The sequence below is a fragment of the Bartonella grahamii ATCC 700132 genome (genome assembly GCF_000518085.1).
GTDB lineage: Bacteria > Pseudomonadota > Alphaproteobacteria > Rhizobiales > Rhizobiaceae > Bartonella > Bartonella grahamii.
The window spans coordinates 24070-81740 of the sequence record NZ_JACX01000005.1; the positions used below are offsets into that span (position 1 = coordinate 24070).

Here is a 57671-nt window from a genome sequence, read left to right on the forward strand (position 1 = left end):
CGCTGAAACAACCGATGCCCCCTATGAGGTCGCTGAAACCATTCTAAGTCATACGGTCGGCGGTAAAGTAGAGCGTGCCTATCGTCGCACTGATTATCTAGAACAGCGCCGTGTCTATATGGATAAATGGGCGGCTTATGTCACTGGTCAATCTTAAGATATGGGGTGAATAACCCCATTATCTGTGGATAATTTTAGCTCTCTTTTCTCTCATTCTTTCTCAATAAGAGTCATAAATTATCACATCAGAAATTATATGATAAAATATTGTTTTCTATAAATAAAATACCTTCAAAAATGAACAAAAATGTGGTTAATAAATAGTTATGATTTGTTTTCATTTTTTTACTTTTGAAAGGAAATTATTATGACAGAAAATGATATTCTTTTGACAGACCGTGAAAGTGCAAAACTGCTTCATATGAGTGTTTCAACATTCCGCCGTCATGTAACTAATGGCTCTCTCCCAAAACCTTTAAAATTTGGTTTTTTATCGCGTTGGTTACAATCAGATCTTATCAATGTAATCGAGCAAGCGAAACAGCAACGTCAAAGCGACGCGGCATAAAAAGAAAACCTTGTCACGTAAGGACGGACAAGGCTTTCTCAAGCTCATCACCCTAGAGAGTGCACAATCCGTCCTATGAGGCAACGTTATAGGATTTAAAATGATGTGTTCTTTTAAGAATGCGCAGGGCATTACACGTGCTGTGCGAGGGTTTGGCGTGGGCGTTATGGACCCGTTGCCCTGCTCATGATGATAGGCTACCTAGCTTATCCCTTGCCAATGGACATGATGGGCGTCTCTTACTCTACTATTATGCCGGTTGTTCTTTTAGAGAGATCATACAAACGCTCATTAGAATTGGCTTGCTTGGAAAACAAGCCTTTTTTGATAAAGCTTATGACCAGACGCTCTCTTTCTCAAAACAGTTTTGTGCTGATCTCAAACGAGCAAAACAGAAAGCAGAGAGAGCAAAAGCAATTTGGCAACAAAGCAAACCAATCGAAAATACTTTAGCAGAAACCTATTTACGTATGCGGGGTATTACATGTGATTTGCCTGCTGATTTACGCTTTTATGACAAATGTTCGCACCCCTCTGGGGTTACACTGCCCGCGTTGGTTGCTCTTGTTCAGGGGGCTTGGCTCCTTTGCTATTTATAGAACCTTTTTACAAGCCAATGGCTGTACAACAGATCAAAGATCAGCAAAAGCCATGTTGGGATCTGTAACGGGTGGTGGGGTGCATTTAAGTCAAGCCAATCCAAAACATCTGGTCATTTGTGAAGGCATTGAAACGGGTCTGGCTCTGCTGTCTGGGTTGTTATCAGAGCCCGTTAATTTATGGGCGTCCCTTTCAACCCATGGAATGATGCGTGTGAATTTACCCCCTTATAAAAGGGCGTCTCACCATTGCAATGGACGGCGATGATGCGGGTCGTAAAGCAGGTTTTAACCTCGCTGCGCGTACCTATAGCCAAGGCTTTGAGGTTTTTATCATGCAAGCTCCAAAAGGAACCGATTTTAATAACGTATTACTTTCTCAAAAGAAGGAACTATGAAAGAGAGTCATTTACAAAACAACAATGAAAATACTCCCGTCAATGATAACGATAATGCTTGTTTACGGTTGGAAAAGATTTATTGTTGTTAGAAGGGAACGATCCGCTGGGACGCAGTTTGCAGGATTCTGGCCTGCTGCACACGAAACGCTGCGTGCCCAAGAGAGATTAATGCAAGCGTCAAAACAAAAAGCGATAGAAATCTGGGCGCATTAGGCTGGCATGGAAGTCCCATGTCGCATGGGGCAGCTTTATGCTGCATCTGGCAGAGGCAAAGAGACTTTTTCTTTTAGTTATGACCAAACTTGGTTGAAGAGCGGGCATAGCCAGCTGTTTGATCCAGATTTGCAGCTTTATTCGGGGCTGCAATATACTCGGGAGGATCATGACAATTTTGGCCTTTAGGTACTGGTAATTTTTTAATTAAAAGCAGTTGCTTTTAATTAATTTAGGTGGTACTGCGAAAGTAAGCAGATATCCTCGTCTATATAGTTTCATTGGGATTATGTTTTATCAAGGGTAATTCTGTGCTGGAAAATTTATAGCATGTTTAAATATAAGGGGGAGGCATGAGTCATAGTTTTGTCGATATCGTAAATAATCCTGCATATAATGAAAAATCGTTGGCGCTGGTAGTCGCAGGGACTGCTGAGATAGCGCGGAATGTCATAGATTCACTAATTAATGGTGGTTATTTCGTAGTTTTTACATGGTTCAGTAATGAAACCGCCGTTAGTGATATGAAGCATCGGTACCAAAGTGCTGTCTTGCCAGTTCGCTTGGATTTGACATCTGAGCAAGACGTCGTGCAGTTTTGTGCTGCCTTAGAAAATGTTAGAATTGAGATAGCTATCTACTGTGCTGGTTATAACCCAGCATGTTTGTGCGATGAGCTGGAACCCGAAAATATTAACGCCATCACTCGTCTTAACTATCTGTCAGCCGTGCTGATTTTCAATATGGTAGTCAAAACGATGAAGCAGTATAAAGAAAATGAGACCAAGCTGGTGTTTATCAGTTCGGTGGCCGCAAAAAAAATCAGAGTGGGTAACTCTTTATATGGCTCGACGAAGGCAGCCATGGAAAGATATCTCTCCGGCATTGCACTGGAAATGGGCCGATTCAATATCAGAACGCTGTGCGTAAGCCCTGGTTATATCAAGACAAAGATGCTTCAGGACTATTGTGCGAAAGAAGGAAGAAGTATTGCTAGCATAGAAAAAACCATCCCAATGAGGAAAATGTTGGCTGCCGAAGATGTTGCGAATGCTGTCAATGCGTTTATTAACGGTAAAATTATTACTACAGGCGTTTCATTAACGATAGGGAATGGTGAGGGGATTATCTAATGTATATTACAACAATTAGCCAGATTTTTAAAGATGTCATGTATCTTGATGAGTCAGAAGAGCTTGATCCACACAAGTCGCTATTCTCTGATTACGGAATGACTTCGATTGATTATATTGATTTTGCCTTCGAGTTAAAAAAGCACTTCAAGGTTGATGTTAGTCCTGAAAGCCTTTGGCCGGTAAATAAATGGGCCACTACAGAAGCATTTTACTCATTTGACACCAAAGAGTGGACTAGCGAAGGTGTTGCTAAAATCAATGACCTGCTGGGGTTAAAAGAATATGAATCGATTGATAAGAAAATCCAGTTTAAAGAACTCTACTCCTATTTCACGCTGAACTATATCAACCAGCGTATATCAGTTTTAAAGCGCAACTAGCATGACGGAAAGGGTCTATATAAAAAACTATGGTGTGTATCAGCAATTCGCGCCTAATAGTGCAGCGCTGAGCCAGCTGCTCAGCGCTGGGGGTGAGATTAATCCTTGTGATATGGACTATTACCATGTTTTGACACCGTCTATGATAGACAAGAAGCTGATCAGCAGAGAAGACCGCTCAGTGCTGAATGATATGTCAAAAATGGTAATCAATGCGCTGATAGATTTTCAAAGTAAAGATTGCCTGGCGGAGCATGCAAAAGCTTTTCTATATACTGCATGCGATAGCGAAGACCGCAGCTTTGATTTGCTTTTTGAAATTTGCCGTAAATATAAAGACGATGGTTCAGTCTGGAAGCATATCCAGCAGTATAAGGAGATAAATAATCCTCTGAATACGTTGCGATTGTTGCCAACAAATGTGTTGTATCACATCTCAAAATTGTTACTTGATCATGAGGAAGGGACGCCGTTACGTGCCGCATCATTAAGTGGCCTAGTTGCATTGAAATTGGCTTATGCTGACATCGCTAATATAATTGCAAAAGAGCGAGCGATGGTTGTTAGTGCAGCAAATATGCTGAGCTTCGATAGTCTGACTGTCTTTAAAAAATTCGGTGAAATTCGACAAAGTGATAAAGATATTTCTGGTATTATCCCCAGTTGGGGGGCGGCAGTGATGTCTTTAGACAATAACAGCTGCGATGCGCTAGCTGAATTAATCTCTGTAACTATTCATTATTGCCCTAAAGTCAGTTTTGAAGAACGGGACTGGGAAAGCCTGTTGAGTAAACAACGAACACAACAGGGGGAACCTGATGTTATTGTTAGTTATAACAACGGTATTCGTATGCAACAAATAGCTGAATATTCAGCGCTAGAGAAATTTTTTCCAGAGATACCGGTTGTTAACTATAAATCTAAAACTGGGTACACTGGAAAACTCAATAACATACTGGATATTTTATGCTGTCTTAATGATCCTACGATTCCATCGGGGGCCCGGGTTATGCTGACTGGTGCGGCTATCAATTATGGTATCGGAAATATTTGGATAATTAAACACTAAGGGGAGCTTTACAATGAATACCCATTTTGATGCAGATACATTATGTATTAGTGCATATGGGGCCGTTACGCCATTAGGCAGCCACTTGGATGAAATTCACGCCTGCTTTATGCGTGAGAAAAGTGGTATACGGAAGATTGAAAAATTTGATCACCAGTATTTTCAAACTCATGAAGCTGGGATTCCTATAGAAGGTAATGAGTTGCTACGCTGGCCTAAAAAAAAATCCTTCAGAAACGGCGAGCTTTTTTATGCGGGCTTAGCAGCAAAGAGACTGCATGAACGACTGAATTTGCAGGAATATTATCCAGCAGAAGATATTGGCTGTATTGTAGGGATTGATGAATCGGCAATCGATATTGAAAAGTCTATCGGTTTTGCGGATAAGGTTCCCGTCGACGCGGATAAGCAATGCTTGGTCGATGTCGCGCTAGAACATTTTAAAATTGATGAGTTTTTTGATCTCGATACAACCGCGGTTCTAAAAACGATACATGAAATTATCCCGTTTGCGGGCCTCAGCTTTGCCCTTCTAGGCCTTTGTTCTGCATCAACGCAAAGTATCGGCCTCGCGATGCGAGCCATCCGCAATGGTGAAGTTAAAGCGGCGATTTGCGGCGGTGTTTCTGCGAAAGTCACCCCGCTGAATCTTGCGCGATTAGAAGAAATGGGAGTGATATCGACTGATCAAAACTACTGTGGACCACGGCGTTCGCGGCCTTTTGACCGGCATCGCAGCGGATTTGTTTTAGCGGAGGGCGCAGGTCTGTTCGTTATTGAAAAATTATCTAACGTACTGGCGCGGCAGCGTGAGCCGTTGGCCTATTTATTGGGTTACGGCGGTGCACTTTGCGCACAGCATATTGTAGCGCCGCATAAAGATGATCTCGAAATGCAACTGTCGATGGAACGAGCCATCGAACATGCGGGTATTGACCGTACCGCTATTGATTTTGTGAATACACATGGGACATCGACACTACAAAATGATCAGCACGAAGCCAGTGCAATCAGAACGGTTTTTGGCGCGCACAACCCGGCGATTGTGGCGACAAAATCTTGGCACGGGCATCTGATTGCTGCTGCCGGTGCGATGGAAATTTTGTGTGTACTGGTTTCTTTTCGGAACAATGTTTTGCCTAAAATTTTGAATTGTGATGAAATCGATCCTCAATTGCCTGCTGGCATTGCGCTTGTGAGGGAGCACCAGTACCGACCGCTTAAATACGCATTGAAAAACTCATTTGGTATGGGTGGTGGCGCAAGCAGCTTGGTTTTAGGGAATCCACAATATCTGTAAGGGACACCACATGCTAACAATATATTCCTTATTAGAAAGAAACTGGCAAGTGATTTATCATCACAGTCATTATTCGGCAGAGGATGTCAGCATGATGACAAAAGGGTGTGCAGATACCGTAGTTAGATATTGTCGTGATCGCCCGCAAGAGGAGCAAAATAAGCTGTTTGTTTTTGTGATTAGAAATAATTTCGAAGGTCTGATCAGCTATTTTGTTGCGTCTATGCTAAAATTGAAAGCTTGGATCGTCAGTATTCATGATTTAGACATTGTTGATATGCTAGTTGATGCCGATTGCATTGCCGCTGTTGTAATGAGCCATGAAGTCAGGGATATTAGTATCATCAGTCACCGGATTAATATCGCGTTTGATCACTGTCTTTCAACTGTGAACGAAAATCTGGCTGATTTTACAGCATATCCGTGCGCGCATTTCTATTTTTGTACCTCCGGAACAACCAGTAAACCCAAGTTGATTCAATATCATGAAAATATTCTGATTGAGAATGCCCTCGCGGTGAGCCAATCTCTTGGACTAAGTAATGAAGATTGCTCATTGTGTTATTTCCCGGTGCAGTATATGTATGGTCTCTCTACTATGCTATGTGCCTTCTTATCGGATAGCAAACTGGTATTTGAAAAATTTCAAATAAGTAATATTGGTGAACTCGTTTCGCACTATAGCATTACCAACTTGCCTTTAATCGGTGACTGGATGCTGGCAGTAAGCGACATTTTTACCAAAAGCCGAATCCATGTGCAAAATATCTTGAATGCATCCGACCGTTTGCTCACCGTACAAGCATCGGGTATCCTCTCATCATGTACGACGTTATGGAATAACTTCGGTCAGACCGAATCCGGACCACGCTTGTTTCATAATAAGATCTGCTCGCTACGCGATATTGAAAGAACCAGTAAATATGGCGTTGTAGCGCCGGGTAAGGCTTTGGTGAGTGATATAAAAATTGATTTGCGCCCCATTGATCGGGCGGATACTTCTGATTCAGTGCGCCGTATGTTTTATAAAACGCCTTTCGCGTGTGATGGTTATGTTGATAGTTCCTTGCAATTAAAGCCGCGTGATGAATGGTTTGATTCCGGCGACCTGTTTGTTAAAGATGAATCCGAATGCTATTACTGGATAGCCAGAGCCGTTAATGAATTTAAACACAATGGTAAGTTTATCCCAGTTCAACTGATTTCAAATGACATTATTAAGTATGCCGGATGTTTAAGGCATTACTTTTCAAAAGCACAGAACGGCGATCTTTATCTCAACCTTGATATGTCGGCAAATAGTGAGCAGGTTAAAGTCGTTACTAAACTATTGACTGATAAATGGTATCAGTATGCATTTAAAGTAAATATCAGAAAAATTGCCACGACAAATACAGGGAAAATAAAATGTACCGTGTAGATAAAGCTCATGGTATGAGCAGAGTGTATGTTAATCGCCGTGCAAACAATTATCTGTGCATTGTGAGCCATTCTTTTTATACCTATTTTTTAGCTATTGATAGGCTTCATCGTTATTTGCCTGTATCGACGAGACGTACATCGAGAATGATATTGCAACGTGAAATGGCGAAGGTACTTTTTATCGATATATTTAAACGGATTTTGCCAGATGTAAAGATGTCACACAGTTCTGTGAGCCATGGACGGAGTAAAAGTATTATGTTGGTTAATAACGATCCGCGGATTCGGTCTGTCGGGGTTGATATCGAATTTATTCAGAAAAAAAAACTACCGAGACCATTTATGCTAGATTACTGTGAAAAATGCGCGGACTTTCCAGCAGGGCAGGTGCTGGATAATTGGCTATGCACCACAATATTTAGCTGCATGGAGAGCTTGTATAAGGCATTATGCGCCATCTCGGCGTGCACTTTTGATATAAATGATTATTTTTTAGTTGAACATGACAGGACGCGATGTGTTTTTCGGTACGTTGGGAATATATTTGCGTTTAAAGGGATGACGTTTATTTGTAACTGCTATTATCTTTGTCAATCTGTGATAACCGTTGTTTTGCTGGATGCATGTTTGCAATCAATTATTTTAGATGACCTCTTATATGAGGACGTAACCGTTTCTATACCCAGTTAGTTTTTAACGAGTTTATGGCAATGCCATAACTAGCTTCATTTAGAGGAATATGTGATGAATGATTTACTGGTAAATATCACCCCTGAGCACTATAAAAAGTATGCTACTGAAAGTACATCATCGTGGAATGCGTATTTGATGGAAAGAATTCTGGAAGAAGCATCTGGTGTTATTTCTGCGAAGAAAAAAATTCTCGATATTGGCATGGGAACTGGCCACATGCTTTTCAAGCTTTACCGCTCCCAAAAACTCACAGACTATTCCTTTTACGGGGTTGATATTGATCCCCGTATGGTTCAGTTTTGTGTTAAAAAATGTACCGAATTAAAATACCAGCATGCATTCAACATTATTGAAGCCAGTGTCAGCAATTTACCGTTTCCCGATAACTCCTTTTCAATGATTTATGCCCGTTCCGTAATTCATCACTGGACTGAACCTAAAAAAGGATTACAGGAGTTGTGCCGTGTTTTAGATCGCGGCGGTCGTATTATCATCCACGAACCCCTAGCTGATTCAGAAGAAATAGCACTGGGTGTTTTTAACCAATCACGTCGTGAATGCGGTGTGGCAGCTATGTCCACAGAAGAAAAATTTACATTAGCCGGTATCACTGATCTTTTATATGGCTGCGATCTTAGTGAGATGAGCTGGACAGTGGCATGTGGAGAAGGTCTAGCAGCTCTGGGTTGTGCAATTTTCATTAAAAAGGTCTGAGTTATCATGGATTATTTCTGTGCTGAAATGTATGCAAAAATGCAACCACGTATAACGGCAATAACTGGCTGCCATGCACTCGATTACATTGCTTTCCGCGATTCGGTTAGGATAAGTACACGCGTTTATTCGACCACTGGTGATAGTGGTTCTTTGACTCAAGTGGTCTCTGCGGGTGAACACTTACCGATGCTGATTAGTGCTACAAGCGGCATCACCGGGGCGATGAAAATGGCCAACGTTCGTTTAAAATTCTGTAAGGAAGGGATCAGCTCATCAGAGCGCAATTTAATTCGTAACCTGCGCGCGCGGCAGGTTTTTTCCCCAGGGGATGTTGTTGGCAACCTGTTTACGATTAATCTGTTTTCATCTTTACACTACTTGGCGTGTGAAATTTTAAAAAATTGCCGTGCACATGTTGTGCCGGTTGGCGATATTGCTCTGCTGCTGAAGAGTCATTTCGAGTTTCTGGCTGAAATACGGCTTTCGGTACTGTTTGGTGTGCCCAGCACCATCGTTCAGTTCGTTGAAGCTATGATCAGCCTTGGGGTTCCACTGGCAATTAAAAAAGTGGTCTTTACCGGTGAATCGATGCTGAGCGTGCATGAAAACTATCTGCGCGAGATGCTGGGCGCCGATCTGCGGATAATTGGTTTATATGGTTTGTCGGAGTGCGGTTTCATTGGTATGTCCGCCGAAGGGCGGCTTAATCGGTACCTGCTCTTCAGCGATGATTTCTTCTTTGAATATGAAGATAAGAGAGGGCTGCTAGTGACATCACTGGATCCCGATGCCTCGCGCAAGCTTATCAGATATTCCGTGGGCGATATGGGCACATTATCCGTTGAAAATGGTGACCTCTATTTTGAAGGTATTAAACGCAATGCTATTGATTTTAATTTCATGGGAAATTTGATTAGCCATGAAAAAATATTCAAAATTATTAATCGACGGTTGCCCGATGTAATTGTTCAAATTGTATTGTCCTTATCCGCGGATAGACAAGAGATTATGGATATTAAAATCTGCTGCGAAGTATTTCACGACCTTGATTTGTCCGAACTAACTGAGGAAATCTATCATTTGCCGGATATTTATGAAGCCTATATGAAAAAGCGCGGACGTATTAATGTCACCATCGTCGAATATAGCGATTTGCTTTTCTCATCCAGAGGGAAATACCTGCTAGTTTATGACGCAAGGGAGTCCTGTAATGCAACTTGATAATTTGTGTAATGAAATTGTATCAGGGAATTCGCATACGATAAATGACAACATCAGGTTTTATAGCGTGTCACCGGAGCAGCAGGAGTAAATCATGTCAGATGATGTTATTGATAATTATGATTTAGATAATAACGCATTGTTTATTCGTGGATGTAATTTGATTGATATTGCCGATGAAAACCGTTATTTGCAGAACGCATGGTTTGCACTGATTGGCAACCTTCTTAATGAAGAACAGATGGATCTGCTGATTCAGAATACTAACGCCGAACTGCAAAAGACGGATCCTACAGCCAAACTGCAGGCGATGCATCAACTGATCAATGTATTGCCATCTTTGGGTTTAAAGCAGCGATTTATGATGTTATTATCGCAAGTTGAGGTTTCGGCGGCTCAGGGTAAGGTCATGGCTCCCGTAAGCGACGGTGATTGTCTTAAAATTATCTTGCTGATGCCGTGGATTATTGCATTGGCGTGCTCTTCCCAACAGTTTTCCGATTTGCCGGAGATCGGAAATTGCAATACCTTTGAGCGTGCTTTTTGGTTAGCATTAACTAGCAAGGAAGCTTCTTCCGACTGGGATATTGATGTGCTTTGCCGGTGCATGTCTCTACTGCTGGGCGGGTTTGGTACTGTGATACCCACAACCACCACGGTAAGATTTATTGCCAGTACCAAGAGCGACGTCATTTCTGCACTAATCGGTGGGTTTTGTGCCACTGTCCCCACGCATATGGGAGCCTGCAAATATGCTATCATGCGACTTTCTGCTGTCCTCCATGAGATTGAAGCCGGGAATTTTGAGGCGGCGGTAACGCATTATTGCAAAGATAAACTCTGGCTAGGGTTTGGTCATCCGATTATGCAATGGGATGTCCGGGTTGATTTCTTTTTTTCACGCTTTCAGGTGCCTATGTGCCCCTTCAGTTCGCTTGTGCGATCTATTTCGGACAATACAGGACTGCAACCCAATGTCGATTTTCTAATTGCAAGCATCATGAGTAAATATCGGGCTTCTCATGAGCTGGGATTGTTGGCTTTTTTCGTTTGTCGTATGCCGATACTTCTCGCGCACTATCAAGCGCGGTTTAGCGCTCATTCCTTCGGTTTATCATCAAAGGATTTAAGAGAAAAATATAAAAAGGTCTCCCAATTATGGCTATAAAGCATCGCACCGAGCCAAATTTCTTGGGTATATGTCAGAGTATCACCTTAACCGCACCGATGCGTGCTTGCGGGCAAATCGATATTTCTCACTGGAAGTTAGCCCATAACTATTTGAAACAGGGCTTGTTACTCGAAACCTCGCATCAGTTTTCAGTTCGATTCGCCACTATGGTGGCTAAAAACTCGGATCTCACTTATCGCTATCTCCCTGTTATGGTTGAACAGTTTTTCTCTACCGCCCATTTTGATAGCGATCGGTTACACGTTGAAGGACATATTGAACGCATTAATGAGGCCTACCGTATTCACTGTAAGGCTAGCACATACGACAATGGAAAGGCCGTTATTGCGCAGGCAATCATCATGGTCAGTAAGGTCCGCTTCCCTAGCTCGTGTTCTCAGAAAGCCGCTCTTCCATTACTAGGCGATTTATGTAAGATTTCCTCCGTAACCAGAGATTCTTGTACTTTTTCCTTTAATGCGCATCACCCGCTTTTTGAGGAACATTTCCCCTCCCGCGCCGTATGTCCTGGTTCACTATTGATTGAGATGGTTCTGGCTTTAGCCACGCAGGGTAGGACAAAAAATATCGCATCTGTTGCGCTGAAAAAAGTAAAGTTCATTGAAGCAGTTTATCCGGGAAATACCTATCAGTTGACCATTAAACAGGATACAGAGTATGAACCGGGTGGCGTTTTTTATATTCATACGGAAACTAAAAAACGAAGCACTTGCGGTAAGTTTTCTATCAAATATAAAAAGGAGGATGCACCATGTTTAACATAATAATCTCTTTTATTCCGTGGAGTATTTACTCCTGGGTTATCAACGGAAACGTTTTAACTCAGGTCGAACGCTCTCTCATCTTAACTGTGATTTTATTGTCCATTATTGCTGTGAATATTAAAATTGTCCGACAGGGAGAACCCGTGATGATTACTAACATTCTAACAGTTATTGTCCTGTTTGTTAATCATTTCGCTGGATGGTCTACACTTTTACTGAACTATCCCACAGTTTTTTGCTATCTGTCACTTGCTCTGGTTTCATTGATTAGCTTGCTGGTAAAGAAACCCTTTACCATTTTTTATGCCACAGCTAGTATTTCTGAAGAAAAACGCAAACATATCCTATTTTATCGCATCAATAAATATATTACATGGATTTGGGTAATCATCTTTTTTGCCAATGGTCTTCTAGTGGCTTTTTTTACATGGACCCCCCAGATTTGGTTAATCACTATGGGTTTAATTTGTACTGGTATTCTTTTTTCTAAATATCTTCCTAACATCATGCAATATTTTTATCGCATCAAACATCATGGAGCATAATATGTCATTGTTTAACATTCTGACCGGAACCCCTAAATGGGCCTGGATTTTACTTATTTTTCTCATCGCGAGGGGAATAATCGCATTGAAAGATAGGGAAACGAAGGTTTACCGCCTTTTTCTCTTGCCGTTAGTCTTTCTTTTTTTGGGCGCAAGCGATGTGATTAACCAGCTGGCGTTCCCACGCTGGGGAGCAATCGCAATGTTGGCAGGGCTGATGATCGGCTTTGGCGTTGGCTGGTTGCTCTGGCATGCCACTCCGCGTTTAAAAATCAAAGAGGGAACGGATTTAATTATTCTGCCTGGTACGCCGTTGACGCTGACATTTATTCTTATCGCTTTTGTCATCAAATTCACATTGATTGCTTTTCTCAAGATTGAACCTGATTTGAAATATGCATTTGATTTTAACCTTCTTTTTGGTCTTTTAAGTGGGTTCACTGGTGGTGTGTTGTGGGGCGGCACATTAAATTTATATATAGCATTTCGAAAGAATCCAAATTAATCCCTATACCATTAGCTGTGGGTGCTTCCCATTAGAACTATCTCAATAGAAGCTTATTCCTAATAACAACGCTGCATACAAATGCAGCGTTGCCTCGTAGTTTCAGATTTTTTTATCCCAGCGCGTGAAGAGGTGAGGAAAGTGATATATCTGACTATGCCCCCTTGAGGGAAGAGCGAGCCTAAAGGTTTAGAATGCTATGAGTTTGAGCTAGCTGGACTTTGAGCAGATGGTTTATCGCTCATGGGAAATCATTTTGTTTTACGATTCAAAAAGAGGATAGTGATGGTTTCATTGGCGTAGGTGGGCAAGAAAACTGTTAGCTTGGCAATGCGTCAACAATTTGTAGAACTATGTTGTGGAACCCCTACGCAAAGCCGTTGCTATGATGGCATGATGCTTTTGTCAAGCATTATGATATGGGGTAGGAACCGATGTTTAAGGATGCAACTGCAGTCACTGTACGATCCAGTAGCATTACGTTTGAGTATTTAGGAGCGGTAGACTCTGTACAGGCTATGCGTACAATATGTGAAGCACGCTTGTGGGAATCAGTGTGTCATTATTGTGTTGTGCATGCAACCCTCTAGCGAGTACTTCATTGGTAAGGCTGTTTTTTGAAGCTGGTTGTAATTATCTGTGTGTTTTTAAAGAGAACGTTAGCACCGATGTATCGCGTGCAGTACCGTTTTCCTTTATAAAACTATTCTCATTTCTTTTGTTTCTTTAAGAAATCTGCACTTCTCAGCCTTTTTTGCATATGATCGATAACGTAGCTCAAGTTCCTTGAGACAGTGATTTTTTTCTCTTTTTGCTAAAAATGCCCAAACCATCTTATTTAGTCGAGACTTCGTTTAAGAAGGGATCTTCTAAATTTATTATTTTTTTCAATAGGATATAAATTTCTCGTTTTGGGTGCGCGGTAGACTTATAGCAGTAACAAGCTTAGGCGTATAGTTAGCAGATACCGTCATTATTGAGGAGTTTATTTAAATTGTGTTTGATCGATTGAGGTATACAGAAAAACGTGATCAATAAGCTTAGGTTTATTGGTTCTAAGCGTAGAGGGGGTGAGCTAACCAATGCAAAAGAATAAATTGTTTTTTTGCGCTGAGCGTTGGTTATTTTTCGACATAATTGCATTTTGGTCTAACTTTGTGAACACACACTATTTCTGGACTAATCGAGGAAATAGAACATTCATGTGTTGAGAGGATTAGACAATGAGTTGTAAACAATTAGAGTAAGAAATAGACACTGTAAAGTATACGTCAATGTAGGAGTCCAAAGCTTATGGCACACTTATTTAAGTGACGATTATTTAGGCTAAACGCATCATGTGCTTGTGGTGCCAAAAGGCTATCAATATGAGGGAAAGATTTACAAAAGCTTGAAAGCTATTGCCAAGCATATTACCGACATCAATTGGAATGGCTATTTATTTTTTGTCCTTTTAAGGCGTGGATGAGAGGATGACAGGGGACAAGAAAGGTGCTTAAACAAGCGATAAAATCAATACGCGGCGCTATATATAGACGTAAATTCACCGAAGAAGGCTTAGAGCAAGAGTTTAGCTCACTGGACGACAAAAAGAAGCAGGCGAAAGCTTTGTTAAAGCTTATTGTCATGAAGGTTGGCAATTAATACCGACGTTGCTGATAATGTAAAAATCATGCCGCAATATATTTAAGGAGCGAGTGCAAGAGATTAATACATTCCTATGGCAGATTATAAAAGCATGGTTTGCACATGAGCCTAATTATATGATTGATAAGGCAACACAAATCATTCAGAGACAAAATGGTAAGAGCTATATTTTATTATGAATCTGGCGCACAGTATAAGACCTATAAAGGTAAAGCGTTTTATGGCATGGGGAGGATTTTCAACATGCTGTCGGGCGTTTGAGGGTGTTCTTACTCTCCGTAAAAGGTATTTTAACAAATCTTGCTTGCACGGACAAGGGAGAACTAGAAGTGGATGCCGATATAATCCCTTGTGAAATTGGTTTTTATTGCGTCGAAATAAATGATGAAGAAATTTATGTTTTAATTGACAGTGATAGTACTTGTATGTGCTTGACCAAGCCACATGTGACGCAATTTTTAAATTACCCATGGTGGCATGTCGTCAAATTGACGATACAGCTCTTCGATTTGTCAGAAATATGACAATGCTAAAATATAGACATCTTTTGGATGTGTTTGTGACAATTGATAAGCTTACTGATAATGTTTGTAAGTGCCATAATAGCGCACAAGAAAAAATATAAAATCGCCGCATGTGGTAATGCGAATTGATCTAGCTGACTTGCGTAAGTAAAAAGAAATAAAACAAGCACAAGAAACTTTAAAAAATAAAGAGAACAGCTTATACGACACTTTTCATGAAAGTAAATTTGCAGAGGATACAGAAATAAATAGGATAAAAGGAATTGCGACATACAAAAAAAATATTCATAGACATATTTTATACTAAGCGTAACGGAGAAGCGCAAAGATGAGTATAATAGCAGGTGAAGATAAAATAGAGGGCATGAGTCAAAGTCCAGTTAATCCAGACATAGAAAAGTTAAAAGCAGCCTTTCCGCAATGTTTTGCTGAGGGAAAGCTCAATATAGATCAGCTTCTTAATCTATGCGGCGAATATATTGATAATGATTTTGAGAAGTTCAAATTTGAATGGAAGGGCAAAGGAGCAAGTTTAAAGCTTGCTCAAAAGCCTTCATTTGCGACATTGCGCCCGAAGCGCGAGGAGAGCGTAAACTTTGATAATACACATAATCTTTATATTAAGGGCGATAATCTTGAAGTGTTAAAACTTATCCAGCGGGCTTATTTTGGCCAAGTGAAGATGATCTATATAGACCCGCCCTATAATACGGGTAATGATTTTATCTATGGTGATGATTTTAAAGACCCATTGGCGCGATATAAGGAAGTGACGAGCCAAACGACAAAATCGAACCCTGAGACAATGGGGCGGTTTCACACGGCTTGGCTCAATATGATTTATCCGCGCTTGCGTTTGGCACAGACCTTATTGCGTGACGATGGGGTGATATTTATCTCCATAGATGATCACGAGGTGCATAATTTGCGCAAAGTGTGCGACGAGGTTTTTGGCGAAGAGAATTTTGTTGCTCAATTGGTGTGGAATTTGTCTAGTGGAACGCAAGCAGGGCATTTCACGCGGTCGCATGAATATATTCTTGTTTACGCAAGATATAAGACAGCCTTAAATTATTTTAAAGATTTAGACGGTGGAGTTATCAGTGATAGGGCAGTAAAAAAAATCTCGGCTGCAAATCCAGCGAGTGAAGTATTGTTTCCTAAAGGAAGCATTCAATTTGAAGGAACAGATGCAGAGTTTCCTGATGAGTTGGGGGGCTCAGAGAAGCAATATGTTGTTGCAGGTAAATTGCGCTTTGAGAATGGCTTATTAGCGGAAGATGTAACGATTAAAGCAGGGTGGGCTATGAAGAACCAGCTTATGTCATGGCTGGGCGGAAAAGAAACTTTTGATAGTAAGGGACAAAGAGTCACTCGATTTTATTTTAATGCGCAAGGTCGTGTTTGCTATGAAAAAGAAAGAGATACGGTTCATCCGAAAACAGTGCTGCCTCTGGAGATTGGGAGTACCAAAAAAGGCTCTTCGGAATTGATTCAATTGCTGGGTGCAAAATTATTGGAGTATCCAAAGCCTACTGCGCTGCTTGAGTATTTAATAAAGCACATTTGCACCAGCGACAACGACATCATTCTCGATTTTTTCGCTGGCTCTAGTACAACAGCGCATGCAGTGATGGCTTTGAATGCCGAAGATGGTGGTAATCGCAAATTCATCATGGTGCAATTGCCTGAATTATGTGATGAAAAGAGCGAAGCCTATAAAGCTGGTTATAAAACTATCTGCGATATAGGTAGCGAACGTATTCGTCGCGCTGGTACACAAATCAAGCAAAAGCATGAAGCAGAACTCACAAGCGAGCAGCCTCTAGACACCGGATTTCGCGTTCTAGAGCTCGATAGTTCCAACTTTTCCATATGGGACGATAGCCCGATTGATCCGAATGCACTTGATGTTAAAGAACAATTGCAAACGCGCTTGGATCATATTTTGCAGGGGGTGAATCCCGAGCGCTCTCATCAAGATATTATCTTCGAAATCATACTTAAATATGGTTGGCCACTGGATTTAAAAATTTACCCTTTACCAATCAATGGCAAAAAATTCTATTATATAGGCGAGAGCGAAGGCGATGTCTTGGTAATTATAGCCATAGACCCGCCCTTTGAACCCGAAGATGCGGAAGAGATGATAAAGTATTTGCCCGTAAAAATCGTAGCGCTTGATGCGGCCTTTAAAAGTGATGAGGCGCTTATTAATTGCGACTTTATCTTTAAAGACAATGAAGTAAGTTTTGATAAAATTTAAACTATAGAGAGACGATTGGGGTGGCGATATGAAACTTAAATTTAAACAACAAGAATTTCAAAATGATGCGGTTAAAAGCGTTATTGATTTATTTAAAGGCCAACCACGACGGAATTCTTCTATTTTCTTGCATTCAGAACAAGGACAATTAGCGTTAAATGAATTTGGTTGTGGTAATCAATTATTAATTAGTGATGAAAGCATATTAGCAAATTTACAAGAGGTGCAACAGAACAATAAACTCTTGGCGAGTAAGACGCTAGAGCAAAAGCAGTTTTCTATTGAGATGGAAACGGGAACAGGCAAAACTTATGTTTATAGCAAGACGATTTTTGAGTTAAATCAACGCTATGGCTTTACCAAATTTATTATTGTCGTACCAAGTGTTGCTATTCGCGAAGGGGTATATAAATCACTTCAGGTAACAAGGGAGCATTTTCAAGCAGAGTTTGATAATCTGCCCTATCGTTATTTTATTTATAATTCAAAAGATCTTTCGCAAATTCGCCAATTTGCAAGCTCTACCAATATTGAAATTATGATTATCAATATTGATGCATTTAAAAAAGCAGAAAATATTATCAACCTTCCGCAAGATAGACTGAATGGCGAAAGTGCTATGCGTTATATCCAAGATACAAATCCGATTGTGATCATAGATGAACCGCAATCGGTGGATAATACAGCAAAAGCGAAGGAGGCTATTGCGAGCCTTAACCCGCTTTGTGTTTTCCGCTATAGTGCCACGCATAAAGATGAGATTAATCTTTTATATCGTTTAACACCTGTTGATGCTTATCAAAAAGGACTGGTAAAGCAAATTTGTGTTTCTTCTAATCAGATAGAGCAAGATTTTAACCGTCCCTATATTGCCTTGAAATCCGTATCACACAAACATGGCTTTAAGGCGCGCTTAGAGTTGGATATTGCGGGAAAGAATGGCACTGTGAGCCGCAAAACAGTTACAGTGAGACAAGGCGATGATCTGTATCGCGTTACGGGCGGGCGTGAGCTTTATAGGGGTTATATTGTTTCGGGTATCAATTGCATGGCGGGGGATGAAGCCGTTGAGTTTTCTGATACTGAAATTGTCAAGTTTGGCCACGCGCTTGGTGATGTGAATATAGTAGAGCTTAAACGCGCGCAAATTTATCGCACTATAGAAACACATTTAGATAAAGAATTGCGGCTTGCGCCTTTAGGGATTAAAGTTTTATCACTTTTTTTTATTGATGAGGTGGCTAAATATCGTAGCAATGATGAAGAGCCAGCACTTTATAAGCGTATGTTTGAAGAATGTTATGAAGAGCTGTTGGCGAAAAAGAAATATGCCTCCTTGCGAACTGAGTTTGCGCAAAATGTTCGAAACGTACACGGCGGTTATTTCTCGCAAGACAAGAAAGGCGTGTATAAGGATACAAAGGGCGACAGCCAAGCTGATGATGACACTTATAACACGATTATGCGCGATAAGGAGTGGTTATTATCTTTTGCATGCCCCTTGCGTTTTATCTTTTCGCATTCGGCATTAAGAGAAGGCTGGGATAATCCGAATGTGTTTCAAGTGTGTATGTTGATTGAGCAAAAATCGAATTTTACCGCGCGGCAAAAGATTGGTCGCGGTTTGCGTTTGTGTGTAAACCAACAAGGTGAGCGGGTGGAAGATAAAGATATAAATGTGCTGCATGTCATGGTGAATGAAAGCTTTGCTGAGTTTGTGAGTACATTGCAAAAAGAATTAGAGGCGGATATTGGTTATAAATTTGGTACATTGCAGATGGAGGAGTTGGTTGGCCGTATTTATGAAGATGTAAAATATGCAGCCGCTAAAGTGGAAATGCCACAAGCACAAAAAATTATTAAAACGCTTGTTGCAAAAGATTTGATTGACGAGGCGGGTATGGTTAAAGCAAATCAAGATTTAGTGGCGAGCGAATTTGAAGCTATAGGGGCGGAGGAAATGCCACGCGAATTGCGTCAAGAAATTATGAAAAAAATTGATTCAGGCGCACTTATTAATGTTGAGACGCTGCAAGATCTGATTTATATGACAGCTGTGACGGAAACAAAAATTCTGTCTTCGCAAGAGGCTGCTGATATATTGGTTGAGTTGCGTGAAAAAGCCTTGCTTACATCAGCAGGAAAAATCACAGATACATTAAAAGCGCAATGGGCGACTGGGGCGTTGGATTTAAGTGAACGTTTTAGTAAAGGGCAAAAGCAGGCTGTGCTGCAGGCGCTAGAAGCGAGCCAAGCCATGCCGATTATTCGTAATGCTGCGCGCGAGGTGCGGGTTAAGCTTAAAAAGCAAACAGTGGCTTCGCCCGAGTTTTTGTCCTTGTGGGAGAAGATCAATAAAAAAACCACTTATCGTGCAAAGCTTAATCGTACAGAGTTTGTTGCCAAAGCAGTGGATGCAGTGAAAAAAATGGTGCCAGTTGCGCCCGCGCATTTGGTTTATCAGACAGCAGAGATAAAACTGGATAGTGCTGGTGTGACCTATGAAGAGCAGTTATTAAAGCAGAGTACGCTTGATTATAGTTTGTGTACACTGCCGAACATTGTACATTATCTGACCTTAAAGTTGAAATTAACCGCAAAGACAATTATTGGTATTTTGACAAAGAGTGGTCGTGAGCATGAGTTTGTGAAAAATCCACAAGCTTTTTTAGAGCGCATAGAAGAAATACTCAATAAAACCCATGTTAATCTTACAATTGATGGCATTAAATATTTAAAGCTGGTCGGGAAAGAATATAGTGTGCAAGAGCTTTTTACCAGTGAAGAACTTGTGGCAAATTTAGAGCGTACAGCTGTTGTGAGTGAGAAGAGTGTGTATGATCATGTGGTTTATGAAAGCAGTGTGGAGAAAGAGTTTGCACAAAGTCTTGAAAATGATCCTGAAGTCAGATTGTTTTTTAAACTGCCAAGAAGTTTTAAAATAGCCACTCCCATTGGTTCTTATACGCCTGATTGGGCGGTCTTTTTAGAGCGGGATGGCGAACAAAAGCTTTACTTTGTGCTGGAAACAAAAGGGGCAAACAGCGAGTTTGATTTGCGTCTTAAAGAAATGCTGAAAATTAAATGCGGCAAAGCGCATTTTGCTGCACTGCAAACGAGCGTTGCATTTAACGACCAGCCGGTGACAAATTGGCGTGAATATAAGCGTACTTTGCCCGAAGCGGCGCATGAGTTTCCAAGTGCTGCGGTGGTTGTTGCAGAATGATTGGTGCATGAAATACTTAACGTGAGCGCGGGGAGGACAGCCAAACTTTTTATATCAAGATAATAAATCGACAAAAGGTAGCTACAAAGTAGCTATAATCCACACTTCTAATATAGGAGGTAAAGTTATGAAAACTAAAAATATGTATAAACAACTGAAAAAATCAAATTAAGCGGGGTGATGTTACTGCGCTCAAAGCCCGAGCAAGTGGGCAGAAAATGGCTGCTCGAAGCTCCCTTCTGAATTGAGGTTTTAGAATATATAAAGCTGGCAGCTTTATAGCTTTTGGATATATTAATGACGATAAATTATGAAGTTAAAAAATTGCTCTATGGCTGTGCGGCAATGAGCGGGGTTCGGCTGATTACAGGTTCCTTCCATGCTTTTTTTTCTTGTCTATGGGCGTTAGCATAACACAGTTAGCTTTATTGCAAATTGTATTTAGCGTAGCTATTTGTATTTTTGAAGTGCCTTGTGGGATTTTAGGAGATAAAATCGGCGTTAAACAAAATGTTATCCTATCATGTTTCTTTTTTTCGCTTTTCTTCTTTTTATGTATCTACGCGCCTAATCTTTCTGTCTTAATTCCGGCAGAAATTATTTATGCTTTAGGCTTTGCTTTATGTTCTGGCGCTGATAGCACATGGATTAAAGGCTTAATCGACGGCGGTGGTTACAAGGGTAGTTTGATCTACCACCAAGTAAACGCCTATAAGCGGGAACTAACGGCATTCATGAATACGGTTGCTGGTGCGCTAGGTGTTCTTATTGTTTTGTGTATGGATAATTATCAGTCGGCATATTATTTTTGTTCTTTCGGGTTTCTCGTGCTTGTATTCTTGTTTAGTCGGGTGACGGGGATAGGTATTGCATCCGTTTCGGATAGTCAGCCAATAAAATCGGGTTCTTTGTTGCATGCAACAGAAGCTTTTGCTTATTTAGTTACCTCAAAAATCGGGTTATATTATATATTGATATGTGGTTTTATTGTTGCCGCATTGCAGCCAATATTTCATTTTTGGCAACCTTTTATTTTGGGACAAACAGGAGTATTAGACAATGCAACAGGAAAGACTAAAATTCTTATTCTTGGCCTGTGCTTTGTGTCTTATACTCTCGTAAAATACTTATTTAATCGCTTTGTAATTAAATATCTTATGCAAAAATACGCTCCTATGGCGATAACTTTGTGCTCACTCGTCCTGAGTGCTGTTGTTATGCTTGCTCTGCTTCTCATTGCAAACAGTTGGGCCCCCATTATTTTATTCACTGTATTTCACAGTTTTTTTTCTGTCCCTGTGACGCAGTTTGAAGCAGAATTTTTTAAACATATTCAACAAAAGAATGCAAATACGATTTTATCCATTGTTAGTTTTCTTGCACGTATTTTTGGTATTTTAGCGCTTGTGCTGATTGGTTTGTTGGCAAACAATGTTTGTATAGAGGCTGCTTTTTGTTTCACCTTGCTTTGTATATGTTTAATTATCCCGCTTAATTTGGCCTGGCTTTGTACTGATAAAAAGTTAATAAAAGACGAGGAGGTTTGAAAGTGAAGATACAGTTGAACAGGGACTTGCCTGTGACTTACATAAAGACACAGGAAAAAATAGTGTGTGGGTCATCTTATATGGATTTAGTCGAAATTAATAGCTGTCCATCGTTTTTAGTAGAGATGCTTATCGATTTGAATGCGCCAAATGATTGTGCTGCTATTAGCCAGAAATATCGCGAACGAGCATATCAAGAAGCTTGTGATATTGATGTTTTGTTAAATAGTGGGCGCGTATTAGATTTTGCAAAAAAACGCAAGCTTTTTTAGAGTGCGCGGAGGAAATCCTCGATAAAGCGTATGTCAATCTTACTATTGCTGGTATTAAATATTTAAAACTAGCTGGCCAAGACTATAGTGTGCAAGAATGTTTTGCAAGTAGCTAACTTTTGGTGAATTTAGAGCGTACAGCTCTGGTGAGTGAGAAGAGTGTATATGATCATGTGGTTTATAAGAGTAATATTGAGAAAGAATTTGCGCAAAATTAATGATAATGCCTCCGAAGTAAAATTATTTTTTAAATTGCCAAGGAGCTTTAAAATCGTGACGCTCATAGGCTCTTACACGCCGGATTTGGGGGTGTTTTAGAGTGAGATGGCGCGCAAAAGCTTTATTTTGTACTGGAAACAAAAGGAACGAATAGCGAGTTTGATTTGCGTCTTAAAGAAATGCTGAAGATTAAATGTGGCAAGGCGCATTTTACCGCCCTTGATACTGGTGTGGTGTTTAACGAGGCACCGGTGATGAGTGGGCGCGATTCTAAGCGGGGGATGGTGGTAGAGAGAGTGGGGGGCTGTGGTAGGAGTGGGCGGCACGAATGACGCTGTCTTTAGTTGCGTACCGCCAAGCTAATTTTGTGCTTTGCGAAATTCGCCAAGGCTTTTGGATGTACCGCGTTTACCGCGTAATAAAATCTTACGAATATCATGCAGAAGGCGCGCAGAAATGGGTGATTGCGTGTCTAGCTTCCCAATGCCGTAATTAAGTACAGCCACATAATGAGATAGCTCTTCAATATCATCAGTTGCACTGATACTTTTCTTTATTTTCAAACAATAATAGGTCAGATGCTAACGATTATGTCCTTTCTATCTGAGAAAAGAGTAGCACCGCTTGCGTATATGCACGAGTAAAAGTCAATCAACATTGGTCTGAGGTAAAAACTGCCAATTATTTCTAATACACCTAAGGATTTCATAGCTTGCTCTAACGGTTTATATAAAGCCGCCCTTTTAAAAGGTGGATTGGGTGGTAAATTTATTGGGATATAGGCTTTATGAATCTCTTGAACTAAGCTTTCTACTATGCAGGTCCTAAGGCGTGATTGCATATATAGTCGCATCTGTTGCTGCGTTGTGTAGACAGAGATCTTAAATTAGGAAAGGAGGGCTGCTCTTTTAATTCCAAAGGAAGAATACGGCGCGTAAGTGCAGTAAAATGTATTTTGAGGAGTAGTAAAGGGGTGAGGCATTTGATGTCCAGCGGGTGACGGATTAACTGGAGTATAAGTGGGCATTGCTAGGGCGGAGTTTTTAGTTAAGAATTGCGCTCTGTACGCTATAAGCTCTCTGCATCCTTCATATAGGCGTTGAGATCATCGCCCAATGCAACGTAAAAGGGGCTATTTTGCCTTTAACGCTTGTTTAGCTGCTTCCATTATTGCCTCTGGCTCTATCAGTCATTACGGTTATAATTTCCTCGTCCAAAGAACAGGTCAATCGATTGCGTAATAGGGTATGTGTGCCTTTTTTGACCGTGTCTTTTTTAAAAGGAAGCTGTTACCTCGTGGCAGGGTTGGGTGTGTCTATATGATCAGCCTGCCAAAGAAACGGAAGCGTTATCGCGATAGCCACCAATAGTAGTCCAGCGATAAAGGCGGCAGCAAACTGCAATGATATAAAAGAACCAAGGACGCCGACCAAAAAGCTTCCGACCGGCATTCCAGCATAGCCGATCACCCGAAAAGCAGAATTAGCTCGCCCGAGAAGTTGCTTTGGTGTGAGGCGCTGCCTGAAGGCGGTAACACCAATAAACCATAAGCTTGCTCCAACGCCAGCAATAAAGGTGACGCCCCATACAACGACAGCACTTTTTGAAAAGGCTGGAACCAGCAGCAAGATAACCGTCCCTAAACCGTCAGTGAGAACAGCTAGGCGCACCGGTGCATAGCGTATACGTGGCGCAAATAGGGCACCTGCCATTGTACCAAGCGCGTAGGCTGCAAACATCACGCCATATTGGCTGCTATGTAGGCCCAGATACCGACCGTCGGTAACGAAGAAGATGAACGAGGTTAGGAATGCTCCAAATACCACCGATAGAAAGAATGTGAGTAATGTAAGGGAGGTAAGATGCCGATTTGAAAAAATGAAACGAAAGCCGGCAATGATATAACGAAAAGTGATGTTTTCTTTATCAGGTGTTGGCGATGTCGGAACAGCACGGCGAGCGGTAAAAATCAATGTGATAAAAAGCACGATTAACAGGCCAAGAAATAGCAGTGTGCTATGCGCTAAAATGCTGCTTGTTATGACAGGGGCAAGAAAATAGGAGACCCCGAAATCTAAAAACAAGACAATTGAGTAGAAGGTCATCAATCGCTCTCCCTCCATGATAAGTGGTGGAATCGTCATTATATAAGCTTCGGCAGAAACGACGATGAATCCAGCAATGGTTGCATAGAAGAAAATTTGTTCGGCTGGAGCAATCTGTATCATGAGCAGTACGAACAGTACAATATGCAGTAGCATGAAGATGAGGAGAGCCGAGGTGGCAAGTTTTATTTTGTCGCAGCGATCAAGTAAAGCGCCTGCAAGGATGCCGAAAATTGGCCACGCTAATGAGAAGAGACCTTGCGCCCAACTTACTCCGACTACGCCATATCCAGATTGTCTTGCTAATAGCGGGATTGCAGTACGCAAAGCACCGCTGAGTAAGGCGAGCAGACTAACGGTTAGGCAAAAATAGCGTATGTTCTTATTGGCAAAAAGAGTGAACATTCTTTTCTCCTTAAGATGCCACACAGGTTTCCGCTGGTCCATCAAGTACGGCGGTTGTATTCAGCATGTTTGAGACATAGCCGTCCAAGATATTCCTATCTGCCTGAGGTAGAAGAAAATACATAAGGTTGGAATACCATTGCCAACCACGCTGAGTCAGCTGGAGATCGTTATCACTTTCTGCGACGAGATCTGCGCCTATGAGCTGTTGTAGGTTATTGTAAACGAAAGAGGGGAGTGCGGTCCAGTCAATTCTTTCTTTTTTGGCATAACCGTTATAAGGTAGCCTCATACACAAAGCCTTGGAGGCTTGTTGCTCCGCTGATACCCAATTGTAGTATACTTTGGATTTGCCTTTAAGTTGTATGTCGGTAATGTATCCGCTTCGACTAGGATTGGCTCGTGTGACGAGTGAGCCGAGAATCGACATTGCTGACGCCCCGAAGCCAACCACATAATCGTCATGATAACCATGCAAATATTTGTGATAGCGGAAATAATTAGCTGAACTCGTTTTAGCGAGCGTTAGAGGAGTGTTATTGGCAATTTTGATATAGGAATGTCCATTACACGGCGCATAGCCGCAGCTGCGCATAACGATGTCGCTAAATAAGCGAAGCATCTGTCGATGTTGTAGGCTGGATGGCTTTAGCCCTTTTTGTGCGTAAGACTTATGCAGTTGCGACGTGATAGCCAGATTGTTGATTGCATAGAGGTTGATGGTTTCAGGATGAAGCTCGCTGGCTTGCTTCAAATCGTATAATAGTTCTTCAGTTTGCTGGCTGTGCATGCCATATAGTAGGTCGAAACCGACATGTCCAATGATCTCTTGTGACCAAGCCACGGTATTGTTGATTTGTTCACGTGTTGAGGTGAGGTTAAACAATGATCGGAAACGCTCAATGAAACTCTGTATACCGAAGCTGATCCGGTTAACGCCGATCTCACGGGCAGCATAAAGTTTATCACGTGTGATGCTCTTCGGTTCGCTTTCCAGTGTAAACTCGGTTAAGGAAGAGAGCTCAAATTCGCCATGCAATACTTTTCCGATGTGTCGGATATTATCTGCGGACAAAAGCGACGGTGTGCCGCCCCCTATATAGATGCTGCGGATGGGCCCTCTAAGCGAGCGAATGAAATTTCCTTTGGTTCTGATCTCTGTGGTAAGCGCTGACATATAAGATTCGATTTGCTTAACGTGCTTGTAGGCCCCTTTCTGAAAGGGACAGAAGGAACAGATGGTTTCGCAAAAGGGAATATGCAAATAAAGAGAAATGGTACGCGCTTGTGGAATCTGCTTACTTTGCGCTAGTTTATTAAAGTCTAGGTAATCGTAAAATTCATTTGAAATAGTGCGAAATAACGGATACGTGAAGTTGTAAATCGGCTTGAGTTGATCGAACTTCACAAAAGGATGATCCACGAGTTGCATAGCTTACCTCCCCCAATTTCTTAACTTGCACTATATTATTGACGGGCGACTGGTGACCCAATCACCCGAGTGTATTACCAAAGATTTTCACGGAACATAATGAATCCTCCTTTTGTAGAAGTTATATGTATTATACATATAACTTATTATATGAACAGGCTAGCTTGTTTAAGAGGCAAAGTAAAGATAAAAATATAAAAGAACGTTCTCTTGCAGCCTTATGGTCTGATATTGTAATTGGTATCCTGTTTTACGTGGGCGGGCTATGAATGCCTAGGGCGAGAAAAAGCAGGGTATTTTAATGGACGTGCGGGGCATCATTGTTATGTTGCTGGGACTTGGAATTTGTGTCTGATTATGAAATATCATTAGCGCAAAAAGATGGTTTTAAAGGTAGAGATATATTTTTTAATCTCCCTGTAAAACTTCGAGAAGAGATAGAATGATCTATTAGAAAACATATAAATGTCCAGTGTGATAATATTATCCAATTACATGACATCATCGCTCTTGCCCGCCATTTTGACATATTGCCTAAAATCTCATTGAGATTGTGCCATGTACTGGCAAACGGGGATAGATCGCGTTTTGGTATGACTGCGGTGGAGTTACGTGCCGCATTATCTTTGCTAGAATCCAATAGGATTAGGCTTAATGGGGTGCCTTTGCATGTGTGCTCTAATTTGAATTCGACTGAGTTAATAGTATCCACCTTAACTAAGGCTGGAAAGGATATTTACGCATTGAAGGATCAAAAAAGTTTTATCAGTCTAGGGGGGATATCCGACTTCCACAGCGTTCTGCGATGCCGTAACGGTTAATGACGAATACTTTCGTAAAATTTATGAGGCATTATCACAATTGGGTTGTGATTTACATAAGCTTACAGTAATTATTGAACCTAGGCGTATTATATCTGAAGATTATGGTTATTTATTTTCAAATATTAGCTCTATAAAAGAGCAGAATGGTACGAACTTAATTACAATCTGGGCTCTGGGGATGTGTACTCAATCTGCATAGTATTACTAGATCATAAGTCAAAGTATGTGAAAGCAACTGATACAAAAAAGATTTTACGATGGTGGAAGATCGACGATGAAGGACGTTAGTTCAAAGGAAATTGATATTATTGTGTTCTCATATCCTGATTTTTTGGCTTTTTAGATATAAATAACACACCTCCTGGTGAGCTGGAGACTATCAAATGTTGGATCCCGCATGGCGCAATTAGCAAAAAATCCTATCTACTGTATTTTCAGCTCTAAATATTGTGTGCGAAGTGCAATGTCAAGCGGTGGGAATTGATATAAGTGCAGAGTCTATAGGTATCCGCTCAGAACAAGGTTGATAGCTCTGTTATGCAGGGGATGGTTAAGTTTCATGTCGGAAATGTTGAGCGTATATCTTATCCTGAAAATACATTTACGTATATTACGGCGGGGTGAGTGTTTGTAAGCACTAGCTGTAAAGGCTACTCACCATCCTAGGGTGTTTACTTCTATGTGGATAACAATAGAGTTACAAAACTTGCTTCATATTAAAAGAAAAGAAACTTTTCTTTTAATATGAAGCATTGCTACAACCAAAAGGAAATTAAATATCTCGCCTTTATTATTCTCGCCAATGTTTGCTTATATATGATTATTTGAATCGGAATTAGGTTACGTCCACCATGGTATTTCTCGCTGTTTTATATTAAGGAGAAGGTTCGTACCGATGTATCGCGTGCAATATCAATTTTTTCAACTATGGTTGATAGGATAGCTTGTTGAGCGTAAAGTTCTTTTACCTTGATGGATCTTATAGTATTCTTTAAAAATATCAGTTGATAAATTTTTTTCGTGTCGTTTATGCAGGGGCTGATACTATAAGAATAGAGCTTGATTGTTTGTAAAGTTGGTATGTTATGGCTATAAAAAATGGTAAACAAACGAAAAGTAAAAATTTTAAACCTGTCTCTCTTTTTCTCAAAAGTTTACGTGGTGTGCACAATTGGGAACAAGTTTCACAATGGCTTGCTTTCCGTAAGGTAGAGGATATTGAATGTATTACGCCTGATCAAGCAGGGGTACCACGGGGCAAGATGATGCTTTCTAAAAAATTTACATCGGAAACATCATTAGCATTGCCTTCAGCAGTTTTTATGGCAACAATTTCAGGGGATTATCCTGAAGATGGTCATGGTTTTGAATATCCTAAAGCAGATGGTGATTTACGCCTTGAGCCTGATCTTTCTACGTTAAGCATTGTTCCATGGGAAGATGCTCCCACAGCACAGGTGATTTGTGATCTTGTGTATCAAAATGGTCAGGTTGTGGATTACACACCACGCAATGTTTTACGAACGGTGGTTCATTCTTACACAAAAATGGGTTTAAGCCCTGTTGTTTCACCAGAAATTGAGTTTTATTTGGTACAAAAAAATCCCGATCCTGATTATCCGTTAGTTCCACCGGTTGGTCGTTCTGGGCGTTCAATTGGTGGTGGACAGGGGTATTCCATTGCTGGTGTTAATGAGTTTGATGATTTGATTGATGATATTTATCAATTTTCAGAGGCACAAGGATTGGAAATTGATACCCTCATTCATGAAGAAGGAGCAGGTCAGTTTGAAATTAACTTACGTCATGGTGATCCTATTGAATTAGCGGATCAAGTTTTTATGTTCAAACGAACAATTCGTGAAGCAGCTCTAAAACATAATATGTATGCAACTTTTATGGCAAAACCTATTCAAGGGCAGCCGAGTTCTGCTATGCATATTCACCAATCGGTTGTTGATAAGAAAACCGGTATGAATATTTTTACACAGGAAAATGGTGAAGAAAGTATCTGTTTTCGCCATTTTATTGGTGGATTGCAAAAACATATGCCAGGGGTACTTGTGATGCTTGCGCCTTATGTGAATTCTTATCGACGTCTTGTCCCTGATAATTCGGCTCCTGTTAATTTGCGATGGGGATATGATAACCGTACTACAGCTTTTCGAGTTCCCCGTTCTGCTCCTCAAGCGCGGCGTGTTGAGAATAGACTTCCTTCATCAGATGCGAATCCTTATTTAGCCCTTGCAGCTTCTCTAGCGTGTGGTCTTATTGGTTTGCAACAAAAAATTGAGCCGGATGAGCCAGCAACAAATAATGTAAACGCTGATAATATTGAGTTACCGCGTGGACTCATTGAGGCAGTCAATTTGTTTGAACAAGATACAGCGATACGTGCTATTTTAGGGGATGTGTTTGTCAGTACTTATGCTGCAATCAAACGACAAGAGTTTGAAACTTTCATGGAAGTAATTAGTCCGTGGGAGCGTGAATATCTTCTGCTGAATGTTTAAATTTTATGACGATGATTGATTATAATTCAATTTCTCCAGGAATTTCTTGGTATGAAGATACTTTAAAAGAACGTCCCTCTTATCCTTCTTTTTGTGAAAACAGACAGTGTGATGTGGTCATTATTGGTGGCGGATTTACGGGTTTGTCGGCTGCTTATCATTTAGTCAAGGCTGGAGTAGATGTTGTTTTATTTGAAGCATCACGTTTTGGTGATGGTGCTTCAGGGCGCAATGGTGGACAGCTGGGAACAGGGCAACGGCAATGGGTAGAAACATTAGAAAAAAAGTATGGTTTTAAGCGAAGTAAGGCTCTGTTTGATTTAGCAGAAGAAGCTAAAAGAGATATTTTATCTTTATGCGCGATGCCTAATTGTTCGTGTGATTTGATAGGAGGACAGCTTTCTGTGACACATAAAAGGCGTGAGCTTCTCTCTTATCAACGGCATGTTGAGGCGATGCAGCGTTATGGCTATCATGCGCTTACTTTTATGGATAGGGCAGAAACATCTAGGCGACTTGGATCGTCTTTTTATTGTGGTGGTATTTATGATGCGGATACCGGCCATATAAATCCCTTAAAATTGATTATTGGATTGGCAAAAAAAGCTAAAGATGCTGGTGCTAAGCTTTATGAGAAGTCACAAGTAACGACAGTAAAGCGCAAGGGAGCCCATTGGAAAGTGATAACAGAAAAAGGCAGTGTAACAGCAGAGCATGTTTTACTTGCAACAAATGGGTATAAACTTGGTCTGGAGCGTTTTATTGAAAAAAATATTGTTTCTATTCGTTCTTATATTGGAGCAACGGACCCATTACCAAAGCACAGTTCAATTCTCGCAGGCGGGGAATCGGTTGATGATTCCCGTTTTATGGTTCGCTATTTTCGCAAAAGCATTGATAATCGTCTCTTATTTGGTGGCGTAGAAAGTTATGATAATAAACATCCTTTGAATTTAGATGAACGTATAAAACGGCAAATTGCTGAAATTTATCCTCAATTACATTCTATCAATTTAAGCCATTGTTGGGGAGCAACGGTTGCCATCACAGTTGAGCGCATGCCCTATGTTCGACAACTTTTCTCAAGGATGACTTATTGTGGTGGTTATTCAGGGCATGGCGTTATGCTGGCTCCTTTCATAGGAAAATTATACGCAGAATGGTTGACTGGAAAATATGAACGTTTTTCCTATTTCCAAGACTTAAAGATTTCATCTTTTCCGGGGGGAGGAGTTTTGCGTTATCCGCTTATATTTTTAGCAATGCGTTGGTTTTCTTTAATGGATCGCCTTTAATGGAAACATTGCTTGAAATGAAGAAAATTAATGGCTTATTTAGTATCTGTCTGCTTTAATAATGGAAGCTTTTATAAGTGATATGGGATTTCATAATCGAATAGAAAAATAAACAAGTTCATGGTGCGTAAAATTATTCCAGTTTCTTCCTTTGATTGTATTGTTTTTGGTGGCAATGGTGACTTGGCGTCGCGCAAGCTTTTGCCGGCCTTGTATCATTGTCAGTGTGTTGGTCAATTCAGTGAGCCAACACGTATTATTGGGGCTTCTCGCACTTCCTTAAGTCATGAAGAATATCAAAATTTTGTCCGCACTTCTTTAGAAAAACATATCCATCCAAAAGATCTCAATTCAACAGAACTCAATCGTTTTCTTGCACGTTTAAGCTATGTTTCTGTTGATGTTTCCTCAAATCGAGGGTGGGAGGATTTAGCTCTCCTTCTGTCACAAGATTCAGCGAATATTCGAGCTTTTTATTTGGCTGTTAGTTCGTCACTTTTTGCTGATATTGCGATGAAGTTGGGAAAAAATGATTTGGTGACACCACAAACACGGATTATCATTGAAAAACCAATTGGTCGCGATGTAAAAACAGCTGTTTCACTTAATGATGCATTTGCAAGCGCCTTTAATGAAGAGCAGATCTTTCGTATTGATCATTATCTTGGGAAGGAAACTGTTCAAAACTTAATGGCATTGCGGTTTGTTAATACACTTTATGAACCGCTATGGAACTCCAACTATATTGATCATGTTCAAATAACCGTTGCTGAATCTTTAGGGTTAGAGGGGCGTACAGAATATTATGAAAGCACTGGTGCTCTACGCGATATGGTTCAAAACCATATGCTACAATTACTTTGTTTGGTTGCGATGGAAATACCATTTACCAACAGTGCTAATGCTGTGCGCGATGAAAAACTTAAAATTTTACATTCTTTAACACCGCTTGATGTCCATAATGTAGGGCAGCATACTGTACGTGGGCAGTATCTTTCTGGTCTATCAAATGGTATATCCGTAGAGTCTTATTTGGATGATCTGGGAAGAGCGAGTAAGAGTGAAACATTTGTAGCGCTTAAGGTTAAGATTGATAACTGGCGTTGGGCTAATACGCCTTTTTATTTACGAACAGGTAAGCGCCTGTTCACGCGAATGTCTGAAATTGTTGTGGTTTTTAAACCGATTCCTCATAATATTTTTAATGTGGATTTAGATGAAATTTTTTCTAATCGGCTTGTGATTCGTCTCCAACCTGATGAAGGTGTAAAACAATGGTTGATGATTAAGGATCCAAGTTATGGCGGTATGCGGTTTCGTCACATTCCATTAGACATGAGTTTTGCTTCCACATTTTCTGAACGTAATCCTGATGCTTATGAACGTTTATTAATGGATGTTATTCGTGGAGATCAAACGCTGTTTATGCGTCGTGATGAAGTTGAGGCTGCTTGGCGTTGGATTGATCCAATCATTGAGGGATGGGAAGCAATAAAACAGCCTTTTCACAGTTATAGCGCTGGTTCGTGGGGGCCATCTGCTTCGACGATTCTCATGGAACGTGATGGGCGTATATGGAACAATTTAGTTTAGAGCAATAAGTATGTATAGAATGAATATTGACCGTTTAGATTTTGAAACCCCTCAGACTTTAGCCTTGGCATTAGCAGATCGAGTAGCCGCAGAACTTAGTGTATCTGTTCTTGAGCGTAAGAGAGCAGTTTTAGCGGTGTCTGGTGGTAAAACACCAGAATTGTTTTTTCATTATTTGTCAAAAGCGGATATTGATTGGCAAAATATCATTATCACTTTGGTCGATGAACGTTTCGTTCCTACACACGATGAACGTTCAAATGAGCATATGGTACGGTGTCATTTGTTACAAAATTTTGCCGAAAAAGCGCGTTTTGTAGGGCTTTATCATAAAGCGATTACTGCTGAACTTGCTGCTTTTTCAGCGGCGAGTCGTATTAATACTTTGCCTAAACCCTTTGATGTTGTTGTTTTAGGAATGGGGGGTGATGGACATACGGCTTCTTTTTTTCCTGATGCTGATCGTTTAAAGCAAGCGCTTGATCTGCGAACACAAGCACTTGTTTTGCCCCTTCATGCTAAGAGTGCTGTTGAGCCAAGACTCTCACTAACTTTGCCAGTTATTATGCAGTCTCGTTGTATTATTCTCCATATCGAAGGTTTTCAGAAACGCGATTGTTTTGAAAAAGCTTGTCAAGATGGATCTGAAATAGAAATGCCTATTCGAGCAGTTTTGCGTAACTCCCCTCATCTTGTGCAGGTTTATTGGTCGCCTGCAGATAATGAAATAAGTGAATTAGAATATGAGAGACAAGGTGAATAAAAACGTAATCTCTCTCAATGAATGAGGGGAAGCAACAATGAAAGAGGGAGGGGAATATGGCACTTTCCAAGACAATTGCCACAGTTACACGAAGGATTTATGAACGTTCTCGATCAACACGAGAAATTTACTTAGATCGTATTGCGAAAGCACAAGTTCATCGTCCCAAACGAAGTTTTTTAGGATGTGCCAATCAGGCTCATGGTTTTGCTGCTTGTGGTGCAATAGATAAAGAGCGTTTGAAGGGAAATATCGTTGGGAATATTGGCATTATCACGGCATATAACGATTTACTTTCAGCTCATCAACCTTTTGAAAAATTTCCTCACTTAATTAAAGAGTCGGCACGTATGGTTGGTGGTGTTGCACAGGTTGCAGGTGGTGTTCCCGCGATGTGCGATGGTGTTACGCAGGGAAATGCGGGGATGGAGCTTTCCCTTTTTTCGCGTGAAGTAATTGCAATGGCGACAGCTATAAGCTTATCACACGATGTCTTTGATGCAGCATTGTATCTTGGGGTGTGTGATAAAATTGTACCAGGTTTATTGATTGGTGCACTAACATTTGGTCATTTACCAGGAATTTTTATACCAGCTGGTCCTATGACAAGTGGTCAAGGTAATGATGAAAAAGCGAAGATACGTCAACTTTACGCGGAAAATAAAATAGATCGCCAAACACTTCTAGCATCAGAAGCACGTTCTTATCATGGACCAGGAACATGTACATTTTATGGAACCGCTAACTCTAATCAGGTGATACTGGAGATGATGGGGCTTCATATGCCGGGAGCTTCTTTTGTTAATGCGAATACACCGTTGCGTGATGCTTTAACAAAAGAAGCCACGAAACGTGTACTTGAAATGACAGATCTTGGTGATCATTATAGGCCACTTGGTATGATCATTGATGAGCGTTCTTTTGTAAATGCCATTGTAGGATTAAATGCAACAGGAGGTTCTACCAATCACACGATTCATTTGATTGCTATAGCTGCTGTTTGCGGTATTAAATTGACATGGCATGATATTGCAGAAATTTCATCCGCTGTGCCTCTTTTAGCGCGCATTTATCCTAATGGTTTAGCGGATATCAATCATTTTTATGCTGCTGGGGGGATGGGATTTATTATTCGCGAGCTTATCGAGGCAGGTTTAGTACATGAAGATGTTTCTACGGTTTTTGGTAAAGATCTCACTGCTTATGCAATTGAAGCAAAGCTTTCTGCTGATGGTCATGTGGTGCGTGAAGCGGCTCTCAAGGAAAGTGGTGATCATAAGGTGTTAGCAGGGTGGAGAAAGCCATTTCAGCCTGACGGTGGTCTTCGTGTTTTATCGGGAGATTTGGGAACAGCTATTATAAAAGTTTCCTCTGTTAAACCAGAGTATTGGCAGATTAAAGCACCAGTCTTTGTTTTTAATGATCAAGAGGAACTACAAAAATCTTTTAAATCTGAAGTGTTGTATGATAAAGATTTTATCGCTGTCATTCGCTATCAAGGACCAAAAGCCAATGGTATGCCAGAGCTTCATAAATTAACGACCATTTTAGGCGTTTTACAAGATCGCGGTCAAAAGGTAGCATTGATAACCGATGGGCGTATGTCAGGGGCGTCAGGAAAAATTCCTGCTGCCATTCATGTGACACCGGAAGCAATGGATAATGGCCCCATTGCACGTTTGCAGGATGGTGATATTGTTTTTCTTGATGCTCATGAGGGTAAACTAACTCTTTTGGAGGATTTAGCAAAATTTAACGCGCGAAAAATCATACCTCCTGATCTTTCAAACAACGAACATGGTGTTGGACGCGAACTTTTTCATGTTTTTCGTCAATCCGTTAATCGTGCAGATCAAGGGGCATCTGTTTTTATGACATGAAAAATGCAAAAATAAACAAGCTTAATCATGTACAATAAAACCATATACAAGGAATTGTTACAATTCTTAGAATTTTGGTATAGGCAGATTGTGTGATCGCGCAGCGGCTTTGAGTGTATTAACCATAAGCATGGCAATTGTCATTGGTCCAACGCCTCCTGGAACAGGGGTAATCGCAGCAGCTTTTTCTTTTACGTTTTCAAAATCGACATCACCAACAAGACGTGTTTTCCCTATACCTTTTTCTGGTGCAGCAACGCGGTTAATACCAACATCAATAACAATTGCACCATTTTTTATCCAGTCTTTTTTAATCATTTGTGGGCGGCCTACAGCTGCTACTAGAATATCAGCGCTTCGACACACATCATCAAGGTCACGGGTACGGCTATGGGCAATTGTCACAGTGGCATTGGCTGCTGTTAAAAGGGCAGCCATAGGTTTTCCAACAATATTAGAGCGTCCAACAACGACAGCATCAAGTCCAGATAAATCTTGCCCACAGTGTCGTTCAATCATCATCATAGCACCAGCTGGTGTGCAGGGAATAATCGCATCTTCAAGTGCATTCGCCGCGAGTTTTCCTATATTAATATAATGAAAACCATCAACATCTTTTTGGAAAGCAACGGCTTGTGTTATGCGATTTGTATTCATATGAGCAGGGAGAGGCAGCTGTACCAAAATACCATGAATTTTTGGATCAGAATTTAATGTTGCAATAAGTTGAAGAAGTTCTTTTTCTTGCGTTTCTTTGGAAACGACATGTTTGATTGAAAGAAATCCACATTCTTCGGCTTTTTTATTTTTTGAGGTGACATATACTTGACTTGCGGGATCATCTCCAACGATAATAACAGCGATACTAGGTTGTATATTATAGTGATGGCGGAGCTTTATTGTTTCGGCCTTAACTTTCGCAATAATCTCTTCAGCAAGTTTTTTTCCATCGATAATATTATTCATTCAGAGATCCTTTCGGTAAGGCTGTTTGTTTTTTTGTAAAGCATTTTCTAATAATACGATAGAGTTTTATAGCAATATTCATATGAGAACAGTAAGAATGGTTTTATAATGTTGTGGATTTATAGTTTTGAAGACTTTTAAATAATTGCTTTATAAAGAAGCAGCAACATTGCTGTTTGAATAAATTTTGGATAAAGAACAAAAATAATGAAGGTACAAAGTGGATATAGTGAATTATAGGGTTATAAAAACTTTTTATGATCATTTAAGTTTGTTTTTAATCTGTTATAGGGGGATAAATATAGAGGGATATTGTGCGCATCAGAATAATAAAATTTTTGAGCGGAATTTTTATTACAATTATCTTTTTATTTGGAGTGGGGATTCTCGTTTTACCTTATCTTATCTCTACAGATGCGATTCGTATTCGTTTAGCGCAGGATTTGAGTGCATGGACCGGTTACAATGTGCAATTGCGTGATCCACCGCGGTTACATCTTTTTCCTTATCCTAAAGCATTTCTTTCTGGCGTTACTTTAACATCAAAAATGGATGATGTTGCGCCATTAATGGAAGCTGAATCAATAGAAGTTGATCTTTCTGTCGTCGATCTTCTTTGGGGACATGTTTCTTTTTCAGAGACGCGGATTATGCGTCCTCAATTTGTTATGGAAAAGCCTGTTAAAACAATAGCAGATTTTTTTGATCGGTTTTCTCGCTCACAAGGTGCATTAGGGTTGGCAATACGCAATACGCGTGAAATATTAAAACATAATCCTGAACATCCAGAGATAGAGCACCTTTTAAAACAACCTTTTGGGCGGATTGTCATTAAAAATGGTGTTCTTGTGTATCACGATAGTTTTTCGGGGATGGCAGAAAAAATAACAGGATTAAATGCGACTTTAGATTGGCCGGAATCGACTCAGGAAGTACGGTTACGTGCAGATGCGCGTTGGCGCGGAGAATTTACAAAGTTATCAATTGATGCTTCTCAAGCATTGCCGCTTCTTGCAGGAGGAAAAAGTCATATTAGGGCAAGTCTCAATTCTGTACGTGGGGGAATAACTTTTACAGGAAAGGCTCGGTTATCTGAATATTATATTTTTGACGGAAAAGTATCGATGCGTTCTCCGGGATGGAATCAGACATTGTCTTGGGTTGGTGGAAATCAGTTTTGGGGACATAAATTTAAAATACCCATTGTATGGGAATCTCATTTTTTAGCGCAGCCAATGCATATTCAAATGAACAATGTTACATTTACGATGGGGAAAGCCAATGCGCGAGGAGCTTTAAAACTCGATTTTCAAGATTATGTACCAAATGTTATGGGCTCGTTAGCCTTTGATAAACTAGATCTTCGCCTCTTGGGTTCAATGTTTTTTTCAGGTAAAAAGAAAAATTCCTTCTTTGATATGACATTTTTTGATCGTATTGGCGTGGATATACGACTTTCTGCGCCACAAGCTAAAATAGGAAATATTTCCCTCACAAATTTAGCTGCTGCAATACAAATAAGAAATGGGCATGGTATTTTTGATCTTGGACATGCGAATATTTTTGGTGGATCCGTGCAAAGTAATATTGAAGTTACGCCAGCTGGACAGAAAGTGCGTATAGGAGGAAATATTTCAGGTGCTTCTATTGATATGCAGGAGACTTTAGAAACCTTGGGATTTATTCCATTTATACAAAGCAAAACGAATTTTACTGCAACGATACGAACACTTGCTGATTCTTGGCGAGAAATTTTTACGCAAATGCAGGGTGAATTAACACTGAAGATGTCTTCTGGTCGGCTCTTAGGATATGATTTGAATGAATTACAAACAAGACTTTTAAATAAACAACAATTTCTTTTAATGACTAATGATACTTTTTCAACAACATTTGATCACTGGGATATTCAGACAAGCTTTTCAGAAGGTATGATGAAGGTGACAGAGTCATTAATGCGTACAGCAGACTTGAGCTTATCCATTCAAGGAACCGTTGCAACTGATATCGCGCAAGGGAAGCAGAATGAATTGATATTACAGGCACAACTACGCAAAAACTATAGATCAGAAACTTTATGTAAAGATGTCCAATGTCTCGCTAATAGCCTTGCATGGCCTTTTACATTTTCTCTAAGCTCTAAAGGGCAAAACCATGGTAATTTTTGGGTTACAAAAGACATTGACGCAGATTGAGAATTGTTTTTTATCTATATAGCACTCTATCTTATAATAGTAATTCGTCTTTTTGCAACTTAAAATTGTCTTTTAATTTAAATCAGAGGTCCCACTCTATCGGAAGATTTTCTCATTTTAAATCCGTTCGTGGTGAAGCAGTAAAAATCGTTCTCTCCGTCATAAGTGTGGTTGATATAGATAAATGATTGAAGAGAGGAATAAAAATCCTTCTTATGGAATCTTTCAAATACAAGAAATTCATAATATTGATGTAAATCTTATAAAAGTTTCTAAAAAACATTAAATTTTTAAGGGGGATGTCGGCTAGTGCTTACTGAATCCCAGAAGAAATACCATAACCATCTTTGGTAATTGTATGCTTCCCATCTGCTCCAACAGAACCAATTCCCACTGTAATCAAAATAAAGGCTAAGAGGGTTGTAATCGTAATAATTGTAGCTTTTTTAGCAGACATATTTTTCCTCCACGGATGCATCAATGACTGAATGCAAAGATGAATGGTGCATTATTTAAACTTTTATGAAAGTAGAATCACTTAAGGATCTATAAGTTCCTATTATTATCTCATAAAGCTAAAAAAACTCTATAATTCTTTAATATATTATAGTTCTATAGATATAATTTTTTCTTTTTGCTATATATTTTTCTTTATTTTCTCGATGATGATAGTGAGCATTGGCAAAATTTTTATGCGCATAAATTATAAACTTAAAAGATTATTTATACGGCAGACATTGGCTTTGAATGAAGAAATAAAGATAGAGGGGGCACAAGCTTCTTATCTTGTGCATGTTTTGCGTATGAAAGAAGGAGCAGAAATTTTACTTTTTAATGGACAGGATGGTGAGTGGCTTGCTAAACTTATCATTGTTAAGAAGAAATTTGTTGTGGTTCAGCTTATCCATCAAGAAAGATTACAAACGACGCATTCCAATCTTATTTATTGTTTTGCTCCACTCAAAAACGCGCGGTTGGATTATATGGTGCAGAAAGCTGTTGAAATGGGGGTATCGATTTTGCAGCCTGTTATAACGCATCATACGCAGGTTACGCGTATCAATATGGCGCGTATGGAAGCCAATGTTATTGAAGCTTCTGAACAGTGTGGCATTTTATCTCTCCCTGAATGCGTATCTGCTCTATCATTAGCAGAACTTTTAGCACGATGGGATGAGACACAGCCTTTATTCTTTTGTGATGAAGAGCATAAATCGCATAATCCATTACCTTCTTTTAAAAAGCGTGACGTTACAACACCTGGTATTCTTATTGGACCGGAAGGTGGCTTTAGTGAAGAAGAGCGGAGCTTTTTAAAAAAACATCCTTTTGTGGTTCCAATATCATTAGGTCCGCGTATTTTACGCGCTGACACTGCCGCTGTTGCTGCTTTGGCTCTTCTTAATGCTACCGTGGGGGATTGGGCAATGGATTGAGAAATCTGTAAAATCATTCTAAACAATTCATTTAAGATGATGATACCAATGATAGGATACGATAAGTTATGGCGCTTGATATAACTGATGAAAGTGAAATTTATAACTTAGATTCCTTGGTTAGTTATTTCCAAGGGGGGTATAAAGCAGAAGATGATTGGCGTATTGGTACAGAACATGAAAAATTTCCGTTTTATAAAGATGGTTTTCACCCTGTTCCATATGAAGGAGAGAGGGGAATCCGAGCGCTTTTAGAGAGGATGCAAAGCGCCTTAGGATGGAAACCTATTTTAGATGACGAGAATATTATTGGGCTCGTAGGATCAGTTAATCAGGGAGCCATTTCTTTGGAACCTGGAGGACAATTTGAATTATCTGGTGCACCATTAAAATCAGTAGGCCATACATATCACGAGTTGATGGAGCATTTAACTCTTCTCAAAAAAATTGCAGAACCATTGGGTATAGGTTTTCTAGGTCTTGGAGCTAGTCCAAAGTGGACTTTAGCTGAAACGCCACGAATGCCTAAATCACGTTACCAGATTATGACTGATTATATGCCTAAAGTGGGGCATAATGGTCTTAATATGATGTATCGCACATCAACAGTTCAGGTTAATCTTGACTTTTCATCTGAAAGTGATATGCGGCGAAAAATGCAAGTGTCCATGAAATTACAGTCCATTGCAACAGCATTATTTGCAAGTTCACCTTTTACAGAAGGACGCCCAAATGGCTTTTTGTCGTGGCGTTCTGAAATTTGGCGTAATACGGATAATCAGAGGGCAGGCGTTCTTCCCTTTATATTTTCTGAGCGTTTTGGTTTTGCTGATTATGTTGAATGGGCTCTTGATGTTCCAATGTATTTTGTTGTGCGGGATGGTCGTTATTATGATTGTACACATATAACATTTCGTCAGTTTATGAATGGAGCATTAAAAGGACAAGTTGCAAATTCAATTCCAAACATGGGAGATTGGATTAATCACTTATCGACGTTATTTCCTGAAGTCCGCTTAAAAAGATTTTTAGAAATGAGAGGAGCTGATTGCGGTTCTTGGAAGCGCATTTGTGCGTTGTCGGCTTTTTGGGTCGGGCTTCTTTATGATAGGGAAGCACTTAATGAGGCTGAAGCTTTGACAAAAGATTGGTGTTTTGAAGAAGTTTTAGATGTGCGCCAACGCGTTCCTAAAGAAGGGTTAAGAACTCCTTTTCGTCAAACTATTCTTTTAGAGTTAGCACGACAAGCTCTTGCTATTGCCCGCAAAGGCTTAAAAAATCGCAAACAGTATGATACGAATGGTTTTGATGAAACAAATTTTCTTAATCCTTTAGAAGAGGTTGTTGCAATGGGACAAACAGATGCTGAAAAATTTTTGTCTCACTACTATTCTATTTGGAATGAATCTGTAGAACCTTTATTTTTAGAATGTGCCTATTAAATTTGAAGAAAAGAGACTTCTTACTTTTTAAAAAATGCATATCACCGTGGTGGCTCATTCACTCATTTGCTCTAGAGAGCATATCCTGCCTTTCTTTTAATATTTCTCATAAAGGGTACAATACAAAAATCTCTTGGGCAGTGTGATTTTTATACCCAATAATATCACGATATTTCCGTAATCTTAATGTTGTACCTTTGTGCTAAAGATAGCTCATAAAAGATATACTTAAGCCTATTATCAAACATTTTTTATTCACATAGCTCATCCCACTTATGAATAGGTCTGAAAATAATATTTTTCACTTTTAAAAGGGATTAAAAAATATAATTTTCGTTTAAAGGAGGAGATATGCCAAAGATCATTTTTAATAGGTAATTTCTTGAAATTATGTTGCTAATATGAATATTTTTTATGTCTTATTATTCTCACTCCATGTATTTGATTATATTATATCAATATGTGTTATTCTTTTGTTACAAGAGTAAAGTATGGAATAAAAATAAAAAATTTCAGTTTTTGCAGAGACGGGCAACAAAAACTTTTTTGTTAGCTAAACATATCTAGTGCGCTTTTAAATTTTTCTTCTTCCATTTTTTAGTAGCCAGATCTCAAGGGGCTTTTATACCTTTTTTTACCATTATACGATATAGTTATACAGTCATCATGAAGGCAATAGATGTATTTTTAAAACGGGTAGGAAAATTACAGGAGATCATTTTCTCTATACAGATAATTTATTCTTTTGCTATTTCCTCTTTTTAGCGATATTCTGAATTTCTATAGTTGTCATTTGAGGTATGACTGATAAAGTTCGTTGTACGGATAGAGATCATTCACTTTGGTATATCCAAGTGATATTAATACAGCAAACAAAACGATCAATAGAGAAGATAAAACAATAAATGTTACGGTACGTTTCATGAGTGATTTAACTCCTTATCTTCGATAAATAGGCCGGTATTGAATAGGGGCTATTACGACGGTTGATATCATTTAATTTGGTTATATCAATGGTATATGTGATATTTTTGTTGGTATTGTGTTTCAAATTATATGGAATGATATGTAGATTACCAGTGGCGTTGCATTTCCCATAAAAGGGTATTGTATGGCATAGCTACACCCAACAAAGTACTCATATACTAACAAAAGCATAAAAGACAATCAGTATTTTAAAGGTATGGAAAAGGCTTTTTCGTAACATATACACTAATATATCTAGAATTTATGTAATACGATACGTATTTATTGTAAATAAATATTTTACAATTTTATATATTTTAAATATATTATGTGTAAATATTGTTTATATGCTTATTACTTGATTATTTTTTATTATGTCTTTTAAAGATATATTGTGTAATTCATTAAACAATTGCGTTATTTATTATCTATAACATTAATAATATTTATAAACGCTCTCATTATGCGTATTTTTAGCTTTATAACGTATCAGTTTTTTACTAAATGGTTTTAATGATTTTTGTAGATTTTGTTTATAAGGTGCTCTAATTTGAACAACTTTAATAGGCACCGCGCTCTTTATAACCAACGCGTTCATTTGCATTGTGATTATGAAAACTTGCTTTTTTCACGCATGCTCTATAGCTATTATATTTTTATAGTCATGGCACCATTTTTCATTTTCATAAGATAAATGATAAAGATGATAATGCGCTTTATTGCCTTTTATAAAAACATCTAAAGAGAGACTGATAATTATAGAGGTCAGCAAACTCCCTTTTAATAGACTTTTGTCACTTTTGTCAGTTTTCTGTCAGTAAATTGAACCGACAAAATAGATCATTTTAGTGAGTGATTAAATATACCTTATGAAAAGCATGTGATTCTTTAAAGCCATTTCAAAAGATAGGTTCTAGTCATAAAAAATGCTATTAAGACCATTATAGTTATTAGTTTTGAGGTTCTTGAAGATTTTTAGGATTTTAGACACCTTCAAAATCTATAAGTAAAATGAATACATAAAGCTCTTTTTCAACAGAGTTTTTCAAAACAATAAAGCTATCATTTTAGATTACGATATAATCTTTTAAAAGCAATCCAAATAACAGTATTTAAAAGTGCAAAGATTCTTTTTTAGAATAACGCATGATAAGCTATCCTTTTAAGATTGTAGGTAATAAACTTAATAAGATGATTAAAGTTATAGACTGCCGTTTTAAAGCAATACACAAGAGACCTTTATGAGGTGTGTTAACCTCATAAGTCTATTCGGTTTCTCACACTTCTAATTTTGGTAGTTTCTTAACAATTTTCATTGTTTCTAAACTTATAGTATGATCCTTTGAAACAACTCTAATGGATAAGCAGGGTTACTAATGGTTCCAATAGCATAGCGATTGGCATCATTAACAATGCCACTCTTTTTATCTGTCTTTACACATTGACGCTCCATAACCCATTCAAGAGAGGGGTTGCCATTAACGATATACTCATAAGCTTCAAGAAGGATGTCTGTCATGATGATATTGCTGTTGTAAATAACAGTAGATTTATCCTTTTCCTTACTATTTTTAATTTTTGCGAATTTCATTTCTGTCACGTAATAAAAATTTTCGGGATTAGAGATGTCAGTCAGTTTTGAATTACCCTTTTTAAAAGGTCACAAGATAAGGCTCCACACTTTCATAATTCATGTGCAAGTGATCAAATTCACACTCTGTTGTCACAATATCCAGAAATCTTCAGCGCTTATTTACACAAGGGATACGAGGCAATTCTTTGCATAAATTTTTCATCAATTATGAGCATAGCGAGTACGGTAATCTTTTGAATGTAATAATCCGTAAGCGTAATAGAATAGATCATCTTTAGTTATGGTCTCACTAGGATAAGCAGCTTAAAATGCGCTAATCCTTTATCAGTGATGGCATCACGCCTCTGTAAACCAGATGTTTTTCTTTCCTTTATTGAATTTGTAAACAAATGGGATTGTTTCTCATCATGATCAGTTATAGAAGATTCAACATTTTTATAAAGATACCGTGGAAAGCATTGGCCTGTATCTATTGCATCTAGATTAGGTAAATTCTTAGCTATCAACACAGAAAAATCGCTTCGTGCTCCTATGCTTGTAATTTCTATGACTCTATTTTCTACTGCTTGCCCCATAGGGAATACATGTGGTATCTGATAAACTCCGTCATTGAAGATACGATTATAATAAAGCCATAGTCGTGTAAAAGAACGATACGAACTTTGCATGAGGCATGTCTTTTCAAATTCAAAAACCCTTCCTCTTATTAGTTCTTGCTTAACATTATAACTACAACTTTATATCTAAAGTGATAAAATTATCTACGGCACATACACGTGTTGTTCGATCAGCATATAGATATGTATCGTTAAAACGTTTTACTGCGCTATTATAAAAAGCAATCATATTATTTATATTTTCTGCCCAAGCTCCGTCCTCCAATGTTGCGACAGCTCTTGCATTAAGACGTTTCATAAGAGGTATTTCTACTCCTTTCTTATACATTTTTTATCTACACGCCAGCCCTGCTTGCGACGTGCAAGAAAATGATTTTGATTGATTCAAGCATAAACAGGTTTGAAATGAGAGAATCTTACGTTATTCGGAACTCTCATTTTATATGCAAAACAGTAAATTATTTATTATAAATCAATGTATTGCCGTTCAATAGGCATTGTGACTTTCAAAGTCTTTTTTATGACTATAAAAAGAATTTCGAAAAATAAAAAAGCGTTCATTGAAAGCAAAGAAAGAATCTATGAAAGGTATTTTCTAGAAAAATCATGAATGTTCGATTGTTAATTCATCCTTTCTTGAAAAGCTCGCTTCAGTTCAAATAGCAAAAGAGAGAGGTAAGGATATTGATAGGATAAGATATGCTGGAATTGTTCGGTATTAAGATGCAATGAATGTTGTTTATATTTCTCTTTTTTAACTATTTTATGAGAGCATAAATTTAAAGAATAGGAAAATAATTTTATTTATTTTCTTTAAACAGTTATTAGTAGATAAAAAATTCTCTTTTAATCTATAAATTAAAAAAATAATGATTTTGTAAAAGCCTAGTAAGCTTTATGTTAATTTTAAATATCATGCATTGATTTTGAATTATGCAGATTATTGACGTCAATCATAACAATAGTAAGTGAGCATAGACAATGACATTTAATTTTTTCGTCAATTTATTTCTATTTGTTATTTTTTTATTGTTTGTTTCTCAAAGTAAGAGAATGCAATGGAGTCTTTCACTACGTGTTATGCTAGGGCTTATCCTTGGCTTGATTTTTGGAAGTGTTTTGCAGTTTATTTATGGAGAGGGTGAAAGCACTTTATTGAAATCCGTTGAATGGTTTAACATTGTTGGTGAGGGCTATATCTTATTGTTGCAAATGATTGTTATGCCACTGGTTTTTATCTCTATTGTTTCAGCAGTTGCTCATTTACATTCTGTTTATGCTGTTGGAAAGATGAGTATAATAACAATTTCAATATTGCTTTTTACAACGGCTCTTTCAGCATTGGTTGGTGTTCTTGTGATTAATTTTTTTGGATTAACAGCCGATGGTTTAGTGCATGAAGGGCAAAATGTTTCTGCTATTCTTGAAGGTCATATTTCTAAACTTGGAGATATGAATATACCAAAGATGATTTTGTCTATGATTCCTAAAAATCCATTTGCTGAGTTGAGTGGAGCTAAACGTACGTCAATTATCAGTGTTGTTATTTTTGCGTCATTTTTAGGTGCAGCGGTTCTTCTTTTAAAGAAAGATGAGCCAGAAAAAGGAGAAAAAGCGCTTTTATTTATTCAAGTGGGACAAGCTTGGATTATGCGGTTAGTCCGTATTGTGATTGCTTTGACGCCTTATGGTATTTTTGCACTTATGACGAAAGTAGGAGCAATATCGCGTATTGCAGATATTTTAAATTTACTGGTTTTTGTCATTGCCTCTTATGTCGGTATTATTTTAATTTTTGGAATTCATGGTGTATTGCTTGGTATTTCTGGGGTTAATCCCTTTCGTTTTTTCAAAAAGGTTTTACCTGTTTTAACATTTGCTTTTAGCAGTCGTTCAAGTGCTGCAAGTATTCCTTTGAATATTGAAGCGCAAACACAGTGGATAGGTGTACCACAACCCATTGCGAGTTTTGCAGCTTCTTTTGGGGCAACAATTGGACAAAATGGTTGTGCTGGTCTTTATCCAGCGATGCTTGCGACCATGATTGCACCATCTATGGGTATTAACCCTCTTGATCCTACTTGGATTGCTACGCTTATTGGGGTTGTGACATTGAGTTCTATTGGTGTTGCTGGTGTAGGGGGAGGCGCTATTTTCGCTGCATTGATTGTGTTACCAATTATGGGGCTTCCTGTTACTTTGGTTGCTGTACTTATCTCTATCGAACCGCTAATTGATATGGGACGGACCGCTCTAAACGTGAGCGATTCAATGATAGCTGGAACGATCACCAGTCAAATGTTACAGACAACAGATAAAAGTATTTTTAAAAAATGATTTTAGGTTATGTTTTTTGGGGTTGTAAAACATCTGTAAGAGATATTTGCGCTGAACCAGGTTGTAAGGGTTTTTGTTGATTGGGATGAGGAGCCCAACCAGAGAGCCAGATGAAAGAAAAATGTGCACGAATACGTCCATCAGGATCACTAAATCGTTGTGCATAGATTTCAGCTGCGCGGAGAAAAAAACGTTTGGATACAGGGCGTCGTGAACGATTGATGAGTGCATTTTGCATTCCCATAGCTTTAAGATCGTGCATAAGGTCAAACATTGTATTATAACGTATTGTGATATCTTCAACGTCTGCTACAGGCAGAGCAAAGCCAACACGCTGTAAGAGAGCGCCTGCATCACGAATGTCAGCAAAAGGATAGATCCTAGGGCTTGCTCCACCATAAATTTCACTTTCAGCTTGCAGCAGGCTTTCACGCAATTCTCTTAATGTACCAGCTCCTGCCATAACAGCAAGAAATAAGCCATCTGGTTTAAGGGTGTTTTTTATCTGGCTTAGAACACCAGGGGTATCATTGGTCAATTGTAATGAAAGAAGTGAAACAATAAGGTCACAGTAACTTTGAGGTAAATCAAGAAATTCTCGATGACGTAAATGAAATTTTTTATCATGGCTTTGGTAAAGCGTATCGGTCTCAATACGTTCTATGGAACAAACTTTTCCAGATTTCATTAAAGCTTGCGCAGCAAGGTCTGTATGGCTGTGTAAATCGAGAGCTAATGTAAAGAGGCGATCAACAGTGCTAAGACGTTTATAGAGATCTTCTGCCATGTGAGAGAGTAAAAAGTCGTATCCTTTTTTTGCTTTTTGAAAGGCACGTTTTCGGAATTGTTCAATGCGGTTATGATCAAAAATTAAAGGATGCGACATATTATGGAACACTTTCGATCTATGAAAGAATATATTTTGAAAAGGTTCATTATTTGTGCAAGCTCTGTCAAGTTTATAATATAAAAGAAAAATAAATTTATAGAAGGTAAGAGTTTTTAAAGGAATTAAAATTATAAATTGAGGAAATACAAAGGAACTTTTGTTCTGAGGGAAACTTGTAAAAGCCTAAATTTATAATGTTGTATTTTCGAGAAGCGGCGTTAAGTAGTGGGGATATACTAAGTAAGTTCATTGAACGCTTGAAAACGGTGCTTTATCCACCAATTTGTCCTGGATGTAAGCAAAATGTTTCTACTTATGGCACGATTTGCTCCGAATGTTGGAAAGACCTTCAATTTATCACTAAACCTTATTGTCCTGTTATGGGGACTCCCTTTGTTTGTGATATGGGGGATGGTTTTCTCAGTGGTGAAGCTCTTCGTAATTCTCATCCTTTTTCACGTGTCCGTTCTGCTATTGTTCATAAAGGGCTTGCACGAGCTTTAGTAACGCGCTTAAAATATGGTGATCATATAGAATTGGCATCATTTATGGCCAACTGGATGATGTTTGCTGGACGCGAGGTTATTGATGATTGTGATGTTATTATTCCCATTCCATTGCATTTTCGTCGTTTTTGGGAGAGACGTTATAATCAATCTGCTGAGCTTGCACGTTATATTGCAGCATCACAAAAAAAGCTTTTAAAACCGAGTTGGCTTGTTCGTTGTCGGCATACCCGTCCGCAGGTTAGTCTTTCTTCGAGAGAGAGAAAACTTAACGTAAAAAATGCTTTTAAGGTTTCGCATAAGGTTAAAAAATATCTCAAAGGATGTTCTGTTTTGCTGATTGATGATGTATTTACAACAGGTGCAACAGTTACAGCAGCAGCTGCTGCATTAAAATATGCAGGTGCACGACAGGTTGATGTGCTAACATTTTCGCGTGTTCTCAAAGAAGATTCTATTTTTCCCTCCTCGTAAGAGGAATTTAAAGTGAATATTATTAAAAAATATTGGAGGATAATACTATGAAAGAGATAATAATTTATACACGCCCTAACTGCCCTTTTTGCACAAAAGCACGTGATTTGCTTAATAAAAAAGGCGTAAAGTATACAGATATTGATGCTTCCACATCCCTTCGCCAAGAAATGGTACAACGTGCAAATGGACGTAATACATTTCCACAAATTTTTATAGGTGATTATCACGTTGGCGGTTGTGATGATCTTTATGCTTTAGAGGCTGAGGGAAAGCTCAATTCTTTATTACAAGGCGTATAATATTTGTAAATTACATATCCTTAAGACCGTTTTGCGAGAAGGAGATAGTTAACGCTCATGTCTTTTGAGCGATTCCAGCTGTCGTTTAATGGGTTATAAGTAATCCCTATCTCATCAATGACAGTTAGGGCGTTTTTTGATAAGAAACTTTTAAGTTCTAGAGGTTTTAGGAATTTTTTATAATCATGTGTTCCTTTAGGAAGCCAACGTAGAATATATTCAGCGCCTACAATAGCAAGCCCCCATGATTTCCACGTGCGGTTGAGTGTTGAGACAAACATTAACCCTTGTGGTTTCAACATTTTTGCTGTAGCTGCTATGAAGAGATTAACATCAGCGACATGTTCAACAACTTCCATATTAAGGATGATATCAAATTTTTCTCCTTCATTGGCAAGAGCTTCTGCTGTCATCGTGCGGTAATCAATGGAAAGATCATTTTGAGCTGCATGGGTTTTTGCGACTTCAATATTTGTTTGTGCAGCATCAACGCCTACGACCATAGCGCCAAGACGTGCCATTGGTTCACATAACAAGCCTCCTCCACAGCCAATATCAAGAATTTTCAAATTGTCAAAGGGCGTAAATGAACAAGGGGCACGATTAAACTCTAAACAGATTTTTTCTCTGATGTAAGCAAGGCGCGTTGGGTTAAATTGGTGAAGAGGTCGAAATTTTCCTTGTGGATTCCACCATTCTGTAGCAATACGTGAAAAATGATCAATTTCACTTTGATCAATAGTTGTTTGTGTTTCATCTATCATGTTGCCTGCCTTTTATTTTTAATGATCAAGTCCAGTAGATTTTATACAAAGTCAAGAGAAATTAATATAATCATAATGAAACTTGCACAAATGATAGATATTCGCTATGTCGAGAAAATGGTTAGTTGATACAGCATCTAATTCTCATTACCGTTTGAGATAAGAGATGTAAAGGTAAGAGTGTTATTAATGGCGCGCATTGTCATGAAATTCGGTGGAACATCTGTAGCAAATATTGAATGTATTCATAATGTTGCACGGCATGTCAAAAGAGAGATTGATGCAGGCAACGAGGTTGCCGTTGTCGTATCTGCGATGGCTGGTAAAACCAATGAGCTTGTTCAGTGGACGTGTGATGCTTCCTCCAAGCATAGAGATGCTCGTGAATATGATGTTGTGGTTGCTTCTGGTGAACAGGTTACTTCAGGTTTGTTGGCTTTGACACTTCAAGAAATGGGTGTGAATGCACGTTCATGGCTTGGTTGGCAAATTCCTATTCATACAGACAATGCGCATGGACGTGCACGTATTACTGATATTGATGGATCTTTTTTAATCGAGTGTTTTCAGGAAGGTCAGGTTGCCGTTATTGCTGGTTTTCAAGGGTTAGCTCCAGATAACCGGATTTCTACCTTAGGGCGTGGGGGATCAGATACAAGTGCTGTTGCTATAGCCGCGGCTGTACAAGCTGATCGCTGTGATATTTATACGGATGTAGATGGTGTTTATACAACGGATCCACGTATAGAACCGAAAGCGCGTCGTTTACCAAAAGTAGCTTTTGAAGAAATGCTGGAAATGGCTTCTCTTGGTGCAAAGGTTTTACAGGTTCGTTCTGTTGAATTGGCAATGGTTCATAAGGTTCGTACCTTTGTGCGTTCAAGTTTTGAGGATCCTGATGCGTTAGGCATGGAGGATCCAATGAGTTCTTCTGGAACACTTATTTGCGATGAGGATGAAATCGTGGAACAACAAAATGTTACTGGTATTGCTTTTGCTAAGGATGAAGCGCAAATTTCCCTTCGTCGGCTTGCCGATCGTCCAGGGATTTCGGCAGCAATTTTTGGTCCCTTGGCTGAAGAGCGCATTAATGTTGATATGATTGTGCAAAATATTTCTGAAGATGGCTCAAAAACTGATATGACTTTTACTGTACCATCATCAGATGTAGAAAAAGCCGTTGCACTTCTTGAGAAGAATCGCAAAGAAATTGGATTTGATGTTCTCCAATTTGAAAGTGATCTTGCCAAGGTATCTGTGATTGGTATTGGAATGCGTAGCCATGCAGGTGTTGCCGCTACAGCATTTAAGGCTTTGGCTGAAAAGGGTATTAACATTCAAGCAATTACGACCTCAGAAATTAAAATTTCTATTTTGATTGATAGTGCTTACACTGAACTTGCGGTTAGAACATTACATGCTGTTTATGCACTTGATAAGGGATAAGCATTTTTTAGTTTCAACAAAGTTTCAATAACATAAAGCTTTAATATATATTAATAATTTTTGTTAAGGACAATTTATATTTTTAACTTAAATAGAATATTTAATACAGCAAAACTCTCTCATTTTAAATTTGTTCATGATGAATTTAAAAATGATTACTTATACATAACAAGAGAAAGATGTTTGTGTAAAAAAATGTTTAAGAAGGGATATAAAATATGCCGTCTATAAACGTTTTAAAGCCTATAGAGAGGGATAGAGAAGTCTTCACAATAAACTTTAATAGAATAAGGAACAAATCACTGCGTTTATTCAAAGGATGCATGTGACATGAGGGACAGCCTTGTGAATACAGATTTAATATTATAAATCTTAGAGAAATTTGAGCTCATTGGATTAGTGACGGAATTATCAAAAATAGAATCGAAGATGTATTTTCTAGAGATATTTAGCTTGTCTCAAATGGTTGTTTATGGCTTTATGTGTATCTTGTAAATTTATTTCTTTCCTTATTATGAGGCAATAAAAATATATCTTTATAGACAATATTTATGTTGCGCTATAAGTTGTAGAATTACTATATCTTATGCGTTTACGGCTTATAGCTCTTCAGAAGCACTTTTCATAAAATCATGTAACGATAGATCAAAATTAAATGATAATATTATAGCGTGCTGCTTTCATGATTTCATTACTTAAATTTTTTCTCATGTCTATTTATTTTTTTTGAATTATGACTAAGATTTTCAGAGTTTTCGATACCTCTATATGTTCTTTAGGTTAACTTTCTTCCCTTAAATACTCTATTACAAGTATTTTCTTTGTCATACTGTCACTCACGCATGAAATACATTCTCTCGTTTGTGCCGTATATCGTGCTAGTTTCTTATCATGCTTACATATTTTTCAAATGGTCGTTTTTGTAGGTAAAACTCTTCTTGTAAGAAATATAGCCATTTTTATTATTCTAATTTTGTTAAATATTTTTTCTCACAAGTTGTTTTTATTCAGTATATAAATGCGAAACGTATTCTCTTGTTTTGTAATTACTTTTTAATAGCATAATGCATTCGAATGGGGATATCCATTTGAAGTGAATATAAGATATGTTATCAAAGTGCAGTAATTAATACAATTATTCCCAATAAAGATATTTTTATAAATATTATTTTACTCTTATTGTATTTAATGTGGCGTTGTATAATTCGAAAGTCTCGGAAATATTGTTTTTTAAATTATCTGTAAAGAGTATTTTATGGTATCAAGAAATATAGAGCTAACTCTGTAAACAAAAAGAAAATAAATATCAACTAAGAGCGGGAAAAGGGGAGTGCAACGATATATATGCTTTATTTTTCCACTGATCGTATGTTTTAGAATAGTCTAAATGACTAGGGTTTTCTTTTTTCCCGCGAGTTAATTACGTAAACTAGAGCGCTCCCTATGGAAGAATGCTTCAAGCTTAATTCTTTCATGGAGGGAAACAAGCGATGTGTCTATGATAAAAAACGAGGATATTTTTTCTCTCCATTGTCAATCGAGTAGTGATTTTATGACGTTGTTATTCCAAATAAATCTTTTGTTTTTTGTTACCTGTATCAATATCTAATGTCAGCGCAGATGCACGTTTGACGATATATATATATTGAGACGGATAAGGGGACTACGAGCAACTCCTGTTTTTGTATGCCAGATAGGAACAAGGATGTTGCGTATACTTGTTGGGGGAATCTCTGAAATGGAGATAAAACCTAATTGGGGGAGAATATGAAGCCATAAAAGTGAAAACCAGTTTCCATTTTACAACTTCCTTTTAATTCTGCTTTACAACTTTCAAAGATATTGACAGAAATATCTTTTAAATAATGGATATTACATATTGGTTCACGGTTTGTTTATTGCGTTATTTAAATCGTATATGCCTTTCACGTAAAACAAAACGCTATTATATTGCCAATTTACCGCTTGTTTTAAAGAAATATTTCTCCCCAAGCCCATTACGGCGCTTGTGGATGGTGTAACGTAAAATTTATTGGGGACCATCTCCTTTACTTAGATCAAAGGTGTCAGTTGGTCGTCATCATTTTATTTTTAGTTTTCGTGTTGAACAGCTCTTGTGTTGATATGAAGCATTCTTATTTCTTTCTTCAAATAATGTGACTCCATATTCCTCTTTGGCTGGTGACGTGTAAGGGAATAGTCTTGATTGATTGATCATGTACAGATTTGAAATGAGCAAATCTTACGATATTTGAAGTCCATTCAAGATTTATAATGATAAATTATCATTATAAATCGAATATTTTTACCAAAAAATAATGTGCCTTTTAAGAAGATAAAAATTAAAGTTTTTAGAATACCGGCAATAAAATCAGTAACGAGGAGGGTGGTTTATTGGGAAAAAATAAGCCATGGAATTACTTAACTGATTACGGAATTTTGCTTATTCTTATCTGTTTCGTATAATTAAACATAATATATTGATTTATAATAATTAAATTTTTCTTTATAGTGAATAATTTCCCGACGAAAGGCAGCTTCTCTGAAACCATGAAGCCTTTTATATTGAAACAATTAAAATCATTCCTGTGTATATCACGATTGGAGTTAGTGTATGAATAAAAGATTATTGAAGAAAGGAATAAAAATATTTCTTATGAATCTTCTTAAGTGTCAAAGGTGTTGCGACATTAGAGGCTAGTAAATAGTATGATGATATTAGTTTTCTCCTTCATAAGTGTAAAGATGAGGTGAGATAACGGATTTCACATTAAATATTGTCCGAATCCAACAAATGAGCAAAATCACTTTTTAAGAGTTTTGCATAAAAATGTATTCTCAGTTAGTTTGTTAGGAACTATGAGAAATTCCTTTATTGCGCTTAATATAAATAAATCCATATCCCAGACCGATAAGAGCAGATAAACCAGAGCCACAAAGGACCCCAATTTTTGCAGCATCAAGCAGAATAATATCTTTAAAAGCGAGCATTGAAACAAAGATAGACATTGTAAAGCCAATTCCTGCTAAAAAACCAATGAGTAAAACACCTGTCCATGTCATATGAGGGGGTAGGCGGCATAGCCCTGATTTTACGGCTATATAACTGGCTGTGATAATACCAAGAGGCTTACCAACGAAAAGACCAATGACAACACCCAAAACAATCAAGAATGATTTGTCAGAAGAAAGATCAAAGTTTGCAAAACTTACTCCTGCATTCGCGAAGGCAAAGATTGGCATGATACCGTATGCAACCCATGGATGCAACGCTTTTTGAACACGTGTTACTGGAGCAATCATGGCCCGTTGTCCTTTGCGCATTTTTTTCAATGCGGTTGAAATATGATGCAGATCTGTTTTTGTATTTTTTTCTTGAAGAATTTGCATAGCGTTACTGAGCATGGTGAGTGGCGCCACAAGAGTACGGGTAGGAAGAACGGGAGTCATCATTCCTAAGATTACACCAGCAAGTGATGGGTGAACACCTGTTACCATTAAACCCCACCAGATGATTGCACCAGGTAAAATGTAAAGCCATGCTGATGCAAGTCCGATCCACTGAAAAAATAGCACCAAAGCAATACCTGCTCCTGCAATCATTAAACCGCTAGGATCAATGTTTGTTGAGTAGAAAAAAGCAATAATAAGAACAGCGATAATATCATCAATAATCGCTAATGATAGAAGAATAATATGAAGATTAGAAGGAATTTTTTTTCCAAGAAGAGCAAGAATACCTAGAGCAAAGGCAATATCTGTTGCTGTTGGCACAGCCCAACCGCGTATATGCCCCTCGTTAAAGTTGAAGATAAAGTAAATAATTGCGGGAACACAAACGCCTCCTATTGCGGCAACAATTGGTAAGATTGCTTGTCTAAAATCGGCAAGAGCACCTTCATGAATTTCGCGTCGAATTTCCATTCCTGCGACGAGAAAGAAAATAGTCATAAGAGCATCATTAACCCAGAAATGTAAATCCCATGAAAGAGTGAAATGACCCAAATTAAAGCCAAGAGGTGTATGCCAAAAAGATTCATAGAAAGCAGCATATTTAGAATTGGCAAAAATAAGTGCAGCAGCAGCAGCTAATAAAAGAACAATACCACTAAGAGCTTCAATATGGAGAAAACGCTCGATCGCAGAAAGCGCTTGATTGGTGACACGAGAAGCGCGATTAGGCAGGCGATTTGAAGATAAATCAGACATGAACAACTCCAAGCATCGACATTTTAGGATTCTATATTCTCTGTGTAAATGACCTTATATGATACCTTCTGTATCATATAAAAGCAAAAAGAGGAATAAAGTTCTTAATTTATAGACAAGATCATCATATTTAAAGCACAAAATGTTTAAGGTGATGCTTCATTTTTAATAGTGAGATGTACTTTGTTTAAAGCCTTGGATAGATCATTTTGTAGAGCTGATTCGAGATCAACCATTGTGAGCCCTTTATTATCTTTTGCTTTAATTTTAACAATCAATGTTTGTGGATTTTTAGCAAATTCCCCTAAGGATTTTGAAATTTTTTCTGCTTCGTCATGATTTTTTAGCAGCATTTTTGGGGTCTGCGTCATCATTAGATAGAAATCGTCATAGAGTTCCTTTTTAAGATCATGTTGGTTGTCATTAAGATTTTGCGCAAGATAAGAAAAAAGCTTCTCAATGAAACCTGCATCCCTATATCGCACATCAATTTCATTGATGCCAAAGTCTTGAGAAGCAGCAATCATTACATTTTTCTGACCAGAAAAAAGCTTTTCATCAACATCAATAACCTTAGCCGATATGTTCCCAGATCCAACGTCTTTCATATTGAAAGACATTGCATCAAGAAGGAGCATACGTTTTTTTTCATCGTAAGAAATATCAATTTTTCCTGAAATGTCAAAGCGCTCAAAGTTCATATTTTTGAAGAACTCTAAGTCTTTTTCATTCATTTTTTTAGGTAAAACAGAAAGGTTATTGAGAGAAAGAAAAAGCTTTTTGGGGATAGGTTGTTTCCACAAGGTTGGTTTAAATTGGAGTGATTCGAGTGTTGCTTTCAACTGCGGTATATCAACGGTGATATTATCAATTTTGGCATCCGCTGAGGTAATAGCGAGCAGTATGTTTAGAAGAAGACCATTTTGTGCTATTTTTTCAGCGATTTTATTATTCTCTTTTCTTGCATTAAGATAAGCTTTGATCAATTTTTCAGGAGTTTGTTCAAGCGGCTTCATTTTTAAACCAGATGTTTTAAACTGTCCGAGGAAGAAAGAACTGCTTTTTTCCGCTTCTTCTAAAACATCGACACTTACATTATTCAGAGAAATGGGGCCAGTAACGGTTTTACCTTGGTTGAGAGCATTGTTTTTTCCAAAAATGATAGAATAGGCATAGTTGATGTCGATATCATGAGCTTTTATTGTATCACTTTTAGCCATAAGCTGCATCTGTTTGGCACCATTTACTGCAACTGTTTTAAGATCCATATTTTTAATACTAACTGAACGGATATGGCCATTTTTAAAATCAGAAAGCTGGAAATTCTTGACTTCAACCGTTTCTATTCGGTTATTTTTATTTTCTATAGAAAGTTGTATATTGGGAGCAATAATTGAGGAAAGCTCAATACGCATCATTGACTGTAAAAGCCGTGATGTTATCGTTCTATCTTTTTCTTTTAAGGATACACTCCGAAGAGAAATTTGGGGAATTTGCACATGAATATTATTATGCTTTAAATCAACATTATAAAATGTAAAAGTTCCGGGAATAAAGGAAAGGGGAGGACGGGCAGAAATGGCACCAATTCTAAGTGATGTACCAGCTGGAACAGGTAATATCACATTCTTCAAATTGACTCTACCTAGAATGCTTACTTCAGATGTTCGGGCTTTTATGCCACGACGGGCTATTTCTTGTTTTACAAAACTGTCAAGATAGGGTTTTGCGATATAAAATCCACCAGCAATTATAATTGCCAAGATAGCAACAAATCCAATAATGCAAGTGAGCCAATATCTGAGGTTACTTTGATACCCACTATTAAGATTGATCATTCTTTCTTCTTTCATTTTTATCACTCTTTGAATTGAGAGTGAAGATAAATTCTTTTAAGCAACGACAAAGGTTTAAATATAGCGTGTACCAGTTTCAACAATTATCTACTCTCTATATTAGAGTTATTCTCATCTTTTTTGCAATATAGCTTTATCAACTTTTATCAATTTTCTTTGAGTTTAGCTCTTTATAGAAAATAACGCATAATAAGGAGAGGTAAGTTTATGCGCATCATAATTTTTTATCATTTTAAAATTATCCTAAAATATTCCGATGTCTGTTTTTATCTTGCTGCTGTTTATAGGAATATTTAAAACATAAAAAATATGTTTTTGTGCATTATAATTTAATGGGGAGAGGTGAGTGTTATGACAGAAAATCAAATAATGGCTTTTTCGATCATTGGTCTCATGATGGTTGTTTTTATTTGGGATCGATTTCGTTATGATCTTG

At 38.4% G+C, this 57671-nt stretch carries 45 protein-coding genes and 3 pseudogenes (1 of these 48 running past the window's edge); 38 read left to right on the forward strand and 10 right to left on the reverse strand.

What is annotated here, in order from left to right; translation table 11 throughout:
• Positions 1–367 precede the first annotated feature (367 nt).
• From U736_RS0102255 to U736_RS13020, 23 genes and pseudogenes are all read left to right on the forward strand, one after another.
• Complete coding sequence (locus U736_RS0102255; protein ID WP_011180791.1) at positions 368–568, forward strand: helix-turn-helix transcriptional regulator; 201 nt, start codon at positions 368–370, stop codon at positions 566–568.
• A gap of 100 nt (positions 569–668) precedes the next feature.
• Positions 669–1565: pseudogene (locus tag U736_RS13135) on the forward strand (DUF7146 domain-containing protein).
• A gap of 42 nt (positions 1566–1607) precedes the next feature.
• Positions 1608–1781, forward strand: a complete 174-nt coding sequence (locus U736_RS0102270; RefSeq protein ID WP_162147210.1) for a hypothetical protein — start codon at positions 1608–1610, stop codon at positions 1779–1781.
• A 6-nt stretch (positions 1782–1787) separates the two neighbouring features.
• Positions 1788–1970: a hypothetical protein gene (locus U736_RS12140; protein ID WP_026500243.1), complete on the forward strand. Its 183-nt coding sequence runs from the start codon at positions 1788–1790 to the stop codon at positions 1968–1970.
• Positions 1971–2134: 164 nt separating this feature from the next.
• Positions 2135–2914 (forward strand): SDR family oxidoreductase, encoded by a 780-nt coding sequence (locus tag U736_RS0102280; protein ID WP_026500244.1) that lies wholly within the window; start codon positions 2135–2137, stop codon positions 2912–2914.
• The gene (locus U736_RS11510) at positions 2914–3297 is read left to right on the forward strand and encodes an acyl carrier protein (RefSeq protein ID WP_051406045.1); all 384 of its coding nucleotides are present in this window, start codon (positions 2914–2916) and stop codon (positions 3295–3297) included. Before U736_RS0102280 ends, U736_RS11510 begins: the two co-directional genes overlap by 1 nt.
• Position 3298: 1 nt before the next feature.
• Positions 3299–4366: a hypothetical protein gene (locus U736_RS0102290; RefSeq protein ID WP_026500245.1), complete on the forward strand. Its 1068-nt coding sequence runs from the start codon at positions 3299–3301 to the stop codon at positions 4364–4366.
• A 13-nt stretch (positions 4367–4379) separates the two neighbouring features.
• A complete protein-coding gene (locus U736_RS0102295; protein WP_026500246.1) occupies positions 4380–5666 on the forward strand; it encodes a beta-ketoacyl-[acyl-carrier-protein] synthase family protein in 1287 nt (428 codons plus the stop codon).
• A gap of 10 nt (positions 5667–5676) precedes the next feature.
• The gene (locus tag U736_RS0102300; RefSeq protein ID WP_034451572.1) at positions 5677–7086 is read left to right on the forward strand and encodes an AMP-binding protein; all 1410 of its coding nucleotides are present in this window, start codon (positions 5677–5679) and stop codon (positions 7084–7086) included.
• Positions 7087–7916: 830 nt separating this feature from the next.
• A complete protein-coding gene (locus tag U736_RS0102310) occupies positions 7917–8495 on the forward strand; it encodes a class I SAM-dependent methyltransferase (protein WP_162147211.1) in 579 nt (192 codons plus the stop codon).
• Between the two features lie 6 nt (positions 8496–8501).
• The gene (locus U736_RS10800) at positions 8502–9719 is read left to right on the forward strand and encodes a phenylacetate--CoA ligase family protein (protein ID WP_051406046.1); all 1218 of its coding nucleotides are present in this window, start codon (positions 8502–8504) and stop codon (positions 9717–9719) included.
• A 94-nt stretch (positions 9720–9813) separates the two neighbouring features.
• Complete coding sequence (locus tag U736_RS0102320) at positions 9814–10887, forward strand: citrate/2-methylcitrate synthase (protein ID WP_026500250.1); 1074 nt, start codon at positions 9814–9816, stop codon at positions 10885–10887.
• A complete protein-coding gene (locus U736_RS12700; RefSeq protein WP_034451575.1) occupies positions 10878–11675 on the forward strand; it encodes an ApeI family dehydratase in 798 nt (265 codons plus the stop codon). The genes U736_RS0102320 and U736_RS12700 overlap by 10 nt, the downstream gene beginning before the upstream one ends.
• A complete protein-coding gene (locus tag U736_RS0102330; protein ID WP_026500275.1) occupies positions 11663–12220 on the forward strand; it encodes a hypothetical protein in 558 nt (185 codons plus the stop codon). The genes U736_RS12700 and U736_RS0102330 overlap by 13 nt, the downstream gene beginning before the upstream one ends.
• A 1-nt stretch (position 12221) precedes the next feature.
• Positions 12222–12725 (forward strand): hypothetical protein, encoded by a 504-nt coding sequence (locus tag U736_RS0102335; RefSeq protein WP_026500251.1) that lies wholly within the window; start codon positions 12222–12224, stop codon positions 12723–12725.
• Between the two features lie 434 nt (positions 12726–13159).
• Positions 13160–13315, forward strand: coding sequence for a hypothetical protein (locus U736_RS12145; RefSeq protein ID WP_155914960.1), 156 nt, complete (start codon positions 13160–13162; stop codon positions 13313–13315).
• Positions 13316–14064: 749 nt separating this feature from the next.
• Positions 14065–14193: a DUF2924 domain-containing protein gene (locus U736_RS13140; protein WP_081429731.1), complete on the forward strand. Its 129-nt coding sequence runs from the start codon at positions 14065–14067 to the stop codon at positions 14191–14193.
• Between the two features lie 1031 nt (positions 14194–15224).
• Entirely contained in the window at positions 15225–17162 is a 1938-nt protein-coding gene (locus U736_RS10810) for a site-specific DNA-methyltransferase (protein WP_012754773.1), read from the forward strand.
• 28 nt (positions 17163–17190) lie between these two features.
• On the forward strand, positions 17191–20388 hold the full coding sequence (locus tag U736_RS0102360) for a restriction endonuclease (protein ID WP_026500253.1): 3198 nt from the start codon (positions 17191–17193) through the stop codon (positions 20386–20388).
• A 398-nt stretch (positions 20389–20786) separates the two neighbouring features.
• Complete coding sequence (locus U736_RS10815; RefSeq protein ID WP_245256879.1) at positions 20787–21935, forward strand: MFS transporter; 1149 nt, start codon at positions 20787–20789, stop codon at positions 21933–21935.
• 2 nt (positions 21936–21937) lie between these two features.
• A complete protein-coding gene (locus tag U736_RS0102370; RefSeq protein WP_147269650.1) occupies positions 21938–22207 on the forward strand; it encodes a hypothetical protein in 270 nt (89 codons plus the stop codon).
• 171 nt (positions 22208–22378) lie between these two features.
• The gene (locus U736_RS13015; RefSeq protein ID WP_274532020.1) at positions 22379–22525 is read left to right on the forward strand and encodes a restriction endonuclease; all 147 of its coding nucleotides are present in this window, start codon (positions 22379–22381) and stop codon (positions 22523–22525) included.
• A 23-nt stretch (positions 22526–22548) separates the two neighbouring features.
• Positions 22549–22758, forward strand: a pseudogene (locus tag U736_RS13020) (restriction endonuclease); the annotation flags it as partial.
• A 27-nt stretch (positions 22759–22785) separates the two neighbouring features.
• Here U736_RS13020 and U736_RS0102380 read toward each other — a convergent pair.
• On the reverse strand, positions 22786–22932 hold the full coding sequence (locus U736_RS0102380) for a hypothetical protein (protein ID WP_155914962.1): 147 nt from the start codon (positions 22930–22932) through the stop codon (positions 22786–22788).
• Positions 22933–23541: 609 nt separating this feature from the next.
• Here U736_RS0102380 and U736_RS13025 point away from each other — a divergent pair.
• The gene (locus U736_RS13025) at positions 23542–23667 is read left to right on the forward strand and encodes a hypothetical protein (protein ID WP_274532013.1); all 126 of its coding nucleotides are present in this window, start codon (positions 23542–23544) and stop codon (positions 23665–23667) included.
• Between the two features lie 48 nt (positions 23668–23715).
• Here U736_RS13025 and U736_RS0102385 read toward each other — a convergent pair whose 3' ends face one another.
• Both U736_RS0102385 and U736_RS0102390 read right to left on the reverse strand, forming a co-directional pair.
• A complete protein-coding gene (locus U736_RS0102385) occupies positions 23716–24936 on the reverse strand; it encodes an MFS transporter (protein WP_026500256.1) in 1221 nt (406 codons plus the stop codon).
• Between the two features lie 10 nt (positions 24937–24946).
• Entirely contained in the window at positions 24947–26368 is a 1422-nt protein-coding gene (locus U736_RS0102390; protein WP_026500257.1) for a coproporphyrinogen-III oxidase family protein, read from the reverse strand.
• Positions 26369–26829: 461 nt separating this feature from the next.
• Here U736_RS0102390 and U736_RS13145 point away from each other — a divergent pair, with 461 nt between their 5' ends.
• The 6 genes from U736_RS13145 (at position 26830) to edd (ending at position 35236) form a co-directional block, all read left to right on the forward strand.
• A complete protein-coding gene (locus tag U736_RS13145; protein WP_425290145.1) occupies positions 26830–27189 on the forward strand; it encodes a type III PLP-dependent enzyme domain-containing protein in 360 nt (119 codons plus the stop codon).
• A gap of 1088 nt (positions 27190–28277) precedes the next feature.
• The gene (locus U736_RS0102395; protein WP_026500258.1) at positions 28278–29705 is read left to right on the forward strand and encodes a glutamine synthetase family protein; all 1428 of its coding nucleotides are present in this window, start codon (positions 28278–28280) and stop codon (positions 29703–29705) included.
• Between the two features lie 11 nt (positions 29706–29716).
• The gene (locus tag U736_RS0102400; protein WP_012754779.1) at positions 29717–31000 is read left to right on the forward strand and encodes an NAD(P)/FAD-dependent oxidoreductase; all 1284 of its coding nucleotides are present in this window, start codon (positions 29717–29719) and stop codon (positions 30998–31000) included.
• A gap of 120 nt (positions 31001–31120) precedes the next feature.
• Complete coding sequence (gene zwf, locus U736_RS0102405) at positions 31121–32593, forward strand: glucose-6-phosphate dehydrogenase (RefSeq protein ID WP_012754780.1); 1473 nt, start codon at positions 31121–31123, stop codon at positions 32591–32593.
• A gap of 10 nt (positions 32594–32603) precedes the next feature.
• Positions 32604–33356 carry a 6-phosphogluconolactonase gene (gene pgl / locus U736_RS0102410; RefSeq protein ID WP_012754781.1) on the forward strand — a complete coding sequence of 251 codons (753 nt, stop codon included), beginning with the start codon at positions 32604–32606 and terminating at the stop codon, positions 33354–33356.
• A 56-nt stretch (positions 33357–33412) separates the two neighbouring features.
• Positions 33413–35236: a phosphogluconate dehydratase gene (edd, locus tag U736_RS0102415; protein WP_012754782.1), complete on the forward strand. Its 1824-nt coding sequence runs from the start codon at positions 33413–33415 to the stop codon at positions 35234–35236.
• 66 nt (positions 35237–35302) lie between these two features.
• Here the strand turns inward: edd and folD are convergent, their stop codons facing one another.
• On the reverse strand, positions 35303–36202 hold the full coding sequence (gene folD, locus U736_RS0102420; RefSeq protein ID WP_012754783.1) for a bifunctional methylenetetrahydrofolate dehydrogenase/methenyltetrahydrofolate cyclohydrolase FolD: 900 nt from the start codon (positions 36200–36202) through the stop codon (positions 35303–35305).
• A gap of 314 nt (positions 36203–36516) precedes the next feature.
• Between folD and U736_RS0102425 the strand changes: the two genes are divergently transcribed.
• A complete protein-coding gene (locus U736_RS0102425) occupies positions 36517–38397 on the forward strand; it encodes an AsmA family protein (protein WP_012754784.1) in 1881 nt (626 codons plus the stop codon).
• Positions 38398–38710: 313 nt separating this feature from the next.
• On the opposite strand, the gene U736_RS12510 is transcribed toward U736_RS0102425, so the two are convergent.
• Positions 38711–38854, reverse strand: coding sequence for a hypothetical protein (locus U736_RS12510; RefSeq protein WP_012754785.1), 144 nt, complete (start codon positions 38852–38854; stop codon positions 38711–38713).
• Positions 38855–39089: 235 nt separating this feature from the next.
• On the opposite strand from U736_RS12510, the gene U736_RS0102435 reads away from it, so the two are divergent.
• Both U736_RS0102435 and U736_RS0102440 read left to right on the forward strand, forming a co-directional pair.
• The gene (locus tag U736_RS0102435; RefSeq protein WP_012754786.1) at positions 39090–39833 is read left to right on the forward strand and encodes a 16S rRNA (uracil(1498)-N(3))-methyltransferase; all 744 of its coding nucleotides are present in this window, start codon (positions 39090–39092) and stop codon (positions 39831–39833) included.
• A gap of 68 nt (positions 39834–39901) precedes the next feature.
• Positions 39902–41275 (forward strand): glutamate--cysteine ligase, encoded by a 1374-nt coding sequence (locus U736_RS0102440; RefSeq protein ID WP_012754787.1) that lies wholly within the window; start codon positions 39902–39904, stop codon positions 41273–41275.
• A 2243-nt stretch (positions 41276–43518) separates the two neighbouring features.
• Here U736_RS0102440 and U736_RS10820 read toward each other — a convergent pair.
• Positions 43519–44699, reverse strand: a pseudogene (locus U736_RS10820) (type ISP restriction/modification enzyme); the annotation flags it as partial.
• A 734-nt stretch (positions 44700–45433) separates the two neighbouring features.
• On the opposite strand from U736_RS10820, the gene U736_RS0102460 reads away from it, so the two are divergent.
• The gene (locus U736_RS0102460) at positions 45434–46789 is read left to right on the forward strand and encodes an L-cystine transporter (RefSeq protein WP_012754788.1); all 1356 of its coding nucleotides are present in this window, start codon (positions 45434–45436) and stop codon (positions 46787–46789) included.
• Positions 46790–46796: 7 nt separating this feature from the next.
• Here U736_RS0102460 and U736_RS0102465 read toward each other — a convergent pair whose 3' ends face one another.
• Positions 46797–47675, reverse strand: coding sequence for a methyltransferase domain-containing protein (locus U736_RS0102465; protein ID WP_012754789.1), 879 nt, complete (start codon positions 47673–47675; stop codon positions 46797–46799).
• 197 nt (positions 47676–47872) lie between these two features.
• Between U736_RS0102465 and U736_RS0102470 the strand changes: the two genes are divergently transcribed.
• A complete protein-coding gene (locus U736_RS0102470) occupies positions 47873–48658 on the forward strand; it encodes a ComF family protein (RefSeq protein WP_012754790.1) in 786 nt (261 codons plus the stop codon).
• Positions 48659–48705: 47 nt separating this feature from the next.
• Positions 48706–48960: a glutaredoxin 3 gene (gene grxC, locus U736_RS0102475; RefSeq protein ID WP_012754791.1), complete on the forward strand. Its 255-nt coding sequence runs from the start codon at positions 48706–48708 to the stop codon at positions 48958–48960.
• Between the two features lie 20 nt (positions 48961–48980).
• Here the strand turns inward: grxC and ubiG are convergent, their stop codons facing one another.
• Complete coding sequence (ubiG, locus tag U736_RS0102480) at positions 48981–49724, reverse strand: bifunctional 2-polyprenyl-6-hydroxyphenol methylase/3-demethylubiquinol 3-O-methyltransferase UbiG (RefSeq protein ID WP_012754792.1); 744 nt, start codon at positions 49722–49724, stop codon at positions 48981–48983.
• 189 nt (positions 49725–49913) lie between these two features.
• On the opposite strand from ubiG, the gene U736_RS0102485 reads away from it, so the two are divergent.
• A complete protein-coding gene (locus U736_RS0102485) occupies positions 49914–51170 on the forward strand; it encodes an aspartate kinase (protein ID WP_012754793.1) in 1257 nt (418 codons plus the stop codon).
• 2850 nt (positions 51171–54020) lie between these two features.
• Here the strand turns inward: U736_RS0102485 and nhaA are convergent.
• Both nhaA and U736_RS0102495 read right to left on the reverse strand, forming a co-directional pair.
• Complete coding sequence (nhaA, locus tag U736_RS0102490) at positions 54021–55379, reverse strand: Na+/H+ antiporter NhaA (RefSeq protein WP_012754794.1); 1359 nt, start codon at positions 55377–55379, stop codon at positions 54021–54023.
• 146 nt (positions 55380–55525) lie between these two features.
• On the reverse strand, positions 55526–57232 hold the full coding sequence (locus U736_RS0102495; protein WP_026500260.1) for a hypothetical protein: 1707 nt from the start codon (positions 57230–57232) through the stop codon (positions 55526–55528).
• 354 nt (positions 57233–57586) lie between these two features.
• Between U736_RS0102495 and U736_RS0102500 the strand changes: the two genes are divergently transcribed.
• A protein-coding gene (locus U736_RS0102500; protein ID WP_012754796.1) for an SLC13 family permease crosses the window boundary here: on the forward strand, positions 57587–57671 show its 5' portion. 1688 nt of this gene lie beyond the right edge of the window; only the first 85 of its 1773 coding nucleotides appear in the window; its start codon is at positions 57587–57589; the stop codon falls past the right edge of the window.

Excerpts from the sequence above, each read along its gene's own strand:
- U736_RS0102255 (WP_011180791.1), top strand. The coding sequence starts at position 368 with ATGACAGAAAATGATATTCTTTTGACAGACCGTGAAAGTGCAAAACTG.
- U736_RS0102270 (WP_162147210.1), top strand. The coding sequence starts at position 1,608 with ATGATAACGATAATGCTTGTTTACGGTTGGAAAAGATTTATTGTTGTT.
- U736_RS12140 (WP_026500243.1), top strand. The coding sequence starts at position 1,788 with ATGGAAGTCCCATGTCGCATGGGGCAGCTTTATGCTGCATCTGGCAGA.
- U736_RS0102280 (WP_026500244.1), top strand. The coding sequence starts at position 2,135 with ATGAGTCATAGTTTTGTCGATATCGTAAATAATCCTGCATATAATGAA.
- U736_RS11510 (WP_051406045.1), top strand. The coding sequence starts at position 2,914 with ATGTATATTACAACAATTAGCCAGATTTTTAAAGATGTCATGTATCTT.
- U736_RS0102290 (WP_026500245.1), top strand. The coding sequence starts at position 3,299 with ATGACGGAAAGGGTCTATATAAAAAACTATGGTGTGTATCAGCAATTC.
- U736_RS0102295 (WP_026500246.1), top strand. The coding sequence starts at position 4,380 with ATGAATACCCATTTTGATGCAGATACATTATGTATTAGTGCATATGGG.
- U736_RS0102300 (WP_034451572.1), top strand. The coding sequence starts at position 5,677 with ATGCTAACAATATATTCCTTATTAGAAAGAAACTGGCAAGTGATTTAT.
- U736_RS0102310 (WP_162147211.1), top strand. The coding sequence starts at position 7,917 with ATGGAAAGAATTCTGGAAGAAGCATCTGGTGTTATTTCTGCGAAGAAA.
- U736_RS10800 (WP_051406046.1), top strand. The coding sequence starts at position 8,502 with ATGGATTATTTCTGTGCTGAAATGTATGCAAAAATGCAACCACGTATA.
- U736_RS0102320 (WP_026500250.1), top strand. The coding sequence starts at position 9,814 with ATGTCAGATGATGTTATTGATAATTATGATTTAGATAATAACGCATTG.
- U736_RS12700 (WP_034451575.1), top strand. The coding sequence starts at position 10,878 with ATGGCTATAAAGCATCGCACCGAGCCAAATTTCTTGGGTATATGTCAG.
- U736_RS0102330 (WP_026500275.1), top strand. The coding sequence starts at position 11,663 with ATGTTTAACATAATAATCTCTTTTATTCCGTGGAGTATTTACTCCTGG.
- U736_RS0102335 (WP_026500251.1), top strand. The coding sequence starts at position 12,222 with ATGTCATTGTTTAACATTCTGACCGGAACCCCTAAATGGGCCTGGATT.
- U736_RS12145 (WP_155914960.1), top strand. The coding sequence starts at position 13,160 with ATGTTTAAGGATGCAACTGCAGTCACTGTACGATCCAGTAGCATTACG.
- U736_RS10810 (WP_012754773.1), top strand. The coding sequence starts at position 15,225 with ATGAGTATAATAGCAGGTGAAGATAAAATAGAGGGCATGAGTCAAAGT.
- U736_RS0102360 (WP_026500253.1), top strand. The coding sequence starts at position 17,191 with ATGAAACTTAAATTTAAACAACAAGAATTTCAAAATGATGCGGTTAAA.
- U736_RS10815 (WP_245256879.1), top strand. The coding sequence starts at position 20,787 with ATGGGCGTTAGCATAACACAGTTAGCTTTATTGCAAATTGTATTTAGC.
- U736_RS13015 (WP_274532020.1), top strand. The coding sequence starts at position 22,379 with ATGTGGTTTATAAGAGTAATATTGAGAAAGAATTTGCGCAAAATTAAT.
- U736_RS13025 (WP_274532013.1), top strand. The coding sequence starts at position 23,542 with ATGCAACGTAAAAGGGGCTATTTTGCCTTTAACGCTTGTTTAGCTGCT.
- U736_RS0102385 (WP_026500256.1), bottom strand. The coding sequence starts at position 24,936 with ATGTTCACTCTTTTTGCCAATAAGAACATACGCTATTTTTGCCTAACC.
- U736_RS0102390 (WP_026500257.1), bottom strand. The coding sequence starts at position 26,368 with ATGCAACTCGTGGATCATCCTTTTGTGAAGTTCGATCAACTCAAGCCG.
- U736_RS0102395 (WP_026500258.1), top strand. The coding sequence starts at position 28,278 with ATGGCTATAAAAAATGGTAAACAAACGAAAAGTAAAAATTTTAAACCT.
- U736_RS0102400 (WP_012754779.1), top strand. The coding sequence starts at position 29,717 with ATGATTGATTATAATTCAATTTCTCCAGGAATTTCTTGGTATGAAGAT.
- zwf (WP_012754780.1), top strand. The coding sequence starts at position 31,121 with ATGGTGCGTAAAATTATTCCAGTTTCTTCCTTTGATTGTATTGTTTTT.
- pgl (WP_012754781.1), top strand. The coding sequence starts at position 32,604 with ATGTATAGAATGAATATTGACCGTTTAGATTTTGAAACCCCTCAGACT.
- edd (WP_012754782.1), top strand. The coding sequence starts at position 33,413 with ATGGCACTTTCCAAGACAATTGCCACAGTTACACGAAGGATTTATGAA.
- folD (WP_012754783.1), bottom strand. The coding sequence starts at position 36,202 with ATGAATAATATTATCGATGGAAAAAAACTTGCTGAAGAGATTATTGCG.
- U736_RS12510 (WP_012754785.1), bottom strand. The coding sequence starts at position 38,854 with ATGTCTGCTAAAAAAGCTACAATTATTACGATTACAACCCTCTTAGCC.
- U736_RS0102435 (WP_012754786.1), top strand. The coding sequence starts at position 39,090 with ATGCGCATAAATTATAAACTTAAAAGATTATTTATACGGCAGACATTG.
- U736_RS0102440 (WP_012754787.1), top strand. The coding sequence starts at position 39,902 with ATGGCGCTTGATATAACTGATGAAAGTGAAATTTATAACTTAGATTCC.
- U736_RS0102460 (WP_012754788.1), top strand. The coding sequence starts at position 45,434 with ATGACATTTAATTTTTTCGTCAATTTATTTCTATTTGTTATTTTTTTA.
- U736_RS0102465 (WP_012754789.1), bottom strand. The coding sequence starts at position 47,675 with ATGTCGCATCCTTTAATTTTTGATCATAACCGCATTGAACAATTCCGA.
- U736_RS0102470 (WP_012754790.1), top strand. The coding sequence starts at position 47,873 with ATGTTGTATTTTCGAGAAGCGGCGTTAAGTAGTGGGGATATACTAAGT.
- grxC (WP_012754791.1), top strand. The coding sequence starts at position 48,706 with ATGAAAGAGATAATAATTTATACACGCCCTAACTGCCCTTTTTGCACA.
- ubiG (WP_012754792.1), bottom strand. The coding sequence starts at position 49,724 with ATGATAGATGAAACACAAACAACTATTGATCAAAGTGAAATTGATCAT.
- U736_RS0102485 (WP_012754793.1), top strand. The coding sequence starts at position 49,914 with ATGGCGCGCATTGTCATGAAATTCGGTGGAACATCTGTAGCAAATATT.
- nhaA (WP_012754794.1), bottom strand. The coding sequence starts at position 55,379 with ATGTCTGATTTATCTTCAAATCGCCTGCCTAATCGCGCTTCTCGTGTC.
- U736_RS0102495 (WP_026500260.1), bottom strand. The coding sequence starts at position 57,232 with ATGAAAGAAGAAAGAATGATCAATCTTAATAGTGGGTATCAAAGTAAC.